The sequence below is a fragment of the Halopelagius inordinatus genome, assembly GCF_900113245.1.
In the GTDB taxonomy this organism is placed as follows: Archaea; Halobacteriota; Halobacteria; order Halobacteriales; family Haloferacaceae; genus Halopelagius; species Halopelagius inordinatus.
In genome coordinates, this window is sequence record NZ_FOOQ01000009.1 from 1 (window position 1) to 55,673 (window position 55,673).

Sequence of the window (55,673 nt, forward strand, 5' to 3'; positions counted from 1 at the left end):
GGCGCGCCGTTCTCGCCCGCCATCAGTTTCGCCGGCGGCGCCGCCGCCGCCGCGTACGCCGCGAAACGCGGCTACATGCAGTCTGGCTTCGACTACCACAACGCAAAGGACATCGCCTTCGCACTCGGGACGAAACCCGACGTGCTCGCGGTGGGTGGAGTGTTCGGCATCCTCGGCTACTGGCTGACGGTGATTTCGGCCACGTTCGCCATGCCGTACGACCACATCGCGATGGGCGTCGTGCTCTCTGCGCTGTTCCACCGTCTCATTCTCGGGTACGACGTCATCGGGAAGGTCCGCGGCAAGGGGATTCTCGACATGACGCCGTTCGAACGCGAAGAGATGCGAACCGCGGACGGGTCCGCCCCCGGAGGCGGCGCAGTCGCCGACGGCGGCACGGTGAACCGTCTGGCGGTCGAACCGTGGCTTCCCCACCAGTACGAGTGGGGGAACGTCGCGGCGATGGGCGCAGTCGCCGGCATCTTCGGCGGCTACATCGCGATGGCGACGGGCAGCGCGTTCCTCGCGTTCGGTATCAGCGCGGCGTCGCTGCTGTTCTTGAACCTCGGCGTCGAGCGGATTCCGGTCACCCACCACATGACGCTACCCGCGGGTACGGCGGCGCTCGCGTTCACCGCGGGCGGGAGCCAGGGGTCCGCGGCCGTGGCACTCCTCGTGGCCGGCGTGTTCGGCCTCGCGTGCGGTCTGTTCGGTGAACTGTTCCAGCGTATCTTCTACGCGCACGGGGACACTCACTGGGACCCGCCCGCGGCGGCTATCGTCTTCGGGACGTTCCTCGTGTTCGTCCTGTACGCCGTCGGTGTCTTCCCCGACAGTTCGTGGGTCGCGACGCTCGGAATCTAACCGCTCTCGCAAATTTATTACCGGCCGTACCCAATCGGCAACTGAAGGACGGCCGGTCGGAACCCGGTTCGACTGAATGAACATCGAAGAACGAATCCTCCAGCGGAAACGTCGGGGGGAACGGAGACGGTTGCTCGTCGAAGAAACCGTGTTGAGCCCCGTCTGGCACCCGGAGAGTCCGGTCGGACGCGGCGCGACCATCGAGCGACTGCTGGACCGACTCGACCCCGTGTTCGACGGCGAGACGCCCGACGACGTCTACGTCCACGGCCCGTCGGGGTCCGGAAAGTCCGCCGTCGTGACCGCGCTGTTCCGGCATCTCTCTCGGCATCTCTCCTCGCCGACGAACACGATACAGACGACGACTCGGAGCGGAAGCGAGTCGGGGACCATCTTCGCGTACGTCGACGTGCGGACGGCGACGAGCGAGTTCGAGTTCTCCCACCGACTGCTCGACGAGTCCACCGAGGAGTCCGTTCCCCGGCGAGGACTCTCGACGGACGAACTGCGCCGGCGGATTCGACAGACCCTCCGGACGCAGTCGCTCGTCGTCGCACTCGACCACGTCGACGACGTAGACCCGACGCTCTTGGAGTGGCTCTCGACCGAACGCGAGGAGTGGAGTCGCGACGTGGCGGTGGTCGCTGTCGGGCGCGCGCGCCCCGCGACGGCCCCGGCGGCGGTGTCCGACGCTTCGGTGGTCGAACTGACGCCGTACCACCGCGCCGAGGTGACGGACATCCTCACCAGCCGAACCACCGCGGGACTGGCGCGCGACGCCGTCACCCACGACCAGATTCGCACGCTCGCGACGTGGTCGGAGGGAGACGCCCACGACGCACTCGCGGCGCTTCTCGGAAGCGTCGACGCCGCACTCGACGACGGAGCGACGGTGATAGAGGAGCGTCACCTCCGGGCCGGTATCGACTCGGTGCCGCGTCCCTGCGCGTCGCTCGGCCGCGTCCTCGCACTCGCGGACAACAGACAGGAGGTGTTGCGCTACCTGCTGGAACTCGACGACGCCGACCGCTCGTCGGTACAGAAGACGGCGGACGCCCTCGCGTCCCGGTCGTCGCTCTCGGCGAGCACGATACGGCGCTACCTCTACGAACTGGCCGAACAGGACATCATCGCGCGGGTCCAAGCCGACGAGTCCGACGGCGCGGGCCGTCCGCCGAGCAGAGTCGAGCCTCGATTCCCGACGCGGGCGTTCGAGCGCCTGACCGCCGTCGATAACTGAGAGGCGGGGCGACCGCGACCGACCGAGCGGAGAGCGCGCGGACGCAAGTTGTTATATCGACGGCGGCCGATACGTCCCGTACAGAACGGGGCGAACGCGCTTCCGGGCAGGCCCCGCACGCCTCGAACGCGACGCCGACGAGACGCCGCGTCTCGGTCCGTGCTGGACGCTCCGTTCCAGAACACGTATGCCACCCACCTCACCACTCGGAGACGGTCCGTCCGACAGAGAGCCGTACTACTCGGGCGGAGACCCCCTCGGTCTCCAGGTCGTCGAAGCCGTCGCGGCGTTTCGCGGAGTCGACCCCCTCGAACTCGACCCGCTGGCAGAGAGTATCGACGCCGACGCGTTGAACGGTCTGTTCTCGCCGGTCGGCGACCGAAACACCGCGAACATCTCGTTCACCTACGAAGGCGTGCGCGTCACGGTCACCAGTCGCGGGGATATCGACCTCCGAGAGGCCGACCGCTAACGTCGCCGTCTTCGCGGCGGCGACTCGCGCGAACGCCTCGCGGGCAACCGCACCGGCGAAGCGACGAAGCCAAACGGCCCGCCCGACTACCGACTCGCAATGGACATCCGGTTTCTGGGCGGCGCGCGCGAGGTCGGTCGAAGCGCCATCCTCGTCAACGACAGCCTCCTTTTGGATTACGGGATTTCGACCGGGAACCCCCCGCAGTTTCCGGTGGACGCGCTCGACCCGGACGCCGTCGTCGTCAGTCACGGCCACCTCGACCACGTCGGGTCGGTCCCCTCCCTCCTCTCGGGGGACCGACGCCCGCCGATTCACTGGACGCCGCCGACTCGCGAACTGGCGCTCACGCTCGCTCGCGACACGCTCAAACTCCACGGCGGGTCCTACAACTGCCCGTTCACCGAGGCGGAGATAAAGCGCGTCACGCAGGTGTCTGAGACCCACGGCTACCGAGAGACGTTCGAGGCGGCGGGCCACGAGGTGACGTTCTACAACGCGGGTCACATCCCCGGAAGCGCCCACGTCCTCGTGGACGACGGCGAGACGCGACTGTTCTACACCGCCGACTTCCACACCGAAGACCAGCGGTTGGTGTCGGCCTCTACCGCCCGCCCCGACGCCGACGCGGTCGTCTGTGAGAGCACCTACTCGGACGTCGAACACGAACCGCGCCGACGCATCGAAGACCGGTTCGTCGAGAGCGTCGAGACGACCGTCTGGGACGGCGGCACCGTCGTCGTCCCCGCGTTCGCCATCGGCCGGACGCAGGAGATGCTTCTCGTCTGCGAAGCGAACGACATCGACTGCTACGTCGACGGGATGGGCAAGGAAGTGACTCGGATGCTTCGCCAGCACCCGACGTTCGTCCGGGACCCCGAAGCACTCAAGCGCGCGACGTCGAACGCTCGCTTCGTCACCGGCCGCGACGGGCAGAGAAAGCGAATCGCCGCGCAGAACACGGTCATCGTGACGACGAGCGGAATGCTCTCGGGCGGACCTGCGATGACGTACGTCCCCGAGATACGGGCGAGTCCGACGAACAAAGTCGCGCTCACCGGCTATCAGGTCGAGGGGACGCCGGGACGGGAACTGCTCGACTCCGGGCGCGCGGAGATAGACGGTCGGGTGATGCCGATAAGCGCGCGCGTCGAGTGGTACGATTTCTCCGCGCACGCCGACCGCGAGGGGGTACTGAGCCTGCTCGACTCCTATCGGGACAGTCGAGTGCTCGTGAACCACGGCGACCGGTGCGAGGCGTTCGCCGAGGAACTCGACGGCGAGGGGTTCGACGCGTCGGCGCCGGAACTGGGCGAGAAGGTGACGGTGTAGCAGACTCCGCGAACGGCCACGTGTGACTGTCTCACGGACGACGAGTGGTTTAACTTTCCGAAGAGTCTCTTAGATACAATGAGTACCAATCCGGATGCTACCCCAGAGGCATTGTGGGGAGATGCCGACGGCGACGTAGCACTCCGTCGGTATCAGACGCTCACCGATACGCTCGACGACGGAATCTACCATCTCGACGCCGAGGGACGGGTCCTCGCGGTGAACGACGAACTTCTGGAGACGACGGGCCACGCCCGCGAGGAACTCCTCGGCGAACACGCCTCTGTTCTCTTGGCCGACGACGGCGCCGAACGGGCGGCCCGCGAGATATCGCGCAGACTGCAGTCGCAGAGCCGAGACGTCACCCCCATCGAAGTCGGCCTCCGAACGGCCGGAGGCGAAGCGGTTCGCCGCGAACTCCGAGTGAGTCCGCTCGTCGAAGACGGCAAGTTCCGCGGGAGTCTCGGCGTCGTCCGCGACTGCGGGCGGACGGCCGATGCCCGCAGAGAGACGGAAGAACAGTTCCGCTCTCTCGCCGACGCCGTCGAGGAGTACGCCATCTTCCGACTCGACGCGGAGGGCCGCGTCGCCAGTTGGAACGAGGGCGCAGAGAGAATCAAAGGCTACGACGAAGCGGAGATAGTCGGCGAGCACATCTCGGCGTTCTACACCGACGACGACAGGGAGGCGGGCGCCCCCGAGCGAAACCTCGAACGGGCGCGAACGGAGGGGTCTATCGAAGACGAAGGGTGGCGCGTCAGGCGAGACGGCAGCCGGTTTTGGGCGAACGTGACTCTCACTGCGATTCGAGACGACGACGGGACCCACCGAGGCTATCTGAAGGTCACCCGCGACATGACCGACCAGCACCGGCGGGAACTGGAACTGGAGAGCGAACTCCAGCGTCTCTTCAGCAGAATCTCCGACGCGTTCTACGCGGTGGACGACGAGTACCGCTTCACGCACGTCAACGAACGGGCCGAGGAACTCCTCCAGCAGTCCGAAGAAGAACTGCTGGGCAAGCGTCTCTGGGACGTGTTCCCCTCCGCCGGGGAGATAGACGACGTCTGGGACGCCTTCGAGACGGCAAAGGAGTCACAGGAGGCGACCAGTTACGAACTGTACTACGACATGCTCGGCTTCTGGGTGGAGGCGAACCTCTACCCCTCCGAGACGGGAATCTCGGTGTACTTCCGCGACGTGAGCGACCGGAAAAAGCGCGAACAGGAGCTAGAGCGGTACGAGACCATCGTGGAAACCGTCGACGACGGCATCTACGCCGTCGATTCCGACTCGCGGTTCGTCATGGTCAACGGTGCGTTCTGCGAGATGGTCGGTTACGAACGCGAAGACCTACTCGGCGAACCCGCATCGACAGTCCACAACGAGGGAATCACCGCTCAGGCCAAGACGATGACAGAAGAGGTCCTCTCGGGCGAGCGAACGCTCGCGAAAATCGAACTCGACCTCTGGACGAGTTCGGGCGAGACGATTCCCGTCGAGAGCCATTTCGCCCCGTTCCCCGACGGCGACGGGTACGGGCGGTGCGGGGTGGTTCGGGACATCTCCGAACGCATCGAACGCGAGCGAGAACTGGCGAAGTACGAGACGATAGTCGAAGCCGTCGAAGACGGCATCTACGCGGTGGACGCCGAGGGCTACTTCACGATGGTCAACGACTCGTACACGGAGTTGACCGGCTACTCCCGAGAGGAACTGCTCGGTTCGCACGTCTCGACGGTGGTCGGCGACGACACCATCGGGCGCGCGAGAGAGATAGAGGCGGAGTTGAAACGGGGGGGCCTCGGCGAACCGCTCGAAGCGGAGTTGCAGACGGCGGACGGTGGTCGCGTCGCCGCGGAGGCGACGTTCGCGTTGCTGCCGGGCGACAGTCGCGAACGTATCGGCGTCGCGCGCGACATCACCGAACGGAAGGCGCGAGAACGGGCCCTCGAAGAGAGCGAACGCCGGTACCGAATGCTCGTCGAACACTTCCCGAACGGCGCAGTGGGGCTGTACGACGAGGGGTTGACCTACACCGTCGCCGGCGGCACGATGCTGCACGAACGCGGGATTTCGCCCGGAGAGGTGGTCGGAACTTCCATCTACGAGCGCTACTCCGAGGAGTTGGTCGAGGAGATAAAGCCCCACTTCGAGGCCGTCTTCGACGGCGAATCGCGGACGTTCGAGGTGGAGCACCTGAACAGACATCTGTTGGCGCACACGCTCCCCGTCCGGAACGCCGACGACGACATCTACGCGGGGATGGTGATGTTACAGGACGTCACGGAGCGAAAAAAGTACCGCGAGAAACTGGAGGCGTCGAACGAGCGGTTAGAGCAGTTCGCGTACGTCGCCTCTCACGACCTACAGGAGCCGCTTCGGATGGTGACGAGCTATCTCGGGCTGATAGAGAACCGGTACGCCGACGCACTCGACGAGGACGGACGGGAGTTCATCGACTTCGCCGTCGACGGGGCAGAGCGGATGCGCGAGATGATAGACGCGCTTCTCAGATACTCGCGCGTCGAGACGCAGGGCGACTCGTTTCGGCCGGTGGACCTCGACGCGGTTCTCGAAGACGTCAGAGACGACCTCCGGATGCGAATCGAGGAGACCGACGCCGAAATCGAGAGCGACTCGCTTCCCCGCGTCGAGGGCGACGCCAGCCAACTCCGCCAACTGTTTCAGAACCTCCTGAGCAACGCGCTCCGGTACAGCGGCGACGAACCGCCGCGGGTCGATATCACCGCCGAACGCGAGGGCGACGACTGGGTCGTCTCGGTGCGCGACGAGGGCATCGGCATCGACCCCGAGGATTCCGACCGGGTCTTCGAGGTGTTCCAGCGACTCCACACGCGCGACGAACACGCCGGAACGGGCATCGGACTCGCGCTCTGTCGGCGCATCGTCGAACGCCACGGCGGGGAGATATGGGTCGACTCCGAACCGGGCGAGGGAGCGACGTTCTCGTGTCGACTGCCGGACGGCGGCGACCGGACCGACGGCTGAGTTTCGGACGCCGACGCGCGGGGCCGAGCGCAGTCGGTGCGGCCCGAGAGCGCGGCGTGAGACGCGCGCAGGACTCATCACTCTCCGCGACGCAAGAGACGAGTATGACAGGAGACAGGACTCGCGCCCCGATTCGCGAACTCGTGGCCGACCTGTCGGACCGCCTCGAATCGACGGCCGAACTGCCGGTCGCCCGCCCGGAGAGCGCGTACCTCGGCGAGGCAGAAGCCGTCGCCTCGGACGCCTCCTCGCTTTGGCTCGCGGGACATCCGTCCCGGGCGGGCGACGCCGACGTGTCTCTGACCGTCGTGCGGGCGCGAATCGAACACGTCGCGGAGTTGCTGTCGAACGTCGAGGACGTCGAGAACGACGCCGCGAGAGACCACGTCGAGGCGGCGCGGGAGTTGACAGCGGAGATTCTCTACCGACTCGACGACGACGACCCGAATTAAAAGCGCGTCACCTGAAACTCCCGGTAGCCGCCGTAGGCCGCTTCGAGAGACCCGAGCCACCAGTTCCAGCGGTCGGAGACGCTCGACCCCTCCGGTGCGTCGCCCATCTGGCGGACCACCTCCGCGACGGTGAGCGGTTCGCCCCGGTCTTCCTCCGGTTTCCCCGAGTCCGCGAGGTCACGCGCCTGCCGAGCGACGACGGTTCGTTCCCGTTCTCGGCCGTCGAACGCGCGTTCGAGTTCGGCCGTTAACTCGTCCGCGTCGAGAGATGGCGGTGAGTCGGACATGGCCGCCCGTTCGAGAGCGAGACCCAAGAATGGTCGCCGTCCCCGCCGGTCACGCCGCCCACGCGGCGACGAAAAAGAGGACGCCGAACGACGCGACGATGGCCGCCGGGCCCGTCATCAGTATCGCTTCCTCACCGCCGGTGGCGAACCCGACGACGCCCGCGAGAGCCAAAAAGAGGGCGCCAAAGGCGGCGAGGGCCGCTCTCGCCGCGCGCGAGGTTTCGCTCGGGTCGAGGCCGTAGTCGCGCGCGGCTATCTCCGAGAGGGCGGCTTCGACGGCCGGGTAGTCTCGTTCGGGGACGAAGAGCAAAAACGGGGGAGAAAGAGAGAGCGACCCCGCGTACCGCAGGTGGACGACGCGCGTCCGCCCGACGGAGAGAGACCGGTAGTCGCGGAGTTTCCGAACGTCGTGCGAGCGCGGTTTTACCCCCGAGAGGATGCGGACCGACCCGTCTTCGACGGACAGTTCGCCCGCGGACTGACGCGCGGCGACGACCAACTGCGCGACGATGGCCCCGAAGACGAGAACTGCGACGCCGTACGGGAGACTCGCCGCGCCGACGAAGATGGCAGCCGAAAACGGCATCGCGAGGAGGACGTATCTCGCACGTAGACCCGGCGACGGAAACAGGTCGCGAAGGCCGCCCTCCGCGTTCGCCGCGAGGAGATAGAGAAGCGAGAACGGGCCGCCGACGAAGAGCAACGTAACGAGGACGACGAGAAACTCCACGGAGTCGTCGCCGGTGACTACCTCGACTGCGAGGACGGCGACGAGAGCGGCGACGGCGACGACGGCCGCCGCGAAAAAGCCCGCGACGAGGTGTTTGAGAACAACGCGGAGACGACCGGAGGAGGACCGCTCCCACGAGACGACCCGCGGGGGAGAGTCGGGGGAGGTGGCCATATCGACCGGGTTTCCGGCGCGAGAAGTTAACAGTTAGTCGGTCGAACGGTCCGGCGAGACGGCCGCGGCGTCACCGCCACCACTCGCTTCGGCGTTCCTCGTAGGTGGCGTCGCGGAACGGCGGCGGTTTCTCCGCGTCGTCTTCCATGCCGAGAGCGTACGCCAACCAGTAGCCGACGTGCCATCCGACGGCGTCGGTGTCCGTGTCCGCCGCGAGTGCGATTTCGACGCCAGCGTACGTCTCGACTGCCCCGTCGCCGTCGGGGTCCCACCCGGTCGTGCCGGCGCAGGACGCCGCCTCCGCCGAACACGGGGTGTCCTCTGCGACTCTGACTGTCACTTCGGCGTTCGAGGGGTCGCCGACGAACCGAAAGGAGACGTTGTCGGGGACGCCCGGCGGCGCGCCCTCGTAGTAGTCGAGGGCGCGTTCGACCTGATTTCGGACCGCCTCGGGGTTCTCCGCGCCGGACGCATCGAGGTAGACGGTGAACTCCCCGTCGTCCCACGGGAACTCGCGTTCGGTCGCGTCGAGTTGCGATTCGGTGTACAGCACGGACGCACTCCGCATCACGTCCTCGGGGGCGTCCTCGTGGGTCAGGCCGAGCGTGTGCCCGAACTCGTGTTTCAAAACGAGAGCCGTCGACTGGTCCGAGAAGCCGGTCCGAATCGACACCTGCACCGGGCGCTGAATCTGGCCGCTATGTTGGATGAGTGGCGCGCATCCTGCCGCCTCCGCGGCGTTCTCGCAGTCGTCGACGCTCTCGACGAACCGGACGGCGACGTCGGGGTCCGCGGCGTCGGGTCGAACGACGTACTCGACGGGGTAGCCCGCGTATCGTTCGGCGTTCTCCTCCCAGTAGGCCGCCGCCTCGCGGACCAACGGAGCCCAGTTTCGGTCCGTGCCCGTCGGGTCGCGAACGGCGACGACTATCGGTTCTTGGCCCCACGGACTCGTCCGGTCCGAACGCGCAGTCGGCGTCTGCGACGAGGCCACTGCCGTCGGGTCGCCCGAGGAGTCAGTTCGGGTCTGTGAGACCGCGGTCCCGTCGCCCGCGTCGTCGTCCGCGCCGAACGGCCCGTCGGACGGAACCTCCACGGGGACGGCGCACCCGGCGAGGACGACGAGTATCGCCACGGAGACTGCCCGGACAGAGACGACAGACATCGTTGAAATGGTGAAAGTCGGGGGGAGACAAGAACGTTCGCCTCGCGTCCGGCCTCACCCGTGGTCGCCCGATTCCGACTCGGGGTCGATGCCCGCGAGACGGAGCGCGTTCGTCGTCACCCCGAGACTCATGCCCATGTCGCCGACGACGATGGCGAACGCGACGCTGACGAGTCCGAGGGGCGCGCCGACGGCGAGGACGGCCTTCACCGCGAGCGACGACCAGACGTTCTGCTCTATGATGCCCGTCGTCTTCCGCGAGAGGGTGACGAGGTAGGGCAGACGCGTCAGGTCGTCCGAGAGGAGAGCCACGTCGGCCGTCTCCAACGCGGTGTCGGTTCCGGCCGCACCCATCGCGATGCCGACGGTGGCGGCGGCGAGGGCGGGGGCGTCGTTGACGCCGTCGCCGACCATCGCGACGCCGCCGTCGGCTTCGAGTTCGCGCACCGCATCGACTTTCTCCTCGGGGAGGAGGTCGGCGCGCACCTCGTCGACGCCGAGGCGTTCGCCGATGACCGCGGCGGTTCGCTCGTTGTCGCCGGTGAGCATCACGACGCGTTCGATGCCGAGTTCGCGGAGGCGCGAGACGGTCCACGCCGCCTCCGGGCGGACGGTGTCCGCGACGGCGACGACGCCCTCTAACTCGGTGTCCGTGCCGACGAGGACCACCGACTTCCCCTCCGACTGCAGGCGCGGGACGACTTCGTTCGCCAAGTCCACGTACGACCCGTGTTCGCAGTCGCGGGCGGCCGCCTCGGGCGCGAGGCCGCCGTCGGTCCGGACGTGGGTGTGTTCGAGGTCGAATCCGAGTTCGGCGAACAGCGACGGCTTACCGGCGTAGTGGGTCTCTCCGTCCAACTCCGCGCGGACGCCCTTCCCGGTGAGCGCCTCGAATCCCTCCACCTCGCGGTTCGGGACCGCTCCGTCTTCGGCGCGGGCGACGATGGCTTTCGCGATGGGGTGTTCGCTCCGCGCTTCGAGGGCGGCGGCGCACCCGAGGAGTTCGGCCTCCGAGGTGCCGTTGACGGGAACCACGTCGGTGACGCCGAGTTCGCCCGTCGTGAGCGTCCCCGTCTTGTCGACGGCGACGGTGTCTACGTCGGTCATCGCTTCGAGGTACGTCCCGCCTTTCACGAGGACGCCGTTGCGCGCCGCCGAGGTGATGCCCGAGACGACGGAGACGGGCGTCGAGATGACGAACGCGCAGGGACACGCCACGACGAGGAGCGTCAGAGCGCGGACGAACCACACCCGCCAATCGCCGACGAAGGTGGCGGAGTACCCCGCCGCACCGACCGAGACGGGGTCTGAGACGAGAAGTGGCGGCACCGTCGCGGTCAGTATCGCGCCGACGACGATGACGGGCGTGTAGTAGCGAGCGAAGCGGTCGATGAACTGCTCGGACTCCGTCTTCTCGCGGTTGGCCTCCTCGACCATATCGACGACTTGCGAGAGCGTCGAGTCGCCCGCAGAGGCCGTCGTCTCTATTTCGAGGTAGCCCTCCTCGACGATGCTGCCCGCGTACGCCTCGTCGCCGGGCGAGAGGTCCACGGGGACGGACTCGCCGGTGATGGGCGATTCGTCCACGGCGGATTCGCCCTCGGTGACGACGCCGTCCAACGGGACGCGTTCGCCCGGGCGGACGAGAACCGTCTCGCCGACGGCCACGTCCTCGGCGGCGACGACGACTTCCTCTCCCCCGCGTCGGACCGTCGCCGTGTCGGGCGACAGTTCCATCAGTTCGCGCAGGGAGTTGCGCGCGCGGTCCATCGAGAAGCGTTCGAGCAACTCCGCGACGCTGAACAGGACCGCAAGCGTCGCCGCCTCGAACGGCATGTTGACCGCTATCGCGCCGACGATGCCAGCCGACATCAGCAGGTCGATGTCGAGGTTGAGATTCCGAACCGAGTAGTAGCCGTTCCGCAGAACCGGCACGCCCGCGGCGGCGACGGCGACGGCGTAGGCCACCCACGCGACGGATATCTCGTAGCCGAGAGGTGCCGCGAGGACGGCGTCGAAGCCCGTGAAGACGAACTCCAGCGCCAGTCCCACGACGAGGAACGCCGCGCCCGTCCACGTCTTCAACGCGCGCGGACTCGTCCAGACGTCGCGCGACTCGCCGGCGTCCGCGTCGTCGTCGACGACGTCGTAGCCCGCGCCCTCGATGGCGGCGACGAGGCGTCCGCGCGAGGTCACGTCGGGGTCGAAGGAGGCGGCGACTTCCCCGAGGGTCGGTTGGGTGTCCACGTCACCGACGCCCTCGACGGACCGAAGCGCCGACTCGACTTTCCCGGCGCAGGAGGCGCAGTCCATATCGGGCACGTCGAACGTCGCCGTCTCCTCGCCGAGAACCGAGTACCCGGCCGCTTCGACGCGTTCTCTGACGCCGTCTGTCGTCGTCTCTCCGGGGTCGTAATCGACGTACAGCGTCCCCGTCGTCGGTTGGGGGTCCACGTCTCTGACGCCCGCGTCCGCGCGGACGCTCGTTTCGACTTTCTCCGCGCAGGAGGCGCAGTCCATCTCCGGCACCGAGAGGCGAAGCGTCTCGACGCCGCCCCCGTCCGCGGGCGTCTCCGTCACCTCGTCCGTCTCGGCGGCCGACGCGCCCGCCTCTCGTTCGGCGGTCGGTCCGTCGGCGTCGCACCCGCAGTCGTCCCCGGACCCGCACTCGCCCTCCGGCGAGTCGTGGTCGTGACCGCGGTGCTCGTCGTCTCTGCTCATAGTTGTCGCTAGGAGGTCACGGGTTATTAATTCGGCTACCAAATACGGCCGCTCGGGTGGGAATGCTTGCTATGGACGTTCGGCCGATATAATAACAGAACGCTTATTCGTCTCTCCGCGTCGGGTGCGGCTGAGAGGAGTAAGCCCCCTTCTGTTCGTCCCGGCATTCGGCTAAGCGTCCGCGTCCTCCCCGGACGACTCCGGGGGCACCTCGGGCCGTCCCGAGGGTGCTGTCCGGACTACCTTGGCGGCGCGGACTTGCACCGGTGAGGATTCACCGTTCCATCCGTTCTCGACCGTCCGCGCGCGGCCACGAAGTGACCGCGCATCCCTCTGCGGGTTAACTCCCTTCCCTTACGGGTCGGTTCGCACGCATCATCGGTCGGGTCGAGGGGTCTCGTTTCTGTTTCAGAGCCAGCCGTCTCCGACTCCGGGCTTGCGCCCGGTCACCTGTCCGGACGGTGGGGGGACTTTCCTCATGCCTCGCGGATGCGGGGCACGGGAACCGGGCTCTCTCTGCCAGTCGAGACTACTCGGTTTTATCGCATAAGCCGTTCGATTCGAGGGACCCCCTCACGTTTCTCGGTGGCTTGGGCGGGAATCAAGCCCCGAAACTGGTGGTGACAAGGGAAGCGTTCAAGTTAAACCAATGCATAAGAATAGATATGTCCGAGGCGCAGACCGTACACCTCACCTACGAGGATGGGGCGAGGGCGGTCGAATTAGCGCGGGAATCGGTCGAATCGTATGTTCTTCACGGGCAACGTGAACAGCCAGGTAGTATGCGCGATGCATTCTACGCTCGAACGGGGGCATTCGTACGAATACAATCCACGCGGGGACGGGGGCGGCTACGGGGGTGTGCCGGCGCCTACCGCGGAAAAGACCAACTGGGCCACGCCATCGTGGACGCCGCCATCCAGGCCGCGTCCGGCGATTCCTGTGGCTCCGAGATAGAACAGCCGGAGCTTCCGAACCTGAATATCTCCGTCTGTATCGTCTGTAATCACGTCCTAACGAACGACCCGGTGGCCGATATCGAACTCGGCACACACGGCGTCGCCGTCGACATGGACGGGCAACACGGCTGGCTCTACCCGACGATACCGGTCGAAAACGGTTGGAGCGAAGAGCAGTTCCTCACCCACGCCTGCCGGAAGGCGGGGCTGCCGCCACTCGCGTGGCAAGACGAGGACGCCATGGTGACGCTGTTCGAGGGACAGGTGTTCCGCGAACGCGCCGACGGCGGCAGCGTCGAAGAACTGTAACGGAACCGAAAACGGGAGCGGGGAAGGGGGGTCGGCGGGCCCGAACGGCCGCCGACGGCTTCTGCGCCTCTCGTGTCACTTTTCGCGGTCGGTCGTCGCGCCGGAAGCGACGGCGTTCTCGGCGTCTCCCCGTCAGGAGTCGTCTGCCCCGTACGCCGTCAGGTCGGCGTCGCGCGCGGCCCGTTCGGCCGCCGCGTCGACGTCGAAGGAGACGCCGTCGACGAGTTCGCCGTCGCGGAGGAGGGGTTCGAGCAGTCGTTCGCCGTCCGCGGACTCCTCGCGCCCGCGGAACTCGATTCGGTGGCCGCCCTCGGGCGTCCGGTACACCTCCTTCGCGCCGGTGAGTTTGCCGCGCTTTGCCGCCTCGCGGCCCTCTATCTCGACGATGTCGAGTGCGAAATCCACCGGGTCGGCGTTCGAGACGTAGCCGCCGACGCCGAACCCGTCGGCCACGTCGCGGAGGTGTCTCAGTTCCGTCGGGCCGAGGCCGCCGGAGACGAACACCTCCACGTCCGCGTCGTGCGCGTCGAGCATCCACTGCACCTCGCGGACGATGTGCCGGAAGTCGCCGCGGCGCGAGGAGGTGGTGTCGAGGCGGACGCTATCGAGGCGGTCACCGAGTGCGTCCACCGCCCGGAGCACCTCGTCCACCTCGTCGCTGTAGGTGTCACAGAGGGCCACACGCGGAACGGAGTCGTCCACCGCCTCGTCGAACGTTACCCACGCGTCTTCCTGATTTCCGCGGCCGAAACAGATCAACAGAGCGTGCGGCATCGTCCCGGACGCCTCGTGGCCGAGAATCTCGCCCGCCGCGACGTGCGAGATGCCGTCTACTCCCGCGACGAGTGCGCTTCGCTCTACCATCGCGGCGATAGAGGGGTGGACGTGCCGCGCGCCGAAAGAGAGGACGCGACTGTCCGGCGCGGCCCGGCGCACGTCGAGTGCCGCCGTCGCGACGCCGGAGGCGTGCGAGAGAAAGCCCAAAAGCGAGGTTTCGAACCGGGCGAACTCCAGGTACGGCCCCTCGATTCGCATCACCGGGCCGCCGTCGAACAGGCGGCCCTCGGGGATAGCGTCGACGTCTACGTCGCGTCCTTCGAGGAGTGCGGCGGCGTCTTTCACCCCGGCGAGCAGTTCGTACTCGCCGGTCGAGAACTGATCCGCCGTCACTTCGGCGACGACGTGCGGGTTCTTCCCCGCGTGTCGAAGCGTCGTCTCCGTTCGCTCGAAGTACGCGTCGGTGGCGCTCCCGTCGCGGATAGCGTCCTCACCGACGATGTCGAACGTAGTCATAGGGGTGGCTATTCGCGGAGCAACGAAAAGGTCACGTGTTCGGCACGCGCGACCGACGGAGAGTCACCGCCGACGCGACGGCTGTCAGCAGACGGCGACGTCCGCCCGGTAGACGTTGCCGTCGTGTTCGACGTACGGACGGTCGACCCAGAACCGGTATCCCTCTCCGCTCTCTTCGAGTTCCGCGCTCCCCTCGACGAGTGCCATGTCGAACTCGGCTTTTCGCTCCGCGGAGAGGTTACCGTAGGCCAGAGCCGTCTCGTTCGTCGGGTGCTCGACGGCTTCGAGATAGAGAACTGCAGAGCAGTCCTGCGTCGACGACGCCCGACCGCTCGCGTTCGGCGCCGCGTTCGTCACAGACCCGGACGCCTCGGTCAGTTCGGCCTCCGGTTCGGTCGTCGTCGATTCCGTCTCCGTCCGCGCGTCCGAGTCGGGAGAACCCGGCGCGCCCGAACAACCCGCGAGAACGACGAGGGCCGCGACGAGAAGTGTGCGGAGGTCCATAGACACCCAGTGGGGAGTATCCGGTAAGTGCTTTCTCTACCGGGGCCGCTCGTGGACGGCGTCTAACTGCCCCCTCGTCGGCGCGTTGACGACCGTGACGCGAGTTCCCCGGCGCGTCACGCGGAACGCGTCGGCGTACGGCCCGTCCTCGACGACGAACGTGTTCGGCCCCGCCCGCGTCGCGTTCAGTCCCGTCCGAAGCGCCGTCTCGTAGGCGGCCGAAAACTCCGCCGCGTCTCGCTTTGTCTCCCACTCGGTGGCCCAGACGTAACCGAACTCACCGCCGTCGCTTCGGTACGGAACGACGGCGTCGCCCGCCCACCCGGCACTCGCGTTCGCCTCGTAGTTGTACCGCGAGTACGCGCCGGTGTCGCGTTCGAGCGTCGCCGAAGGTATCGCACCCCGCCTGAGGAGCATCACGAAGATGGGCGCTTCGCCGACGGTGCTTCCGACCGGTTCGCGGTCGAACCGCGACCACGGGTCGGCCGCCCTGTCGGGCACCGCGACTTCGACCGGTCTGTCGTCGGGGTACGCCTCGGGGTGGAGTATCTGCTCTGTGGACGCCGGGTGGTTCGCGTACGCCGCGTCGACGGCGTCCCACCCGCCGCGGTCCCGAAGCGACCGGACGAACGTCGGGCCTTCGCTGTACGGCGCGTAGATGGTCAAGTACACCCCGCGGTCGAAGTCGTCTCTGGGTATCTCTCGGTCGGGTCGTGAAACGCAGTCCCACTCGCCGTCGCAGCGTTCCTCGTACAGTCGCTCGACGTACCGCGCGTCGCCTTCGACGAGGCCGTCCTCGGCGAGGCGGCCGTCGAGCGTCCGGGGCGCGCCGCGGACGTCGAACTGCTGGTACTGGAGCGCGTGCATCAGTTCGTGCGCCAGCGTCGCTCTGTCTATCACCGGGTTCTCGGCGTCGCTGACGACGACGATTCGCTCCTCGGAGGGCGAGTAGTAGCCGAGGACGGCGTCGCCGTACAGGTCGTCGAACACCGATTCGACGGTCCTGTCCTCGCCGACCAACAGGAGCGCCTCCCACAGTTGGTCGTTCCAGCCCGGACCGGCGGCCTCCCCGTCGCCGCCCGACTGCTCGCGGTACTCCGCGCGCGTCAGCACGTCCACGTCCACCGACTCCTCGAATTCGAGCCCGCGGACGCGTTCGACGCGGGCCATCGTCCGGGCGACGAAGGCGTCGCGTTCGGTGGCGTTCAGGCCGTCGGACTGGTCTACGTCTATGGACTCGTTGTACCAGTAGCCGCTCTCCCAGCCGATTCGGTCGGTCCGTGGGTCGTCCGGCCACGCCCCGTAGTTCGACTCTGCGACGGGCGCGGCACACCCCGAGACCAGAAGCGTCGCGGCCACGAGAAGCGTGACGACGTGGTCGTGCGTGACGATCACATACTATCGGTCGGTCCGGTCGGACAAAAGAATTCGCGAGGAGTCAGTCAGGCGTCTCGCGGGCGGATGTCGTTCAGGTCGCCGGGGTCGGGTCCGTTGACGATGACGACGCGGGTTCCATCGCGCGTCACGCGGAACGCGTCTTCGAACTCGCCGTCGGGGACGACGTACGTGTTCTCGCCGCGTTCCGTCGCGTCGTGCGCGGACAGCATGTTCCGATACGCGTTCTGGAACTGCCGCGCGTCGGCTTCGGAGTCCCACTCGGTCACCCAGACGTAGCCGAACTCGCGCGCGTCACCAGACTGCGTCTGGTTGCCCGCCGAGTTTTGCTCGGCGGCGTCGCCGGAGCCCTTCTTGTACGGGAACAGGCGGTCGTTGCCCCACCCGTTCGACGGTTTCGCGTCGTAGTTGTACGTGTCGTATCGGCTGTCGGGCTGAAAGAGGCCCCGCGGGTTGACTGTGTCTGCGCCGGTAGTTCGGGCCTGATACCAGAACATGGAGAAGATAGACGCCTCCCCGACGGTGTCTGACCCGTCTTGGCCCTGACTCTCGAACGTCGACCAGCCGTTTCGGCCTCGGTCTCTGAACGCTATCGGCACCGGTTCGTCGTCCGTCCCGTGGATGACCTGTTCGGTGGACTCCGGCGGGTTCTCTAACTGGTCGTCCACCGCCTCCCACCCGCCGCTTTGGTAGTGTTCGGAGATGAACACCGGACCGTCGGAGTAGGGTTGGAAGATGGTGAGGAAGATACCGTAGTTCCGTCCGTCCGAGGAGGACGACTCGGACGATTGGCCCCGTTGCGGCGCGGGGACGCAACTCCACTCGCCCTCGCACATCTCGTCGTAGCGGAGTTCGACGTACTTCGCGTCACCTTCGACGGCACCGTCTACGGCCAAGTCGCCGTCTTGGGTCTCCCCGGAGTACTTCCGTTTCGTCAGGTCGTAATGCTGGTCCTGAAGCGCGTGCACGAGTTCGTGAACGAGCGTCGCGTTGTTTATCGTCGGCGAGTCCGGAGAGTTCGTGATTATCTTTATCTGGTCGTCGCGGGGCGAGTAAAAGCCCGCGACGGCGGAGTCGCGCGTACCGCTGATGGTCGATTGACTGTCCTCCGTCTCACCGGTGATAAAGAGCGCCTCCCACACCTGGTTGTTCCACTGGTCGAACTCGCTCGGACCGGACGACGACGACGGCGTGCCGGTAGAGCGGTTTCGGTACGCCGCCCGCGAGAGCGATTCGACCGACACGCGTTCTCGGAACTCCTTGTGTCGGATGTACTCGACGCGGGCCATCGCCCGGCCGACGAACGCCCGGAGTTCGGTGTCGGAGAGTCCGTCGGATTGGTCGACGTCTATCGGTTCGTCGTACCAGTAGCCGTCCTCCCACCCGAGAACGTCCGTCTCTGGGTCCGAGAAGTTCTCGCCCGGCGTCGCGGGCGTCGGTGCGTCGGAGCCTGAGTCGTCGGCGTCGGCGTTCGGGTTCGTCGCGGGCGCGGCACAGCCAGCGGAGACGAGCAGCAAAGCGAGGGCCGCGGCGACGAGCCCGTGGCGCGGTGGCATTGTACGATTTGACGGCCCGCGGTCTGAAGTAGCTTTCCGCATCGACTACAGAGGCGGCAGCCCCCGGAGTCGGTGATAGGCGGCGAATCGACCGGTGACCGGTGACCGGTCGCCGTACAGTTTTGTCGAGCGACGGACAACGTGGTGGTATGAGCGAGTACACGTTCGACTCGGAGCGAACCGCCCTGGTAGTCGTCGACGTGCAGAACGGGTTTTGTCACCCCGACGGAAGCCTGTACGCCCCGGGGAGCGAGGCGGTCGTAGACGACGTGGCCGCCCTCGTCGACGACGCGCGCGAGGCGGACGCGACGGTGGTGTACACGCGCGACGTCCATCCGCCGGAACAGTTCGAAGACAGCCACTACTACGACGAGTTCGAACGCTGGGGCGAACACGTCGTCGAGGGGACGTGGGAGACGGAACTCGTCTCCGAACTCGACGTGCGCGAGGAGGACCACGTCGTCGTCAAGCACACGTACGACGCGTTCCACCGGACCGAACTCGAAGGGTGGCTGAACGCCCACGGCATCGACGAGTTGGTCATCTGCGGCACACTGGCGAACGTCTGTGTCCTTCACACCGCCGGAAGCGCGGGATTGCGCGACTTCCGCCCCGTGTTGGTCGAAGACGCCATCGGCGCGATAGAGGACGAACACAGAGAGTACGCGCTGGACCACGCGGGGTGGTTGTTCGGCGAGGTGACGACGAGCGACGACGTCGAGTTCGAGTGAGTCAGTCCCGAAACAGCCTGTAGGCGGCCTGACCGGTGGCGACGGCTTCCGAGTCGGTGGTGCCCTCCCACCGCTCTGCGGAGTCGTCGTCCACGTCGTCGGGGATTTGGCTCGCGACGGTGACTGTGCTCACGCCTATCGTACCGCCAGCGCGGACGACTTCCGCCGTCGCCCGGAGCGTTCCGGACGCCCGGCGGAGATAGTTGACGTTCAGGTTCACCGTCGCCACGCCGCCTGTCATCGGGTCTTCGAGCATCGTCCGTTGGGCGATGCCGCCCGCGGTGTCTATGAGCGTCGCGGCGATGCCGCCGTGGACCGTCGGCGGGTTCGTCGTGTTCGTGAGTTTCTCGTCGTACGGGACGGTCATCACGACGCGGCCGCGTTCTATCTCCTCGACGCGGGTGTTCAGCCACGAGAGGTAGCCGTGTTCCTGTTCGATGTACTGCTGGACGAGCGTCGCCGCTTCGCTCGGAAACCCACCGTCGGAGCCGTTCTCGTCGCCGTCGGTCATTGGTCTCACCGCGCACGCGAGGGGTATGAAATCCGCGGTTCCCCCGCGGCGACGGCTCAGTCCAACCGAACCGGGTCGTCGGTCTCTCGAATCTCGACTTCGACCGACTCGCCCGCCGCAAACGAGCGGTCCGGACAAACGAGTTTCGCGCCGAACTCGGGGGTCGACCCGGCGAAAAGCGAGATGCCGGTGATTCTGTCGCCGTTCGCGACGACGTCGAAGGAATCCCACGCGACGGACCGTCCCGCGACGGTTCCGACGGGGTGGCCGAGAAACGACACCGTCCGCCCGTCCGCGCCCGGAGAGAGGACGCCGCCCCGAGAGTAGTGCGCGAGGCCGCCGTCGAGAGCGACGGGCGAGAGTCCGCAGTCGCCCGCGACGGCGGCCCACCGGTCGCCGGGTGCGGGGTGGGTCGGTTCGTCCAACACGGCGTACGTCTCGCCCGTCTCGACGACGGTTCCGGTCCCGTCCCACGGGACTGGTTCGACCGAGACGTCGGCGACGACCGGAAGCGACCCCCCGGCGCGGTGCGGGTTCTGGTCGCGGCGGCGGAAGCCGAGGTGGACGTGGTTGCCGACCCACGGCGCGAAAAACCCCGAGCGAATCATCGGCCCGAGGCGGTCGCCGACTTCGACGGAGTCGCCCACCTCGACTTCGGGGCGGACGTGGAGGATTCGCGCGACGTAGTCGCCGGTGTCTATCAACACGAGATACTCCTCCTCGTGTGCGTACGGTTTCGGCGGCGCTCGGACCGTCCGCGTCTCCACGACGTCGCCGGAGACGGGCGAGAGGCCGTCGTTCGACGCCGGGTAGAGGTCGATGGCGCAGGCGTCGTCGTGAGCGGGATACGGCGAGTTGTACAGAGAGAACCGACGGTAGCGGTCGAGCACGTCCGCAGAAATCCTCGCGCAGTCGTCGCCGTCCATGCAGAACCGGGGGGACCGGGAGGGCTTAGACGCGTCGGCTCGTCTCCCCGCTATGGACGCCGAAACGAGCGACCGAGTCCGAGTCGTTCGCGGGCGCAGGGAGACGCGAGAAGCGGACCGGTCGGTAACGGCGGCGATGCTCGACCGAACGGGGCGAGACGGCGTGCCCGCCTTCCGCGCGTGGACGCCGCACAGACAGGTCGCGTTCGGTCGCCGCGACAGTCACGCCGAGAGGTACGACGAGGCGCGCCGCGCGGCCGAAGACCGGGGGTTTCCGCCGGTCGAACGGAGCGTCGGCGGCCGGGCCGTCGCCTACACCGGGACGACGACGCTGGCGTTCGCACACACCGTGCCGACAGCGGACGTCCGCACCGGCCTCGACGCCCGGTACGAGGCGGCGACGGAGTCCGTGGTCGAAGCGCTCCGGTCCGTCGGCGTCGCGGCGACGCCGGGCGAACCGCCGAACTCGTTCTGCCCCGGCGCGCACTCGGTGCGGGCCGAGGGGAAACTGTGCGGCATCGCACAACGCGTTCGGAGCGACGCGGCACTCGTCTCCGGCGTCGTCGTCGCGGACGACAGCGCGGAGATAGCCGCGGTGTTGGAACCGGTGTACGCGGCGCTCGACGTCCCGTTCGACCACGAGACGGTCGGAAGCGTCGCGGAGAGCGGCGGTCCCTCGGACCCTGAGCGGACGGTTCGAGCGCTGGAGTCGTCGTTCGTCGGCGACGCGGAGTGGGAGGTGACCGACGCCGCCGCGTTCGTCTCCGACGACGAGTAGCGCCGCGAATCGCGGGGCTTAGGTCGCCACCCGCAGAGACACGGGTATGTCTACGCTCATCGTCGGTGCGACGCTCGCAGACGGGCGCGTCCGGGACGTTCGGGTCGAAGGCGGAGAGATAACCGCGGTCGAACCGTCCCTCGACCCGAAGCCGGACGAACGGGTGAGAGAGGCCGACGGCCGACGCCTCCTGCCGGGCGCGATAGACGCGCACGTCCACGTCCGCGAACCGGGCTACTCCCACAAGGAGACGTGGGAGACCGGGTCGAAAAGCGCCGCCGCGGGCGGCGTGACGACCATCGTCGACCAACCGAACACGACGCCGCCGACGACGACGGGCGCGGCGTTCGACGAGAAGGCGGGCCTCGCCGAGAAGTCGCTCGTGGAGTACGGCATCAACGGCGGCGTGACCGCAGAGTGGGACCCCGAGTCGCTTTTCGACCGGCCGCTTTTCGCACTCGGCGAGGTGTTCCTCGCGGACTCGACGGGCGACATGGGCATCGAGTCGGACCTGTTTTCGAACGCCGTCGCGGCGGCCGCAGACGAGGACGAGGTCGTCACCGTCCACGCCGAGGACGCCGACCTGTTCGACGAGTCGGCGCGGGAACGCGACGCGGGCGGGACCGGACGGGACGCGGACGCCGACCCGTGGAGCCAGTACCGCGCCGCCGAGGCGGAGGCCGCCGCCGTCGAACGCGCGGTGGAGGTGGGCGCGGACTCCGACGCCGATATCCACATCGCACACACGAGTACGCCGGAGGGCGTCGATGCCGCAAAATCGGGCGGGGCGACGTGCGAGGTGACGCCGCACCACCTGTTTCTCTCCCGCGAGGACGCGACGGAACTCGGCACGTTCGGGCGGATGAACCCGCCACTCCGCAGCGAGGACCGCCGCGCGGGGATGTGGGACCGACTCGTCGAGGGCGGCATCGACATCGTCGCCACCGACCACGCGCCGCACACCGTCGAAGAGAAGGACGCGAGTCTCTGGGACGCGCCGAGCGGCGTTCCGGGCGTCGAGACGATGCTTCCGCTTCTGTTGGCGGAGGCCCGAGAGGGCAACGTCTCCTACGAACGGGTCAGAGACGTGACCGCCGCGAACGTCGCCGAGATATTCGGCCTGCCGCGCAAGGGCCGAATCGAGGTCGGACGCGACGCCGACCTGGTGCTTTTCGACCCCGAGGCGACGCGGGAGATTCGCGGCGAGGACCTACACTCGAAGTGCGGGTGGACGCCGTTCGAGGGACGCACGGGCGTCTTCCCCGACCTGACGATGGTTCGCGGGAGCGTCGTCTACGAAGGGGGGACGTTCGGCGACACCGTCGGCGAGAACGTCCGCGAAGCGGCCGAATAAGGGCGAACTGCCGGCGAGAGCGTCGTCCCGGGTCGAACGCCGGGCTACCGCGAACCGACCCGGGGGCGGCGGTCAGAGCACGGAGGCGTTGCCCTCGTCATCCGGTTTAAACTCCGGCAGCGATGGAGACGCCTTTTCGGTCGTGCCGGTCGAACACAGAGTATGGACGACCCGACGGAGAGACCCTCTGGCCCGGACGGGACGAGAGCGGAGTCCGGCGTGACGGAGTTTTGGGACCGCGTCGTCGGCAGAGCCGAGGACGCCGCGACGGCGTACCGAGACGCCGGATGGGACGCGGTCGAACTCCACCCCGGAAACGCGACGCCGGTGCCCGCGATGGGCGGCGAGGGGGCGGGCGACTACGGACTGAGCGTCCTCGTTCCACCCGACGAGTTCGAGACGGTCGAACGACTCGCGGGCGAGACGACGTTCGACGACGCCGACGTGCGCCGCGTCGAACGGGGCGAAACGGTGTTCGTCGTCGCCGCATTCCTCGCGCCGGAGTCCGGAGACGCCGTCGTCGTGCCGACGCACTACAGGCGGCGCGAAGCGGCGTCGATGCTCGACCGCGCGCTATCGGCGGGTGAGATGCGCGTCCTCGTCAGGTCGCCGGACGACGACCCGGTGGTCTTCCGCGACGACGACGTAGCGTCGTGGACGCCGGACCGAGAGTCGGAGTGAGAGACCCGCCCTTCAGTCGTCGCTGGCCGCGTCGTCGTCCGCCAGTTCCTCCTCGCGCATCTCGGCGCTTGCCTCTCTGACCTCCCGCATGACGCTCGAGATGCGCTCTTCGGCCTCCAGTTCCTCCTCCACGGAGAGGTCGACGCCCTCGACTTCGAGGAGGAACTTCGCTATCTCGGAGACTTCGTACATCAGTTCGTCGAGTTCCTCGGCCGTGAAGAAGCCGGACATCGCGCCGTAGAGAAACGTCGCGCCCGACTTTCGGACCTTGTCCTCGAAGGAAGAGCGGGCTTGATTGACCGCCTGCGGGGTGTACGTATCCGTCATGAACGGGACGAGTTCGGGGAGGTTGTCGCCTATCTTCGTCATCTCGACGCCCGTCTCCGTCCGGAAGTCGGCGCAGAGACGCGCGATGGCCCACTCGCGGGCGGTGACGTACGTCCGGTCGCGGAGGAACTCGTTGACCCGGTCGTACTCCGCGCCGTCCATCTTCTTGAAGCGCGCGTACTTCTGCACGTCGTCCGGCGGCGCGTCGGCGGCGTCACCGTCGGCACTGGCGTCGTTACCGTCCGCGTCGGTCGCTTCGCTCTCGGATTCCGTCACCGCCGAACCGGAATCGCCCGCGTCGGCGGCGTCCGCCGCCCCGTCTTCCTTCTCGACTCCTCGGTCTCCGGGCTTTCGTTCGTCTGCCGCCGACCGCCCGTCCTCGGACGACTGCGTCCGTCGGGGCGAGGAGGTCCGTTCCTCGCCGTCGTCGGGCGTCGGGTTCTCGTCGCTCATACGCGGGGTTTTCCGGCGCGTCGGAAAAGGGTTCCGTCGAGGGAATCGGCCGCTTTCGACCCCCAACACGGGCAACTGTTTTCTACCGGCCACACAACATAGTCGCTCATGAAGGTTCTCTTGGGAATCGGGGGAAGCGAAGACTCGGTTCGGGCGCTAGAGGAGACGGTTTCGAGAACGACGGTCACGGGCGACGAACTCACCGTCGCACTCGTGGACAACCCCTCGTCGGACAGGTCGAAAGACGAACTCGAAGAGTCGGTTCAGGACCTCCTCGACTCGGAGGGGGTCGACGCGGAGATTCGACGACTCGAGGGCGACCCCGGTAGTCGCCTCGTCCGCGTCGCGGAGGAGGAGGGATTCGACAAGATAGTCCTCGGCGGCGGGCAGACAAGTCCGATGGGCAAGATAAACATCGGCGGCATCGCCGAGTTCGTCCTCTTGAACTCGCACGTCACGGTCACCTTAGTCCGATGACACCGCCAGACCGACGCTACCCGGACGCGCCCGCGGGACCGTTCGAGAGTCCGCCGTACTCGTTCGAAGACCGCGAGGGAAGAGAGATAGAACTGCGCGCGTACGACGGCACGGACGCGGAGTTCGAGGCTCTCGTGTCGATGTATCTGGAGTTCGACCCCTCCGACAGAGCGCAGGGAATCCCGCCGGGCCAAGAGAGTCGCGTCCGCGAGTGGTTGGAGAACATCCTCGGAGAGGACTGTCTGAACGTCGTCGCGTGGAACGGCGACGAGGCGGCGGGACACGCGACGCTCGTCCCGGACGGCGAGGCGTACGAACTCGCCATCTTCGTGCTGCAGGCGTACCAGCAGTCCGGAATCGGCACGAGACTGATGAAGGTGCTCCTCGGCTACGGGTACGACTCGGGCGTCGAGAAAGTGTGGCTCACGGTCGAACGCTGGAACCGCGCGGCGGTGAGTCTGTACAAGAAGATAGGCTTCGAGACGACGAACTCCGAGAGTTTCGAGTTGGAGATGGCGCTCCGACTCAGCGAGAGCGAGTCCGAGTCCGAGTCCGAGTCCGAGAAGCGCTAAGCGGCGCTTCTCACACCGAGAGTACGGGCTGTGTCGCGTACAGAAGCACGTACTCGGCGGCTTTCTCGAGGACTTCGCCGGGGTCACCCGAGACGGGTTCCCGCGGGACGACGATGAAGTCCGCGCCGAGTTCCTCGGCGGTGTCGAGGATGACGCTCCCCGGATGGCGCAGTTTCATCTTCGTCGAGAAGCCGTAGGCGACGGACGTAGAGAGGCCGACGCCGCAGTCCTCGGCGATGCCTCTCGTCGTCTCCGTGATGGCCTCGCCGTCTGCGGCCACCTCCTCGTCGTTTACGACGCCCGTCTCGATAGCGCGGACGACGTCCTCGCCGAGGACGTGGACGGCGTGAACTGCCGCGTCGTACTCGGCGGCGATGGCGCAGGCGTATTCGACGGCGGCGGCGGATTCGTCGCTTCGGTCGACGGGAACGAGGACGAGTTCCACGTCCAGCGGACGGCGGTCGGTCATATCCGGTCATGCGACGGCCGACGGGAAAAAGCCTCACCTCGCGGCCCGTCGGTCGGCGACGACGGTTGGATTTATCCCGGTTCCCGATGAAATCGCGCCCATGTTCGACACCATCGTCATCGCGACGGACGGGTCCGAGAGCGTCCGGCGGGCCATCGACGTCTCTTTGGACCTCGCGGACCGGTTCGACGCCGCCGTCCACGTCCTCTACGTCGTCGACGCCAGCGAGGTGGAGTCCTCGCCGGACCGTCTCCGCGACGAGATGCGCGACGCCCTTTCGGACCGCGGCGAACAGGCGCTTTCGGAGGTTCGAGAGGCCGCCGACCGCGACGTGACGACGGCCGTAGTCGAGGGACGCCCCGCGGGCGTTATCGGCGACTACGCTCGCGACCACGACGCCGACATGGTCGCGATGGGCACCCGCGGCCGCCACGGCGAGAACCGGTTTCTCATCGGGTCGGTCGCGGAACGCGTCGTCCGCACCTGTCCGGTCCCCGTGTTGACCGTCCGCCAACTCGCAGACGACGAGGAGGAAGGCGGGCCGACCGGAACCCCGGAGACGGCCTGAGCGCCGACGTTCGCCGCCGATTCCCGGCCTGATGCGCCGACCGGCCGGAGCGGACCACCGCCGTTTTCATCCCCGGCCCCCTCTCTCGCGTATGGAAGACGAACTCATCGACAGTTCTCGGCTCTCGCTCTCGCGGAAGTCCCAGCTTCCGGGCGCGGGCTTTTTCTATCCCGACTCGCTCGACGAGGACCGCTCGGAGGAACGCGTCGAAGAGGCCGTAGAGGACGCCGAAGTCGTCGTCGTCGCCGACACGGACGCCGACGGCCTCGGCTGCGTCGCGTTGCTCCGCGAGGCGTACGACGCCGCACTCGACGCCGACTCCTTCGAGGAGGATATCGCAGAGCGAATCGAACAGCTAGAGAACCCGGTCGAATCCGACGAGGAAGACGCGGAGGCGGACGCGGACGCACTCGAAGACGAGGACGTGGGACCGAACTCCTCGGTCGCTCTCGTGGGGTCCGGGCCGTACTCGCTCGAAGACGAACTCGACAACGTCGCCGAGTACGCGCCCGAGGGCGTCGAAGTGTTCGTCTGCGACCTCTGTCCCGACAAGTACGAGTACGTAGACGAGGAACTCGACCGCCTCGTCGAAACCGCCTCCTCGGTTCGGTGGTTCGACCACCACCAGTGGAACGACGACGTGGCCGCCGCCGTCCGCGAGGCGGGCGTCGAACTCGTCGTCGGCGAGTCCGACGAGGAGTGCAGCACGGACGTGACGCTTCGGTCACTCGACTACGAGTTCGACGACCGGTTCCGCGAACTTGCCGAGGTCACCCGCGACCACGACCTGTGGATACGCGAGGACCCCCGAAGCGACGACTTGGCCGACTACGCGTACTGGACGGGCGCAGAGGAGTACGTCACGATAGTCGGCACCTACGGCGCCGACCTCCCGGACGTGGCGACCGAGTTCGTCGAACTCCGCCGCGTCGAAAAGGAGAACCTCATCGACCGCGCCGTCTCGCGCGCGGAACTGAAGTCCGTCGGGCCGTGGACCGTCGGCGTCACCTACGGCCGGTGCTCGCAGAACGAGGTGGCGGAAGCGCTCCGCGAACGGGGTGCGGACGCCGCAGTCGTGGTCAAGCCCGCCGGAAGCGCCAGCATCCGCGGAACCGACGACTTCGAACTCTGCCACGAAGTGGCCGGCCAGGTCAACGGCGGCGGCCACCCGAAGGCGGCGGGCTGTAAGCCCGACATCTACGACGACATGCTCGACTACGCGAACCACTGGACGACGCAGGGAAGCGCGGCGAAGCGAGTCATCCTCGCGGCGTTCGAACGCGTGGCCGAACGGTTCGAGGCGGGCGCGTACGACGACGACGAGGGCGTCGAGACGGAACGCTGAACGACGAACGACGGGGCGGGCCGCACGAAGCCGTCAGTCTTTGTTTATCATCACTTCGCTCGCCTTGATGACGGCGCTCACGTCGTCGCCCTCGGCGAGTTCGAGTCTGTCGGCGGACGCCCGCGTGATGGTCGACGTCACCCGTTGCCCGTCTCCGAGTTCGACGACTACCTCCGCCATCACCTCGTCTTTCCGCACCGAGACTACCGTTCCCGACAGGTCGTTGCGAGCACTCAGTCCCATACCCGATACTGTCGGGGATATGATACAAAGAGCTACCGGCGCCGACGCCGGTTCGACCTACAGCGACTTTTTCATGCAGACGGCCGTCGCGGGACAGATATCCTCGAACTCGGTGGTCGCTCGGACCGAGTCGGGAGCGTCACTCCGCGCGATTTCGGCGAAGCCTCGGTCCGCGAAAAAGTCCGCAGCGGTCGTCGTGAGCAAGAACAGCGTTTCGACGCCCGCGGCGCGGGCCTCCCCCTCCAACGCGTCGCACAGCGCCGTCCCGAACCCCTCTCCTCGCTTCGACTCGGCGACGACCACCGACCGAAGGAGTCCGGCGGTCCCGTACGCCTCGATGCCGCCGACGGCGACTGCGTCGCCGTCAACGTATCCGGCGTAGAAACAGTCCGGCTTCGACCGCACGTCCCGCGACGGCAACCCGGTCTCCTCCAGCATCGACTCGACGCACGAGAGAGACTCGTCGTCGTCCGCCTCTCGGAGCGTCAGGGTCGCTCCGCTCATGTCTGCGGTAGCTCTCGGATGGATAATACGTCTTTCGACGGCTTCAGTCCCTCTCGTCACGCGCTCCGACACTCGGCGTCGAACCCCGGTTCGCCGTCTTCGACGAACGCCTCGACGAGGAAATCTCCGCACTCGGTCGGGTCCCACGTCCGCCCGCGTTGCCCGCCCGAGGTACTGATCGTGAACTCGTGTTGCTCGTCCGTCGCTCGGACCGTCGCTCTCATTTCGACGACCTGCTCCGAGTCGGCGGGCAACACCCCCGAGAAGGAATCTCTCACGCTCTCGCCTTGGCTGACGACGACTTCGTACTCGCGTCGTTCGTCGTCTCGGTTCCGGAGTCTGACGGTCACCGCGGCCTCTTCGGGTCGCGGCGTCGGGGTGTTCGCGTCCGACGAACAGCCCGCGAGTCCGGTCCCGACTGCGACGCCGACCGCCGCGAGGAGTCGCCGCCGGTTCGGGGAGTCGAGACGAGAGGAGAGCGCGGGTCGTTCTGTCACACCGGAGTCGTTCGGCCCGACGGTGAATAAGTCTCCGTCCGCGGGCGTCGAACCGGACGGCCGGGCCTCAGTTCGCCTCGGCCGGTTCGTCCTCGCCGGGTTGGACGCCCGTCTCGTCTTCGGCGCCGACGACCCACCGGTCGGAGTAGTCCGTCCCGCAGGTGCAGTGAGCGTAGGCGTGGACGACGTCGCCGCGTTCGTACAGGCCGCCGACGCCGTCGTTTTGCTCCTCCGCGAACGCGAAGATGAACCGCGTCTGGTGGTTCTCGTCGGGCGCGCTGTCGGGGCACTCGCCGCCGCCCAAGTCGCGTTCGACGTGGCTCTTGTTTCCGGTCGCCTGTTGGGCGAACTCCATCGCGTCCATCCCGGTTCCGGCGGCGAACGCGCGGCGGCCGTCGTCGCCGTCTACGACGAGGACGTACCCGTTCTCGACTTCCTCGCCGAGGTTCGGAAGTTTCCCCTGACTGTCGAGATACTCGTGGGTGAGAAACAGCGCCACGTCGTCCAGTCTGTCGCCCGCGAGAAACGCCTCGAGTTTGCTCATGGTGTCTCTGACGCGCGGAAGCGTAAAAAGCGCCTGAACTCGAACACGAACCGCCCGCGCTACTCGTCGCGGCCGAACTTCTCTGCGATGTCGGAGAGCGAAGCGTTCGGCCGTTTCGGCACGGAGTAGACGGTCCGTTTGCCGGGTTCGCGTAGGCCGTAACAGAACCCGGGTTCGAGTTCGTCGAGTTCGACCGCCGACCCGGGGTCGCGACCCGTCTCCGAACACCACTCCGCGAGGCGGTTCTCCCCCTCGCCTGCGTTCCGGGCGAGTCGCTTGTTGTCGTACGCGCCGCGGACGAGACGCCCGGACGCGTCCGAATCGACCCGCGCGTGGTAGTGGCCGCCGCCCGCGAGGAGCCGAATCAGGTCGCCCTCGGCGACGGCCGCCTCGTCGGGGAGGCGGAGACAGGGCCGTCTGGTCCCGCCGCTACGCGCGATACTCGCGCGGAACGTCGTGACCGATGCGTGGTCGCTCGGAACGCGTTCGGACACGGCTGTCTCGCGTCGTTACTCGTCGTCGGATTCGGCTTCGTCGTCGCCGTCACCGAGGGCGGCGGCGACGTCGCCGTCGCCTTCGACGACTTTCGCGTTGACCTGTGCGGTGTCCTCGGAGACCTGACGGCCGCGGACGGTGACTCGCTTGCGTTCGCCGTCGCGGTTCGGCTTGTAGCCGACGCCGCCCTCCAAGAGGAGTTCTTTGAGGTTCGCACCGGCGACGTTCTCTCGCATCGGGCGTCCGGCCTTGTCGGACCCGCCGGTGAGTTCGAGCGTGAATCCGTCGAGTCCGACGGGCGCGCCGTCTACCTCGTCGCCGATGTCTCGACCGAGGAATCGGTTCGCGTCCTGTCCGTCGACCTCGAACTGGTACGTGTTCCCGGTGTCGGGGTCGGAGACGACAACCTTGAAGTCTGCCATGGGAGGGAAGAAACGACCGCCGATAAAAAGTACGTCGAAAGCGACTCCCGCCCGCGGAGCCCCGACAGGCCGATATTCGTGACACTCCGCGACAGCCACGATAACGATTAACACACCCAGAGCCGTACCCCTCGCCATGTCGGAGTCGTTCGACAGGTCGATGTGGTACGAATGCGCGCGGTGCGACTTCCGGTCGGAACCGGGGGACCCGACGACGGTCTGTCCGCGGTGCGGGTCCGCGATGCGGAATCTCGGACGGACGCGGGGGTAGAATCTCACTCTTTTCGAGGGTTCCTCGTCCGCCCTCGCGCAGACGAACCCCGCGAAGAGTACGGACCGAAAAGCCGCCGTTTACTCCTCGAAGCCGTCTTCCCACCGGAAAGCGCCGTTTCTCTGGACCACCTCGCCGTCCACTTCGAGTCGGGACGCCTCGCTCACGTCGGTTATCATGTCCACGTGGACGGCGGAGTCGTTGCCCGCCTCGCCCTCGGGGAGACAGGCGTCGTACGCGCGCCCGACGGCCAGGTGGACGGTGTCGCCCATCTTCTCGTCGAACAGGACGTTGTCGGTGAAGCGGTCGATGCCGCGGTTCATCCCGATGCCGAGTTCGCCGAGTCGGCGCGCGCCCTCGTCCGTGTCGAGGATGTCGCCGAGGGCGTCTTCTCCCGTCTCGGCGGCGTAATCGACCACCTCGCCGTCTTCGAACGAGAGGTGGACGTTCCGCACGCGCGTCCCCGAGAGGGTCATCGGCACGTCGAAGAACACCTCTCCCTCGGGGTCGTACGGCGCGGTGAACACCTCGCCGGAGGGGAGGTTGTGGGAGTCGTAGGCGACGGAGGCGGCGGAGTTGACGGCGGTTCTACCCTCGATGGACATGGTGAGGTCCGTGGCCGACGACGCCGATTCGCCGCCTTTCACGAGTCGGACTTCGCTCCCCTCGTCGAGTATCGCCTTCATCTTCGCCATCTCTTCTGCGAGGGCCTCCCAGTCGCGGAGGACGGCGTCGTAGACGAACTCGCGGTACTGTTCGACGGCCATCCCCGCCTGTTGCGCCAACGACCGCGTCGGGTGGACGGTAGAGACCCAGTCGGCGTCCATGCGGGCCTCGCGCACCTCCTGATTCGCGCGCGAAGCGGCCTGTCGCGTCTCGCCGGGGACGTCCGCGGTGGCGAAGGTGTTTCGGCCGCCGCCGAGAAAGAGAACCGAGTCGGCGTTCTCGTAGAGGGCCAGTTCGTGCGCCGCGGTGTCGAACTCGCCGTCGTGCGCGCGGAGGTAGGCGCGGGACACCTCCTCGGAGGCGTACGTCGTCACGACGTTCGCGCCGCGTTCGCCCAGTTTCTCGGCGACGGCGACGGCGAGTTCGTGCGCCCCTTCGGCGACGCTGACGACCACGTCGTCGCCGGGTTCGACGCGCGCACTCCAGTCTACGAGAACCTCGGCGTGTTCTCGGATGCGTAAGTCCATACGAAAGGCGTCGCCCGCGGCGGAGAAAAATCCCTCACTCGACGTCCGACCGGGACCTCACCCCGTCAGTTCCAACAGGGCGTCGAACTCGCGGGCGTACGTCGCCAACAGGTCCTCGAACGTGACGACGCCGACGTACGCGTCTCTTTCGTCCACGAGGACGGCCGCCCGAACGTCCCGCCGAGAAAACAGACGGAGGAGGGCCTCGCGGTCGGCCGTCTCTCTGATCGTGACCGGGTCGTCGTCGAGTAACGTCCCGACGGGCACCGCGCGGACGTCTTCGTCGGCGACGACGGCGCGGCCGATGGTCGCCGGCGAGACGAGTCCGAGCGGTCGTTGCTCGTCGACGACAGCGACGATGTCGGCGTCTCGCGTCCGCATCGCCGCGGCCGCGTCCGCGACGGTCGTATCCGGCGACGCGGTCAACGCGTCCGTGCGTGTGATGTCTCCGAGCATGAGAGAGGCTACGGCGCGAACGTCAATAGGCGCGTCGGGCGGTCGGGGAGGGGAACCTCCCGAATCGGAACCACTACCTCCCCCGACGGTGGACGAGAATCCATGCAACTGGGCGTCATCGGACTCGGCCGCATGGGTCAAATCGTCGTGAATAGAGTGGTTGACGCGGGTCACGAAGTCGTCGCGTTCGACCTCGACGCGGAGGCCGTGGCGACGGCCGCCGACGCCGGGGCGACACCCGCAGAGAGCGTCGCCGACCTCGCGGACCGTCTCGGCGACGACAAGCGCATCTGGCTCATGGTCCCCGCAGGTGCCGCGGTGGACGCGACGTTGGACGAACTCGCTTCACACGTCGACGAGGACGACGTGGTCGTGGACGGCGGCAACTCCCACTTCGAGAAGTCGGTCGGCCGCGCGGAGACGACGGATGCGGCGTACCTCGACTGCGGCACCTCCGGCGGCCCCGCGGGCGCGGAACTCGGTTTCTCGCTCATGGTCGGCGGCCCGCAGTGGGCGTACGACGAGATGACGCCCGTCTTCGACGCCGTCGCCACCGGCCCCGCGGGACACGACCGGATGGGCCCCGTCGGGTCGGGACACTACGTGAAGATGGTCCACAACGGCGTCGAGTACGCACTCATGCAGGCGTACGGCGAGGGCTTCGAACTCCTCGCGAACGGCCGGTACGACCTCGACTTAGAGGCCGTCGCGAAGACGTGGAACAACGGCGCGGTCATCCGGTCGTGGCTCTTGGAACTCTGCGAGGAGGCGTTCCGAGAGGAGGGCTCGGACCTCGGCGACGTTGCCGACCACGTCTCGGGGGGGTCCACCGGGACGTGGACCGTCCGAGAGGCACTCGAACAGGAGGTTCCGGTTCCGCTCATCTACCAGGCCCTCGCAGAACGGTTCGGCAGTCGCGACGACGCGCGGTTCTCCCGGCGACTCGCCAACCGTCTCCGGTACGGATTCGGGCGGCACGAAGTGGTCCGCGACGAGGAGTAGCGCCGACCGTCGAGAGCGACGTTCGCCTCCCATTTTCGAGGTCGTACGCGCGTGTACGGGTATTTCTCGGGCGTCTCGGTGTCGCTCTACGAAAAGCCTATATCGAACGGCGGTTCGGTGGATAGCATCCGAGGAGAACCGCATCGCTTGGACAACCTCCAGAACGACCGCCGGACGCCCGTCGATTCGCGGGAGTCGGCGAGGCCGTAGCGTACAGTGGCAAAGATGGGCACGACAGTTAGAAACGGAGAAAGCGCGGCCGAGACGGCGTTTCGGGTGATAGCTGACGAACTCAGTCGGTACACTATCGTCCGTCTCTCGGCGACTCCGGACGGCGTCGCATCTCGACGCGAACTGGCCGACTACGTCGGCACTCGCTCTACCGCGGTCGAGACGCGAAAACGGGTGACCGCTCGACTTCACCACGTCGTCTTACCCCGGTTAGAGGCTGCCGGACTGATCGAGTACGACCCCCGAAGCGCGACCGTCCGGTACTACCCGGAACCGGTCGTCGAGTCGCTACTCGACCACGTCGAGGTGGAGTCAAAAGAGAGCGAGTGACGACCGCCACGGGCGACGGGAGGTGCCCGCGTTACCGTTACTCCTCCGGCGGACGCTCGTCTCCGAGCGCTTCGATGGAAACGACTCCGTGGTCTGAAACCGTAACTCGGTAGCCGTCGTACCCGAACTCGACCTCCATCTCCGACCGACCGGCGGCCGACGGACGCTCGAAGAGTCGGTCCAAGGCCTCGGGGTCGATACAGCCGTACAGCGGCGGGAGTTCGAGGGGCGAGACGCCCTCCGTCTCGGCGACAGCCTCGACGACCAAGTGGCTGACTCCGGGGTCCACGGCCTGTCGAGTTGGTGTGTTCATCGTTCTCTCTTCGGCTCCGCGTCATATGGGTGTGTCGGCAGTCAGACATATTTCTCGAATGTCGCAGAGCCGTGAGACTCTCCGTCGCTCACCGTCACCGGCGTACTCCCGTTCGGCGAGTCCGTCCGCGCGAGGCGTCACCACGTCCGACTTCGGTATCCGACGGACACGGCGCGGCGCGCCCGTCGAATCGGGGTTCGCCTCCGCCGCGACAATCAAAATTTCCTTAACCCCCGACTCCGTAGCGCCCCTCATGGTCGAAATCAACCTCGTGGGTCTGGGTCTCGGCGCGACCCTGACGCTCGTCGCAGTCGCCCTGCACTTCTCGCGGGGTACCGAGTGGCAGCCCAGCGCGGACATCTCCCAAGAGGTCCTCGAACGCCGGGCGAGTACCGTCCCCGAGACGGAGTTCCCCGAACCGATGAACCGGTCCATCGGCGGCGGCGGTGTCGCCGCGGGGGCCGTCGGCGCGGGCGAAGAGGGAGCCGAACTCGAAGAGACCGACGAGGACTCCGGGAGTCCCGCCGACATCCCCGAGGACGAAGTCGAGTACTTCGAGGTGGAGTTCGCAAAACAGGGCGAAACCGTCGAAGTCGCCAACAACAAGACCGTCCTCGAATCCGGCGAGGACGAGGGGTGGGACCTCCCCTACGCCTGCAGACAGGGCCAGTGTGTCTCCTGTGCGGGTCAGATCACCTCGGGCGGTAACTCCGAGGACTACGTCGTCCACGACGACCAACAGATGCTCGCCGACGAAGAACTCGATGAGGGGTACACGCTGACCTGCGTCGCCTACCCCCGCGACGACTTCACCATCGAAACGGGCGAAGCGCCCTGACGTCGGCGACCGTTCCGAAAACGACCCCGAGGTTCTCGTCTCCGTTTTTCCCGACTCCGACCGCAGAGCGACGCCACCGGTAGCGAAAAAGCGAGTCACCTGTTTCGAATCGAAACATGCGGCAACCCGTTCGACTATCGACGGGTTGAAAATAACAACCGTCGTTCGAAGCGTTCAGTGCCCTCCACTCCCGCCACGGCCGGGGGTTCGCTCACCGAAGGCGACCTGAAACGGCCGATGTTCGACCTCGCGTGGCCCATCATCGTCACCGAACTGCTTCAGGTCGCGTACAACTTGGCAGACACCGTCTGGCTCGGCCGTCTATCGACCGACGCCGTCGCCGCCATCAGCCTCGCGTTCCCTCTCATCTTCCTTCTCATCTCCGTCGGCGGCGGGTTCACCGTCGCCGGGAGTACGCTCGTCGCGCAGTACACGGGGGCCGAAAGCGAGGCGTCTGCGGGAACAGTCGCCGGACAGACGCTGAGTTTCATCACCGCTATCGCCGTCGTCGTCGGCGTCGTCGGCTTCTTCGCGACGGACGCCATGCTCTCTGTCCTTCCGAGTTCTCCGGCGACGGCGAACCAAGTCGTGCCGATGGCCGCAGACTACATGCGCATCTTCTTTCTCGGACTGCCCGCGCTGTTCGGGTTCTTCGTCTTCTCGGCGCTGATGCGCGGCTACGGCAACACGCGCGCGCCGATGGTCGTCATGTTCGTGAGCGTCCTCGTCAACGTCGTCATAGACCCCGTCTTCATCTTCGGCTTCGAATCGAACCCGCTTTTCGGGATGCTCGGCGCTCCGGGCGTCGAGGCGACGCTCTTCGCCGCCACCGGATTCGAGGGCTGGGGCATCGAAGGGGCGGCGTTCGCGACGGTTCTCTCCCGCCTCGTCGCCACGGTCATCGGCGTCTACATCATCTTCTATACGAGCGCCGGGCCGAACGTCTCGCTCCCCGACTTCCGGCCCCAACGAGAGTTCGTCGCGAAAATCGTCCGCATCGGCGTTCCGAGCGCCGTCGAACAGTCCGCCACCGCACTCGGATTCATCACGCTGACCGCGATGGTCGTCACGTTCGTCCCCGAGGTGCTGGCGGCCTACGGTCTCGGCAACCGCCTCGTCTCTCTGGTCTTTCTCCCGGCGTTGGGTCTCGGCCGCGCGACAAACACCATCGTCGGGCAGAACCTCGGCGCTGCAAAACCCGAACGCGCCGAACGCGCCGTCTGGATGGCGGCGAAAGCCGGGTCGAGCGTGATGGTCGTCATCGGCGTCGTCGCGTACGTCTTCGCGGAACCCATCGTCGGCGTGTTCATCGACACGGGGACGGAGTCGGCGGCCCGGACCGTCGCGTTCGGCGTCGAATACGTCCGAATCCGCGCGTTCGAGTTCGGCTTCATCGGCGTCCTTCAGGTCGTCTTGGGCGCGTACCGCGGTGCCGGAAACACGAAGACTGCGCTCGCGTTCTCGCTTTTCGCGCTGTGGCTCGGCCGGATTCCCATCGTCTACTACCTCTCTTTCGTCCGCGACTTCGGCGAAACGGGTATCTGGATCGGGATGGCCGTCGGCCAGATTCTCGGTGCCGTCGCCGCCGCAGTCTGGTTCACCCGCGGGACGTGGAAGGCGGCCGTCGTCGAGCAATCGGAGTCGCCCGGCGAGTAGTCGGAGGCTTCGAAGCGGTCGGGCGGCGAGGAGGCTGAAACCGCGATGGCCGCGGCATCACCCCGACGCAGTCAGGCGGTTCACACCCGATTATAGCCCGCGCTGGTCTATGGATACCCGAGGGGCCGTAGCTCAGCGGACAGAGTGCTTGGTTCCGGACCAAGATGTCGCGTTCCCACGAGCGGCAGCGAGCGGGGGCATATCGGGCCGTCAGGCCCGATAGCGGGTTCAAATCCCGTCGGGTCCGTTCGGCCTTCAGCCTCACTCCCCCGACGACTTCCCGTTCGATTCGCTCACGGGAATCCCATCGGGTCCGTTTTGTGGAGTCTGCACGTGAACAGAGTTTGTCTCGTCTCGTACATCCCGACCGGAGTCCGTTTTTCCACGCCCACACTCCGAAACAGGAGACGGTGCACCCGTCCGTTTAAATACGCGGTTGGCTATTCTCCGTGATCAGACTGCGCGTGCGGGGCAATAAAGATATCAGGGTAAGTCAGCTAAGAAACCCGATTAGTTCTTGCTTCACTAACCGCGTCGGACCCACCGTATCGCTGGGAATCGACCCCGAAGTAGGCCGTTGACGGCTATTACGGGATTCTACAGCAAAGAGACAGGGTGCGAAAAGAGAACACTGAGCTAAGACCGTCTCACCGAAACTGAGACTCAGGAAGCCCATCGCTGTTCGACGTCGGCGGCTCGAACAAAAATTTATACTCAGAGTGTACGTTCATTGACAACATATGCCACCGTCCAGACCGTTCGTGGACTCCGAGGGGTCGATAGACATCACGCAGGTCCTCGACGAAGCCCGAACGCTGGCGTCACTCGTTGGACTCGTTGTCGCAGCGTCCCTCGTCCCGTTGGTACTCGTGCTCGTAGGAGGAGTGATTCCGGGACTTGGAGTGCTGTTCGTGGCCCTCGCGTACATCGTCTTAGTAATCGGAGGTGGGATCGTCCTGATGTACGTCATCGCTCGGGGGATGCAACTCTCGGTCAAGTGATCCCGTGCGTGATGGATCGGCGGAGAGGTCCGCCAGAGAAGTACCGATTCTCAGATACTCAGACCGTGTCCGAGTACTCTCTCCGCGTTCCCGATTCCTCAGGAGTGTGTCCGGTCGGTGAACGACTCTACTTGGACAGAAATGAGGCCCGGTCGGTCACTCGAGAGGATACCGCCTCGACTGGCGTCGTCGCGGTACTCACAGAGCGCGGTTATCAGTGATGAGTATTTGGAGGATACATCTTTTACGCGCAAACATATCTGCAACGATATGAGTGTAGAGAGATCAGAGAAACCGGTCTCGAAGGGGCGCGAATGGGCGCGGGCGGTGCGGGAGTTCGTGAGATACATCCCGCGGGGGAGTTCGATACCGGAGGAGACGTGGAAGGGGCGTCACCGAAACATCGTCTTAGTGCTCGCAGCACACGCTCCCTTCCTGTTTTTGATCGGGAGTTACACCGGTACCGAACCGTACGTCACGGGGGCCACACTCACAGCCGCGCCCCTCGAATTCGTCGTTCTCGGCGTCGGCGTCATCGTCGGCCTGTCGCTGCTTGCGAGTTGGCCGCGACTGTCTCGGCGGATTCGGACCGGGATAGCGGCCATCGGTTTGATGACCTCGTCTGCCCTTCTGGTCTACTTCTCCGGCGGCTACATAGAGGCGCACTTTCACTTTTTCGTCGTCGTGGGCGTGATCGCAGTCTACGAAGACTGGCTCCCGTTCGCCGTCGGAATCGGGTACGTGGCGATCCAACACAGCATATTCGGGATGGCGCATCCGGAGGCGGTGTACAACCACCCCGACGCCGTCGCGAATCCGATGGGGTGGGGACTCGTCCACGCCGTCTTCATCCTGAGTCTCGCCGCGGCGTTGATGTCCAACTGGGTGTCCATCGAACGCTCCCGCGAGGAGACGCGAAAGCAGGTCCAGAACGTAGAGGACAGCGAGGAAGCGAGAGCCGAAGTAGAGCGACTGAACGAGCGACTGCTGGTCCGCGCGGACGAACTCGCCGGCGCGATGGAGGCGGTTTCGGTCGGTGACCTGACCGCCGAACCCCCGAGAGAGACCGATATCGAGGCTATCGGATCGATCAGCGACGCCTTCGACGAGATGACGGACGAACTCTCGTCGACCATCGTGGACCTGCGAGCGTTCGCATCGAACGTAGAGCAGACGACGCAGTCGGTCCACGACGACGCGGAGACGCTCGAACGAACCCAAACGGAGCAAGCAAACGACATCCGAGAGTTCGCGACCGGTCTCCGCGAACAGGCGAGCAGTCTCGAATCGACCACCGGAGAGTTGACGAGTCTCTCTGCGACCATCCAAGAGATCGCCGCCAACGCGGACCAGGTGGCCGGGGAGACGAGTAACGCGGCGACCGCCGCCGAAGCGGGGAGCGAAACCGCCGCAGAGGCGATCGAAGCGATTGAACAGATCGAACGGAGCGTCGGGGAACTCGCGGACCTCGTCTCTTCGCTCGACGACCGGATGGACGGCGTCGCAGAGAGCACAGACCTCATAGAGGACATCGCAGAGCAGACGAACATGCTCGCACTCAACGCGAACATCGAGGCCGCGAGGGCCGCCCACGGCGGGAGCGGGTTCGCCGTCGTGGCCGAGGAGGTCAAATCCCTCGCCGACGAGACGCGAAGCCACTCGGCGGCGATAGAGCAGACGGTCACCCAGACGGTGGAGGACGTCGAACGCGTGCAAGCGGAGATGGCTCAGACCAAAGCGCAGATAGAGACCGGCAAGACGACCATAACCGACGCCGACGACGCGTTCTCGGGTCTGACCGAGACGGTCGAAGGCGTCGACGCGTCGGTCAGCACGGTCGCCGCGGCGACCGACGACGGCGCGCGGACGACCGAAGACGTGGTCGGCGCGATCGAGACGGTGGCCGACCGCTCTCGGACCATCGCAGAGCGGAGCGAATCGCTCGCGGACCGCGCCGAACGCGGGGCATCGACCATCTCCGACGTTCGCTCTCGACTCGACGGACTCACAGAACAGACCGCGACGCTGAAGAACCAACTCGACACGTTCGAGTGCGACGCGGCCGCCGAGACCGACCCCGTTCGCCGGCACCGGTAACCGCGCCGAGTCGTCTCGACTCGACTCTCAGAGAACGCGGAATACGCGAACCGTGTCGCGCGCGCCGGGTTCAGAGAGGAGTTGAGCGAGACCGAGGTCCGAGAAGATACGCTTCCAGTTGCGGTGATAGAGGGGAAAGTCGTCGTTGACGTAGCTGACCTCGCCGCCTTCGCGACCGCGGTTGGGGCTGTTACCCTCGTTTTCTGCTGTCACGAGCAGGTCGGACGTGATTCGGACTAACTCCTCGAACACCGAGACGTCCTCGGGGTGGACGTGTTGGAGCGTCTCGACGGAGTAGACGACGTCGAACGCGTCGTCTTCGAAGTCGGGGACGACGTCCTCGATAGCGCCCGTGTAGAACGTCCCCGTCTCGGCGAGTCGCGGGTAGTGTTCGGCCATCACGTCGAACGACTCCTCGTTGATGTCGATGCCGGAGAGGTTCTCGTACCCGTGCGTTCGGAGGTGCGCCAGATGGCGACCGGAACTGCAGCCGAGTTCGAGAACCGCGGCGTCCTCCGGAACGTAGTGTTCGAACACGTCCACGAGCGTCTCGGTGATTTCGTTCGGCCCGGCGTGGGCATAGAACTCCGGCGAGAACTCTCCGGACCGTTCGGCCCACCCGCGGCGGTTGTCTTCCGGTTCCACGGGCGGCAGTACGAGAGCGAGGATTAAAGCCTCCGCGAAGTTCGCGTCTCGTCCGGGAAGGTGCCACGCGGCGGACGCTACCGGCGCGGGTACCCTCGCCGACGTTCACCGAACGTCCACCGCGGCCGCCGAAACCGGACCCCGCGTTCGAGGAGGGCCGAAGCGGTTGAGTTCGAGAGAAGACCCAATTTTCCGCGACTACGCCAGCCCGTCTATCTCCGAGCGGTGTCGTTCGAGTTCCGTTCGAACCTCGTCCCACGGAACCGGAGGCTCGAACTCGGTGAAGGCGGCGTCGAAATCGAGCAGTCGCTCGAAGCGGTCCGCTCGCGCCGGGCGGGCCGGGCCGTCGAGACGGTCGCCGACCGCCTCGCGTCGCCCGCCGAGTTCGTCGAGTCGAGCCTCTAGCTCGTCCGCGCGTTCGCCGAACGTCCGGTCTGGGACGTCGAGTTCTCCGAGTCCGTCCCGGTTCGCCCACCGCCGAAGGTCCGAAAGTTCCGCTCGGGCGTCCGCGAGGAGGAGTCCGACGACTCGGTGTCGGAGCATCGCGTCCGCCCACGCGGCGTCGATATCGACGGCGTCGTCCGTTCCGAACGACGCCGCTTCCTCGCCGTTTCGGTCCGCGCTCTCTAGTTCCTCTGCCGTCTCCGCCAACTCGTCGAGCGACCGTTCGAGGGCGTCGGCGTCAGCGTCGAGTTCCTCGGCACGCACGTCGGCGTTCGTCGCCCACCGTTCGAACGCGTCGAGGTCGGTCTGAGCGGAGTCCGCGGCCCGCTGGATGGCGTTCGCGTCCGAGGTGATGCGCCGCAGTTCGGTCACGAAGTCGTAGAGGTCGTCCGGCCCGCCGCGTCGTTCGACGGCCGTCTGCAGGTCCGAGCCGACGTCCGAGATGCGCGTTTCGAGGCGGGTCACTCGCGCTTCGAACCGGTCGAGTCGGGCATCGACCGTTTCGAGGTCCGAGACGGGGTCGGCCGTCTCTCTCGCGTCCGAGAGCGCCATCGACGCCAGTTCGGTTCGCGTCTCGGCGGTACTGAGCGCCATCGACGTGTCCGTCAACGCGTCGTCGACGGCCTCCTCGGTCACGACGTCGTCGTCGGCGACGTGACCGAGGACCGTCCGAACCGTCTCGGGGTCCCGCGACGGACGACCCGAGACGAGTTCGTCGACGGCCTCGGACAGTGACGCTCCGACCGCGTTCTCGCCGGTACGTTCGCCGTCCTCTGAACTCATGTGCGACGGTTTCGACGGGGAGGCGTTATACCTTCCGTAACGGAATCATATATTGTCTGATACGAACCGGATACCATGCCAACGTTTGTCAAAATATCTCTCCGTGTCACTAGCCACAGAATCGGAGCGATACCCAATATAATCACACGAGTATACAGATAGGGAGCGTACGGGACCAATATTATAAACCGCTTTTAGGTAATCTGGCTTCGGCTCATGTGATGACGCAAGAGGCAGACCGTCTGACAGAAGGCGTATCACGGCGACAGTTCCTGGTGACGTCCGGTGTCGTCGGGGCAGCGGGACTCGCCGGTTGCTCGGGGGACGCCGGGGAGTCGAACGAAAGCGGCGGCGGCGACACCTCGGAGCCGAGCGGTCAGGCCACGGCGGGCGGGTCCGAGTCCGAGACCGACTCGGAGTCCACCGAGAGCGGTATGGACACCTCGATGCTCACCGCCGAGGGGTCCTCTACGGTGTACCCCATCGCGAACAAGGGTAGCTCCTACTGGAACTCCAACGCGCCCGCCGACGACGGCGAGTACTGGGGCTCCAACGACGAGGGCAGCGTTCCCGGCTGGGGCGAAATCGAGACCGATCAGCGCCTCGCGGACTACTTCGCGAGCCTCTACGGTTTCGAGCCGACGGGTCAACAGGCGACGCCGCCGTTCGCGACCAGCATCGCGCTGAGTCACTCCGGAACGGGCTGTAAGTCCGTCGCCGACGGTCTGGTGGACATCGGTAACTCCTCGGGCCCCATCACGGCCGAACTCGGCTGGAGCGAGGAGAAGGCGAGCGAGGAGGTCGTAGACCACGTCCTGGGCCGCGACGGCCAACCGGTCGTCGTCAGTAAGGACATCTACGACGCGGGCGTCACGCAACTGACGGGCGAGCAGATCCGCCAGATCTACCAGGGCGAGGTCAGCAACTGGAGCGAAGTCGGCGGCCCCGACCAGGAGATTTACGCCATCGGCCGCGCCGAGGGCTCCGGGACCGACACCTCGTTCCGCCTCAACATGCTCGGCGGCGCCGACGCGTCGATGTCGGGTACCGACACCCGCTTCGGTCAGAACCAGCAGGTCGCACAGGCGGTCCAGCAGAACGAAGGCGCCATCGCGTACATGGCGCTGGCGTTCACGAGCGACCAGGTCCAACCCATCGCCATCGACTTCGAGGGCACGGTGTTCAAGCCCGACCGGAGCGCGGAGAACACCATCTTCGACAGCGCCTACCCGCTCAACCGCGACCTCCACCAGTACACCAAGATCACGGAGGACACGCCGGAAGGGACGGACCTCCGGGAGGCGGCGTTCATCAACATGTTCCTGACCACCTTCGGACAGAAAGTGTTCGTCGAGGACAACAACTACATCCCGCTTCCGGACAAGGACATCCAGTCCGAGGCCGAGAAACTGCCGGACCAAGCCTGAACCAGACCGTCCCCGGGAGAGCGTGACCGAGCGTCGAACGGTCCGACGCCCGCCTCTCGGCAGCGCTCGACGGGGCGGATATTCTTCACAACACCGACACAAAACAATGGATTCCTGTACAACCGACAGATCGACGAGGCGTTCACGACGATGAGTTCGGTCAGCGAGTCAGAGCGCGGCCGACGAAACGCCGTCCAGCGGACGCGCCGTCGAGCCCGGAACTTCGTCGAGGACGCCAGCACGTCCGAACTCGCGACCGTCCTCGTCAGTTCGGCGGCCCTCTTTGCCGCGTTCGCCGGGTTCCTCGCCGCGTCGGCGTGGACCATCGTCCCGGTGGTCGTCTTCCTCCTGGCGGTCGGGTACGGGTGGATTCGCCACCAAGAGACGACGGCGAAGGGACTCACCATGACGATGACCGCGTCCACCATCCTGATACTGCTCCTCATCACGGTGTTCATCTTCGTCGAGTCGGTTCCGGTCGTCCTCTACGAGAGCGAGACGGTGTTGGGGGTGAGCGTCCCCGGCCTGCGGATGTTCACGGAGACGCGATGGGACGCGGTTTCGTCGCCGATTCGCTACTCGATGGTTCCGATGATTCACGGGACGGTGATGGTGACGCTCATCGCGACGGCCGTCGCCGGACCCCTCGGCGTCGCCGCCGCGTTGTTCTTGAGCGAAATCGCTCCGCGGACCGTTCGCGAGGTGGTCAAGCCGGGCGTCGAAATCCTCGCCGGAATCCCCTCCATCGTCTACGGGTTCATCGGGTTCACCGTGTTGAGTCCGTGGGCGTCCGACCAGTTCCGAATCACCGGCCAGGGGACCTATCTCTTCGTCGGAATCGTCGTCGGCCTGATGGCGCTTCCGACCGTCGTCTCCGTCGCGGAGGACGCCCTGAGCAGCGTCCCGGAGGCGATGAAGAGCGGGTCGCTGGCGATGGGGACGACGGACTGGCAGACGATGACGAGCATCACGCTCCCAGCGGCGTTCTCGGGCGTCTCGGCCGCCGTCCTCCTCGGCGTCGGGCGCGCTATCGGCGAGACGATGGCCGCGACGGTGATGCTTCGGGGCGTCCCCGGACTCACCGACCCGCTGTACAACGTCTTCTACGGAAACGCGACGCTCACCTCACTCATCGCGTCGAACTACGGCGAGGCGGACGGACTGCAGGAGGACGCGCTGTTCGTCGCGGGCATCATCCTGTTCGTCACCGTCTTGGTCCTCTCTCTCGGGTCGCAGTACATCGAAGCTCGAATGCGTAACAAACTGGGGGGTGAGCTCTGATGGCGGGAGCGACCCGTTCGAGGCTCGTCACGGAGGACACGTCCGCGACCGACGCGGTGGCGGCGGGGGCCGTCGGACTCGCGTCGGTGCTTTTCGCCCTCGCCCTCGCGGCGCTGTTCGAGCAGGTGAGCCTGACTGACTCTGTCGGTGGGGTCCCCCTCGCCACGCTCATCGGCGGACTCCTCGCCCTGTTGGGCGGCGCAGTCATCGCCTTCGGCGTCGGCTCACGGTTCGGCTACGTCGCGACCCAACCGAGGCCGACCGCTGGGATAGTCGCCGCTTCGAGTTCCACGCTCGTCTGGTTCGCGGTCGGCGGCGTCGTCGCGTCGCAGTCGTTCGGACTCGGAACTCTCGGGTGGCTCTTCGTCGCCGGTCTGACCGGCGGCGCGGCCTTCGCGGTGTCGGCGGTCCTGCGGGAAGACCTCGGCTCTACGCTCCCGGCGGGCGCTTTGACCCTGTTTGCGGGGCTCGTCTTCCTCACCGGGGCCATCGGCCCGTCGTGGGTGTGGGAACTCGGCTGGGCACAGCGGGCGTCGTTCACCGCCGAGTTCGTCGTCCCCGGCGTCACGCTGTTTTGTTCTCTCTTCTCCGGGTGGGCGGCCGCGAAGGCGTACGGCGGGTTCGGCGCTCGCGGGCGGCACATGGGCGCGTACCTGCTCGTCTACCTGAACGCCGTCGCCATCGTCGGCGTCCTGTTCGTGCTGATGGGGTTCACCATCGTCAAGGGGACTCCCGGCCTCTTCCGCGGTCTGAGCGTCGGACTCGGAACCGGCCCGGAGTCCGTCGTCGTGCTCTTCGGACAGACCGTCTCGTTCACGTGGCCCCTCGACTGGCCGTTCGTCATGAACGGCGTCGGGCTGATAAACGACTTCAACGGCGTCCTACCGGCCATCGCCGGGACGTTCTGGCTCGTCGCCGGAGCGATGCTCGTCGCGGTTCCCCTCGGCATCGGCGCGGCCATCTTCCTCACCGAGTACGCCGAACGAGGGCCGTTCACGCAGGCCGTCGAAGTCGCCACGAACGGGCTCTGGAGCACTCCGAGCATCGTCTTCGGTCTGTTCGGGTACGCGTTTCTCGTCCCGCGGTTCGGCAACAGGAAGTCGCTGCTCGCCGGGATGCTGACGCTCTCGTTCATGCTTCTTCCTCTCGTGCTCATCACGAGTCGGGAGGCGATGCTCTCGGTCCCCGACGAGTACCGCGATGCCAGCGCGGCCCTCGGCGTGACCAAGTGGCAGACGATACGAAGCGTCGTCCTGCCCGCGGCGTTACCCGGTGTCGTCACCGGCGTCATCCTCGGTGTCGGCCGCATCGCGGGCGAGACGGCACCCATCCTGTTGACGATGGCAGGCGGCGTGTTCATCCCCGGAAGCCAGACGGTGGACGTCGTCGGCGGCTTCGAGTTCACGTCCTCGGCCCCGTTCGTCGCCAATCCCGAACTGATGCAGGCGACGTCCGCGCTCCCGTACCAGTTGTACGCGCTCATCACCGCGGGCGTCGGCGCGTCGAGCAACGTCGGCAACGCCGACGAGTTCCGCTGGGCGACGGCGCTCATCCTTCTCATCGTCGTTCTGTCGTTCTACGCGGTCGGCATCACCGCGCGGTACTACTTCCGCAGTAAACTCAGAGAGTAACAATGAGCGAAAGACAGCTATCCAAGACGGAGGAAAGCACCGACCAACCGCTCCAGACGACGAGCGGAGAGACGCGAGAGCAGACGGACCCGGAGTGGACCGAGTACGACTTCGAGAGCCGAGCGAAACTCGCCGTCGACGACCTGGACGTCTACTACGGCGAGGACCACGCGCTAAAGGGCGTCTCGATGGAGATTCCCGAAGAGAGCGTCACGGCCCTCATCGGCCCCTCCGGGTGCGGGAAATCGACGTTCCTGCGGTGTCTGAACCGGATGAACGACCGAATCGAATCGGCGCGAATCGACGGGTCGGTGCGACTCGACGGCGACGAGATATACCAAGACGGCGTCGACCTGGTCGAACTCCGCAAGCGGGTCGGCATGGTGTTCCAGTCGCCGAACCCGTTCCCGAAGTCGATTCGGGACAACATCTCCTACGGGCCACGGAAGCACGGCGACATCGAAAAGAGCTTTCTCGCCCGGTTGCTCGGCCGGAGCGACGAGGAGTACGAGGAGGAACTCGTCGAACGGTCGCTCACGCAGGCGGCCCTCTGGGACGAGGTGAAAGACCGCCTCGACGACAACGCTCTCGGACTCTCGGGCGGACAACAACAGCGTCTCTGCATCGCTCGTGCGCTGGCGACCGACCCCGGGGTCATCCTCATGGACGAACCCGCGAGCGCTCTCGACCCCATCGCGACGGCGAAGATAGAGGACCTCATCCACGACCTCTCCGAGGAGTACACCGTCGTCATCGTCACCCACAACATGCAACAGGCCGCGCGCATCTCCGATCAGACGGCCGTCTTCCTGACCGGCGGCGAACTCGTCGAGTACGGCGACACCGACCAGGTGTTCGAGAACCCGAAGAGCAGTCGCGTCGAAGACTACATCTCCGGAAAGTTCGGGTGAAACGCGTGAGAGCAACGTCGAACCGGCCGTCGGCCGCGTTCGCCCCGTGGACCCGGTCACGGTCCACTCGTCAGCCGTAGCCATGGAAACGCGCAAAATTCAGCGGGTCAGCAACGGGACGTTCACCGTCTCGCTCCCGCGAGAGTGGGCCGAGTCCCAAGGCGTTACCGCGGGTACGGTCGTGGACCTACACACGCACATCGACGGTCTACTCGTCGTTCAAGCGCCCGACCGCGAGTACGACTCGGCCGAGGAGACGACCGTCCAGGTCACGGACGGACCCCCGAACCGCGTAGAACAGACGCTTCGAGCGGCCTACGCCGGAGGTCACGAGGCGGTCGTTCTCGACGCCGCCGACGGACTCACGCCCGAACAGCGACGGGCGGTGAGGCGAGTGACGCGGAGTCTGGCCGGGATGACGGTCGACGAGGAGTCCGATGACCGCGTCGTCGTCCGAAACCTGCTCGACGCGGGCGACGTGTCGGTGCGGCAGTCGGTCCGTCACCTCCAGTTCGTCGCGTTGTCCATGCACCGAGAGGCGACGGCCGCCCTGACCGGCGACGGATGTGCCGAGGCCGTGACCGACCGCGACGGCGAAGCCGACCGCCTCTACGCGATGGTCGACCGACAGTTCGGACGCGGACTGGCGCGCCTCGACGAGATAGACGCACTCGGCGTGACGCGTCAGGAGTTGTTCCGGTTGCACGCGACGGCGCGGGAACTGAATCGTATCGCGGACCACGCAGAACGCATCGCGCGCGTCGCATCCGCGGTAGACGACCCGACGGAGATACCGGCGGCCGACGACGTCGCCGCCGTCGCCGCTACCGCGCGAGAGGCCGTCACCGACGCGGTGGACACCACCGTCGCAGACGCGGACGCAGAGACGGCGTTTGCGGCGTTGGCCGCGCGGGACCGAGTGCGCGAGGAGACAGAACGAATCGACCGCCGACTGTTCGAGGCGTCCGACTGCGAGTACCGACTCACCCGCGCCCTCGACAGCGTCCGCCAGACGGCCGAACACGCGGCCACCGTCGCGCATATCGGCCTCCGGACGGCGGTTCGTCGCGGCGAACTGGCCGAGACGCAGACCGGGGATACCGTCGATAGCGGTTCGGACGACGGCGACGACCGGTCGTCGGCCTCGTCCGACGACTGAGCGTCGAACCGCGTCTCGCGGCGGGTACGACCGGCCGCGCGAAACCGCGGCGGGCGATACCGACGCCACCCACGATTATGCGTCTGCGGGCGAACTGTGAGACGATGCGTGTCGCAGCATTCGGCGAACTCACGGGACCGGACGGAGTGACCGTCGTCGACCGACCGACGCCGGACCCCGACCCCGGCGAGGCCGTCGTCGGCGTCGAGGCGTGCGCTCTGAATCGACACGACCTCTGGATACTGGAGGGCGACTCCGCGATGGTCGACGCCGCGGACCTCCCGTTCGTCAGCGGTCTCGACGTCGCGGGCGTCGTCGAACGCGTCGGCGACGGGGTGACCGGCGTCGAACCCGGGGACCGCGTCGTCCTCTGTCCCAACGAGACCTGCGGGACCTGCCGGTTCTGCCGCGAGGGGCCGGAGAACCTCTGTGAGAACTTCTCTCTGTACCACGGCGGCCTCGCGGAGTCGGCGCGCGTCGACGCCGACCGACTCGTTTCGCTCCCGGAGTCCGTCTCGGCCGCGGAAGCGGCCGCCCTCCCGACGGCGTACGTGACCGCCTACCACATGCTCCGGCGCGCGGACGTCTCGCCCGCGGACTCGGTGTTCGTTCCGGGCGCGACGGGCGGCGTCGGCGTCGCGAGCGTCCAACTCGCGGACGTCCTCGGCGCTCGGACCGTCGGCACCTCCTCGTCGGCGTCGAAACTCGACAGACTCGACGAACTGGGGTTGGACCACGCCGTAGAGGGGACCGACCCCGACGAACTCCGCGAGGCCGTGGTCGAAATCGGCCGCCCCGACGCGGTGGTGAACCACCTCGGGGGCCCGTACACCGGACTCGGGTTGGACGTCCTCCGCCGCGCCGGGACGATGGTCGTCTGCGGCCGCACCGCGGGCGGCACGTCAGAAATCAACGTTCCCGACCTGTTTCTCCAACAGAAGCGTATCGTCGGCAGCACCATGGGCACTCAGACCGAGTTAGAGCGGTTGGTCGAACTCGTCGCCGACGGCGAACTCGCCCCGGAGATAGACGAGGCGTTCTCGCTCGATTCGACGGGCGACGCCTTCGCCGCGATGCAGAACCGCGAGAGCGTCGGGAAGATACTCGTCACACCCTGAACTCGACGGCCCGAAACCGACGACGAAGCGCGTCCGGTTCCGCCGAGTATAGTCTAACTTGTTTTATTCCTATCGGGAGCTGCCGCTTCTCGTCGAACTCGGATGAATTCCCCTCAAATCGGCTATTGTGCGCCACGCTAGCCGGTACAATCGATATCTGGACCCGGAACGTTTGCGACTGTTCTGAAGCAAGGTTTTAGTGAACTGTAGGTATCGGGCGTTTATGCCCCGATATTCCGCCGAATCACGAATCCGGTCGTCTCGTATCGTCCGTCGAACGGGTTATAGAAGAGATTGGACTTCCGGCCGCGCCGACAGAGGAGTCGGACCCGTCGCGTCTTGGGTCAGTCGAACTGCGGAATCACTTCGTCGGCGAACAGTTCCATCCCGTCGGTGTCGGGGAAGTCGACGAACCAGCCCTGGAACTTCGTCACACCCGCGTCGATGCGCCTCTCTATGGCCTCGGCGCACTGTTCGGGCGTGCCCATCACGAAGTAGTCGCGGGCGTCCGCCTCCGTCTCGATGTTCGCTTGGTCTTGGTACTCCTCTTCGAACTGGATGGGCAACATCAAGTCGAGGATGCGGTCTAACTTCTCCTCGTCGCGAGTGCAGATGACGTGGCCGTCCCACGAGTACTCGACGTCCGCCGGGTCCCTGCCGACCGTCTCGCAGTGGTCTTCGATGACTCCGATCTTGTGTTCTAAGGTGTCCACGTCGCCGTTGAACACGTCCGTGTTCCAGACGTCGGCGTGTTTCGCGACCAGTTTGAGCGTCACCTCCTCACCCTGCCCGCCGACGAGTATCGGCGGATGTGGCTCTTGTACCGGCGGCGGCGAGCAGTAGGCGTCCTCTATCCGGTAGTGGTCGCCGTCGAAACTCGCGCCGTCGCTCCCGGCGTCCCACATCCGCTTTATCAGGCGGATGGATTCGTCCAAGCGCATCAGTCGGTCGAACCCGTCGCGGTACTCCCAGCCGTACGCCTCGTACTCGGGTTCGTGCCACCCCGCGCCGAGTCCGAGTTCGAGTCGGCCGCCGCTTACCACGTCGAGGGTGGCGGCCATCTTCGCGACCAACGCGGGGTTTCGGTAGTCGTTACAGAGGACCAGCGAACCGAGGTTGATGTCGTCGGTGGACCCGGCGAGAGCGCTCAGGAGCGTCCAGCACTCGTACTCCGCGTTGTCGCGCCCGAGCATCAGGTGGTCCGGCGCCCACGCCGCGTCGAAGCCGAGTTTCTCCGCCGTCTCGACGCCCGTCTTCGTCGTCTCCCAGTCGAGCGTCTCGTAACACGGCGTGTCGCGGTGGACGGGGTCGGTCCCGGATTCGGGTGCGCCCGCGAACACCGGCACGTTGTACTCGAAGCTAATCTCGGACACGGTCACTCCACTGCGAAGTGGTCGAGGGCCTCGCGGTTGAGTTCGGCGCTCAGACCGACGCCCTCGGGGAGGGAAATGACGCCGTCCTCGGCGTTCGGCGGGTGCTGGTAGATGGCGTCGGCGTACGTCGACTCCTTGTCGCCCTGTTGCTCTTTGTACCACTCGGGGATGGGGAAGTACTCCGCCATGGGGGAGTTCGCAGAGGCGGCGATAAAGTGCAGGTGCGGGTTCGTCCCCGAGTGCGGGATTATCGGAACGTCGTGCGCACTGGCCATCGCGTCGACGCGCAGTAGTTCGGTCAACCCGCCCATGCGGTGGACGTCGGGTTGAAGGATGTCGACCGCTTCCTTTTCGAGCATCTCCTTGTACCCCCAGCGGGTGAACTCGTGTTCGCCGCCCGAGATGGGAACGTCCGAGGAGGCGCGAACCTCGGCGTAGCCGTCCAAGTCGTCGGGGATGACCGGTTCTTCGACCCACTCCACGTCGTACTTCTCCAACCGGCCGAGCATCTTCTTCGCGTAGCGGACGGTCCAGCCCATGTAGGCGTCTCCGGCGACGGCGATATCGTGGCCGACGGCGTCTCGTACCGTCTTCACCAACTCCTCGTTTTTCCGCATGCCCTCGCGGCCCGCCTCGGGGCCGTACTGGAACCGAAGCTTCATCGCGTCGAACCCCTGTTCGACGTAGTCGAGCGCCTCCCGTTCGAGCGTTTCGAGGTCGACGGGGTGGAGGTTGCTCGCGTAGGCGGGGATTTCGTCCCGTACGGGTCCGCCGAGCAGTTCGTAGACGGGCTTGTCGGCCTCCTTACCGGCGATGTCCCACAGGGCGAGGTCGACTGCGCTGATGGCTTCGATGGCCGCGCCCTTCCGACCGAACGGGATGGTCGCGCGGTACATCATGTCCCACAGACGCTCTCGCTGCGTCGGGTCCTCGCCGACGACGAGCTTCGAGAGCGTCTCGTCGACGATGGTGGCGATAGCTCCCGTCGCCCAGTTACCGTGTCCGACGCCGGTGATGCCGGCGTCCGTCTCGACTTCGACGACGACGTCGCCGACGGGACCCATCCACTTGCGGCGGGCCTGCGGGTTGTCGCCGTCGGCGTTGTTGTAGTCGTCGAACTTGCTCATGACGGTAACGAGCGGGAACTCGACGAACTCGCCCCACGACTCGGTGCTGACTTTTGTCGCTGAAATATCGGTGATTTCCATGGGTACTACCGGACCGCAGACGCTCTCGGCCCTTGCCTCGAACCACAGAGAACGGAACTATAAACCTTTGTGCGCCGCCTCGCCGACGCCCCCGGCCTAAATTATAAGGCGACGGGCCCGAATCCATCTTCGAACGCTTCGTCGCCGACGAGCGTTACGTGTACACAATGAAAGCTATCGTTCAGACCGGACCCGAATCCGTCGAGGTCCAACAGCGCGAACGGCCGGTACCGAACTCCGAAGAAGTCCTCGTCCGCGTCCACGCCGCGGGTCTCTGCGGAAGCGACGCCCACGCCTACCGCTACGAAGGCGGCTACGAGTGGATACCGATTCCGCGGGTGATGGGCCACGAGTACGCCGGCGTCGTAGAGAGCGTCGGCGACGACGTGGAGGGCTTCGAGGCCGGAGAGAAAGTCGTAGAGGAACCGATTCACGACTGCGGCTCCTGTTTCCAGTGCAAGAACGGCCAGCCGAACGTCTGTCAGAACTTCTCTATCACCGGAATGCACCGCGACGGCGCGTACACCGAGTACGTGACTGTCCGTCCCGAACACCTCCACTCCGTCCCCTCGGACGTTCCACTCGCCCACGCCGCCATCACCGAACCGACGAGCATCGCCGCCCGCGCCGTCTTCGACCAGTCCGTGACGACGCCCGGCGACAACGTCCTCGTGGAGGGACCGGGACCGATAGGCGTCCTCACCGCGTGCATCGCGGACTCTCTGGGCGCGAACGTCCTCGTGTCGGGACTCGGGCGCGACACCGACTACCGCCTCCCTCTGCTCGAAGAACAGGGCATAGAGACTGTCAATCTCGACGACGACGACTTGGAAGCCGAGACGGAGTCGTTCACCGACGGCATCGGATTCGACGTCGTCTTCGACACGACGGGACACAAATCGGGCGTCGAGATGGCCGCAGAACGCGTCCGCAAGGGCGGCCAGATAGTCGTCGTCGGACTCCCCGGCGAGGAGAGCGAGGTGTTCATGACACCCCTCGTTCGGAGCGAAGTCGACCTGAACACCTCCTACGGGTCGACGTGGACGAACTTCGAACAGGCGCTTCGACTGATGGACAACGGCGCTATCGAACCGGCGGCCATCGTCGACGACTCCTACTCCGTCGACGACCCGACGGGCGCGTTCGAGGCGTTCTTGAACTCCGAGACGTGTAAACCGGTGTTCACGTTCGCGGAGTAACCGCGAACGCCCGCGTTCAGTAGAGTTATTTTCCCGCCGGAGAGACGGTCGGTATGCGAGACGATAGACTCGCCGAGAGACACGTCGTCGTGACCGGCGCGGCGCAGGGAATCGGGCGCGGAATCGCGACCAGAGTCGCCCGCGCGGGGGCGGACGTGAGCATCTTCGACGTGAACGCCGAGGACGCCGAGACGACGGCGGAACTCGTCCGCGAGGAGGGCGGGCGGGCGGCGGTGTACGAGGTGGACGTGACCGACGCCGCGGCGATAGAGGGCGCACTCGACGCCGCAGTCGAAGCGTTCGGCCCCGTGGACGGACTCGTGAACAACGCGGGCGTCCAACAGTCGATTCCCGTACTGGAGACGACGGAAGAACAGTGGGACCGCCACATGGACGTCAACGCCAAGGGCGTCTTTCTCTGTTCGAAAGCCGTCGCCACCCGCATGCGCGAGGCGGGCATCGAAGGGAGCATCGTTAACGTCGCGTCCGTCGGCGCGGTTCGGCCGTTCCCCGGACAGGGCGTCTACGCCGCGACGAAAGCGGGCGTCACCGCGTTCGGCGTCGTCCTCGCGAAGGAACTCGCGGACGACGGCATCACGGTCAACAGCGTCAACCCCGGCACCATCGACACGCCGATGGTCGAGGCGTGGTTAGAGGAGAACGCGGAACAGGCCGGGACGACGCCCGAGGAGGTTCTGGCCGAGACGGTGGAGATGCACGTGTTGAACCGCATCGGCCGACCGGAAGAGGTCGGACACGCCGTCACCTTCCTCCTCTCGGAGGAGGCGGCGTGGATAACCGGCGAGTCCCTCAACGTGGACGGCGGGTTCACCGTCAACTGAGGACGCTCTCCGACCGTCGTTTCTCTCCGGGCTACTTCATCCGGTAGACTTCGTCCATCCAGACGTCGCCGCCACCGTCTTCGAGGATGGGGTCCATCACCTCGTTCCAGTCGGCCTGTGCCTCACTCGACTCCATCACGCGGCGAATCGTCTCCACGTCTTCGAGTTCCATGTAGCCGAAGACGTGTCCGTCCCGTTCGAAGACGCTGTACGTCTCGAGACCCGCGCCGGAGGTGAGATACGCCTCCTCTAGGGCCTCGGGGACGTCCTCGTGGGCCCGTCGGTACGCCTCTCTGTGTCCGTCCGCTATCCGCAGGTGAAACGCGATTCGTTCCATGAGACCACATCGCTCGACCCCTACAAAGCGGTTTTCCCCGAGGAATGATTTATCAGCGGGCGGGGTGTCCCCTCGAACGATGGTCGTAGACAGTCACACACACGCGTGGGGACGCCCGAGTCGCGAACATCCGTGGGTGAACGGCGACATCGTGGAGTTAGTCGAGACGTTCGACGTGGACGCCGTCTACACCGCAGAGAAGTTGCTCGCGGACATGGACGAGGCGGGCGTAGACGAGGCAGTCGTCGTCGGCTACCCCATCTGCGAGTGGACGGACAACTGGTACACGGTGAAAGCGGCGACGGAGTACGACAGACTCAGCGGTGTCGTGATGGTAGACCAGTTCGCGGAGGGCGCGGGCGAGAGGCTCAGAAATCTGATGGGCAACGACGGGATAGTCGGCTTCCGCCTCGGCGCTATCTGTCCGTACGACCGGATGTGGGAGACGTTCGACCCCTCGGCGGAGTGGCTTCGCGAAGCCAAAGACGAGACGGAGTTTTGGGACGCCGCCCGCGAGACGGACGCTGCGGTGCAGATACTCGCGCACGTCGACCAACTCGACCAGGTAGTCGAACTCGTCGAGACGTACCCCGAACTGACCTACCTGATCGACCACTTCTCGCACGCCGACCCGAACGAGTCTCCCGACGACTCTGCGTTCGCGCGGTACGCGGAACTCGCCGAGTACGACACCGTCTACGCGAAGGTGTCGGAGGTACAGCACCGGTCTGAGGAGTCGTACCCCTACGAAGACGTGCACGACCACGTCAGATGGCTCTTAGAGCGGTTCGGCAAAGAGAGAGTCGTCTGGGGTGCGGACTACCCGAACGTCAGCGACGAATCGACGTACGAGGAGTGCGTGACGTGGATAGAGCGGGTGGACGGACTCAGCACCGCCGACCGGAACTGGATGATGGGCCGGGCGTTCGAACGAGCGATCGGTCGCTGACGGTCAGGCGGTCGCTTTTTCGTCGTCTCCGGTGTCTCTCGTCTCCGCGTCGGCGACTGCTCGGAGGAGAACCGCGGAGACACGGAACCACTCACGGTCGGACGGGGACGAAGTCGTATCCGGTATGAGCCGATAGACGGCAGTCGAGCGGAACACACAGACGGACGGCCGTGCGGCCCGCTACGAGCTATCGACCCTCCGATTTGCCGTCCGGTATTACCAAACGTTTATTTGGCGTCTGTGAACAAGTATCAGCAATGACCGCACCAGACCGACTCCGAGTGAAGTCCGCGGGAACCACGTTCGAGATAGTGGACGCGTTACAGGAACTCGACGACCCGAGCGTCGCCGACGTCGCAGACTACCTCGGGGTGCCGAAGAGCACGGCGCACGACCATCTGAGCACGTTGGTGGAGCTGGAGTTCGTCGTGAAGGGAGCGGAGGGCTACCGAATCGGCGCGCGATTCCTCGAATACGGCGGGTACGCCCGCGAGAACATGAAGGTGTATCGCGTCGCGCGCCCCGTCGTCAACCGACTCGCGGACGAGACGGGCGAACACGCGAACCTGATGATAGAGGAACACGGACTCGGCGTCTTCCTCTACAAGGCGAAAGG

Annotated in this window: 58 protein-coding genes, 1 tRNA gene and 1 other RNA gene (1 of these 60 running past the window's edge); 33 read left to right on the top strand and 27 right to left on the bottom strand. The window is 66.3% G+C overall.

Features of this window, described 5'->3' with window-relative positions:
• From BM167_RS17135 to BM167_RS17160, 6 genes are all read left to right on the top strand, one after another.
• Positions 1-864: DUF7973 family transport facilitator (locus tag BM167_RS17135; protein WP_143095538.1), on the top strand; the 864-nt coding region annotated here is incomplete at its 5' end.
• 76 nt (positions 865-940) lie between these two features.
• Positions 941-2,104, top strand: a complete 1,164-nt coding sequence (locus BM167_RS17140; protein WP_092893956.1) for a Cdc6/Cdc18 family protein — start codon at positions 941-943, stop codon at positions 2,102-2,104.
• A 187-nt stretch (positions 2,105-2,291) separates the two neighbouring features.
• Positions 2,292-2,576, top strand: coding sequence for a HalOD1 output domain-containing protein (locus BM167_RS17145; protein ID WP_092893957.1), 285 nt, complete (start codon positions 2,292-2,294; stop codon positions 2,574-2,576).
• 99 nt (positions 2,577-2,675) lie between these two features.
• The gene (locus BM167_RS17150) at positions 2,676-3,908 is read left to right on the top strand and encodes an MBL fold metallo-hydrolase (RefSeq protein ID WP_092893958.1); all 1,233 of its coding nucleotides are present in this window, start codon (positions 2,676-2,678) and stop codon (positions 3,906-3,908) included.
• Positions 3,909-3,986: 78 nt separating this feature from the next.
• Positions 3,987-6,920 (top strand): PAS domain S-box protein, encoded by a 2,934-nt coding sequence (locus BM167_RS17155; RefSeq protein ID WP_092893959.1) that lies wholly within the window; start codon positions 3,987-3,989, stop codon positions 6,918-6,920.
• A gap of 104 nt (positions 6,921-7,024) precedes the next feature.
• Positions 7,025-7,372, top strand: a complete 348-nt coding sequence (locus tag BM167_RS17160; RefSeq protein ID WP_092894019.1) for a DUF8152 family protein — start codon at positions 7,025-7,027, stop codon at positions 7,370-7,372.
• Here BM167_RS17160 and BM167_RS17165 read toward each other — a convergent pair.
• From BM167_RS17165 to rnpB, 5 genes are all read right to left on the bottom strand, one after another.
• On the bottom strand, positions 7,369-7,659 hold the full coding sequence (locus tag BM167_RS17165) for a WNWW family protein (protein WP_092893960.1): 291 nt from the start codon (positions 7,657-7,659) through the stop codon (positions 7,369-7,371). The two genes, BM167_RS17160 and BM167_RS17165, sit on opposite strands and share 4 nt — an antisense overlap.
• Positions 7,660-7,708: 49 nt before the next feature.
• The gene (locus tag BM167_RS17170; RefSeq protein WP_092893961.1) at positions 7,709-8,563 is read right to left on the bottom strand and encodes a hypothetical protein; all 855 of its coding nucleotides are present in this window, start codon (positions 8,561-8,563) and stop codon (positions 7,709-7,711) included.
• A 70-nt stretch (positions 8,564-8,633) separates the two neighbouring features.
• Positions 8,634-9,728, bottom strand: coding sequence for a matrixin family metalloprotease (locus BM167_RS17175; protein ID WP_092893962.1), 1,095 nt, complete (start codon positions 9,726-9,728; stop codon positions 8,634-8,636).
• 54 nt (positions 9,729-9,782) lie between these two features.
• Positions 9,783-12,449 (bottom strand): heavy metal translocating P-type ATPase, encoded by a 2,667-nt coding sequence (locus tag BM167_RS17180; RefSeq protein WP_092893963.1) that lies wholly within the window; start codon positions 12,447-12,449, stop codon positions 9,783-9,785.
• Positions 12,450-12,577: 128 nt separating this feature from the next.
• Positions 12,578-12,970, bottom strand: an RNA gene (gene rnpB / locus BM167_RS17185) — RNase P RNA component.
• A 144-nt stretch (positions 12,971-13,114) separates the two neighbouring features.
• On the opposite strand from rnpB, the gene BM167_RS17190 reads away from it, so the two are divergent.
• Complete coding sequence (locus BM167_RS17190; RefSeq protein WP_092893964.1) at positions 13,115-13,717, top strand: TIGR00296 family protein; 603 nt, start codon at positions 13,115-13,117, stop codon at positions 13,715-13,717.
• Between the two features lie 132 nt (positions 13,718-13,849).
• Here the strand turns inward: BM167_RS17190 and BM167_RS17195 are convergent, their stop codons facing one another.
• The 4 genes from BM167_RS17195 to BM167_RS17210 form a co-directional block, all read right to left on the bottom strand.
• Positions 13,850-15,010: a nicotinate phosphoribosyltransferase gene (locus BM167_RS17195; protein ID WP_092893965.1), complete on the bottom strand. Its 1,161-nt coding sequence runs from the start codon at positions 15,008-15,010 to the stop codon at positions 13,850-13,852.
• An 84-nt stretch (positions 15,011-15,094) separates the two neighbouring features.
• On the bottom strand, positions 15,095-15,514 hold the full coding sequence (locus BM167_RS17200; protein WP_092893966.1) for a DUF7979 domain-containing protein: 420 nt from the start codon (positions 15,512-15,514) through the stop codon (positions 15,095-15,097).
• A 36-nt stretch (positions 15,515-15,550) separates the two neighbouring features.
• Complete coding sequence (locus BM167_RS17205; RefSeq protein ID WP_245781409.1) at positions 15,551-16,909, bottom strand: Hvo_1808 family surface protein; 1,359 nt, start codon at positions 16,907-16,909, stop codon at positions 15,551-15,553.
• Positions 16,910-16,956: 47 nt separating this feature from the next.
• Positions 16,957-18,465: an Hvo_1808 family surface protein gene (locus BM167_RS17210; protein WP_092893967.1), complete on the bottom strand. Its 1,509-nt coding sequence runs from the start codon at positions 18,463-18,465 to the stop codon at positions 16,957-16,959.
• Positions 18,466-18,614: 149 nt separating this feature from the next.
• Here BM167_RS17210 and BM167_RS17215 point away from each other — a divergent pair, with 149 nt between their 5' ends.
• Positions 18,615-19,196, top strand: coding sequence for a cysteine hydrolase family protein (locus tag BM167_RS17215; protein ID WP_092893968.1), 582 nt, complete (start codon positions 18,615-18,617; stop codon positions 19,194-19,196).
• 1 nt (position 19,197) lies between these two features.
• On the opposite strand, the gene BM167_RS17220 is transcribed toward BM167_RS17215, so the two are convergent.
• Positions 19,198-19,707: a PaaI family thioesterase gene (locus tag BM167_RS17220; protein ID WP_092893969.1), complete on the bottom strand. Its 510-nt coding sequence runs from the start codon at positions 19,705-19,707 to the stop codon at positions 19,198-19,200.
• A gap of 56 nt (positions 19,708-19,763) precedes the next feature.
• Entirely contained in the window at positions 19,764-20,633 is an 870-nt protein-coding gene (locus BM167_RS17225) for a DUF8155 domain-containing protein (protein WP_092893970.1), read from the bottom strand.
• A 52-nt stretch (positions 20,634-20,685) separates the two neighbouring features.
• On the opposite strand from BM167_RS17225, the gene BM167_RS17230 reads away from it, so the two are divergent.
• From BM167_RS17230 to BM167_RS17240, 3 genes are all read left to right on the top strand, one after another.
• The gene (locus BM167_RS17230) at positions 20,686-21,411 is read left to right on the top strand and encodes a lipoate--protein ligase family protein (RefSeq protein WP_092893971.1); all 726 of its coding nucleotides are present in this window, start codon (positions 20,686-20,688) and stop codon (positions 21,409-21,411) included.
• A 46-nt stretch (positions 21,412-21,457) separates the two neighbouring features.
• A complete protein-coding gene (locus BM167_RS17235; RefSeq protein WP_092893972.1) occupies positions 21,458-22,765 on the top strand; it encodes a dihydroorotase in 1,308 nt (435 codons plus the stop codon).
• Between the two features lie 162 nt (positions 22,766-22,927).
• A complete protein-coding gene (locus tag BM167_RS17240) occupies positions 22,928-23,446 on the top strand; it encodes a DUF7529 family protein (RefSeq protein ID WP_092893973.1) in 519 nt (172 codons plus the stop codon).
• Positions 23,447-23,458: 12 nt separating this feature from the next.
• Here the strand turns inward: BM167_RS17240 and BM167_RS17245 are convergent, their stop codons facing one another.
• A complete protein-coding gene (locus tag BM167_RS17245) occupies positions 23,459-24,226 on the bottom strand; it encodes a DUF5806 family protein (protein WP_092893974.1) in 768 nt (255 codons plus the stop codon).
• Between the two features lie 108 nt (positions 24,227-24,334).
• Between BM167_RS17245 and BM167_RS17250 the strand changes: the two genes are divergently transcribed.
• Together BM167_RS17250 and BM167_RS17255 are read left to right on the top strand one after the other, a co-directional pair.
• Positions 24,335-24,703, top strand: a complete 369-nt coding sequence (locus BM167_RS17250; RefSeq protein ID WP_092893975.1) for a universal stress protein — start codon at positions 24,335-24,337, stop codon at positions 24,701-24,703.
• Complete coding sequence (locus BM167_RS17255) at positions 24,700-25,275, top strand: GNAT family N-acetyltransferase (protein WP_092893976.1); 576 nt, start codon at positions 24,700-24,702, stop codon at positions 25,273-25,275. The genes BM167_RS17250 and BM167_RS17255 overlap by 4 nt, the downstream gene beginning before the upstream one ends.
• A 10-nt stretch (positions 25,276-25,285) precedes the next feature.
• On the opposite strand, the gene BM167_RS17260 is transcribed toward BM167_RS17255, so the two are convergent.
• Positions 25,286-25,744: a universal stress protein gene (locus BM167_RS17260; RefSeq protein WP_092893977.1), complete on the bottom strand. Its 459-nt coding sequence runs from the start codon at positions 25,742-25,744 to the stop codon at positions 25,286-25,288.
• A gap of 100 nt (positions 25,745-25,844) precedes the next feature.
• Between BM167_RS17260 and BM167_RS17265 the strand changes: the two genes are divergently transcribed.
• A complete protein-coding gene (locus tag BM167_RS17265) occupies positions 25,845-26,312 on the top strand; it encodes a universal stress protein (RefSeq protein WP_092893978.1) in 468 nt (155 codons plus the stop codon).
• Between the two features lie 91 nt (positions 26,313-26,403).
• Positions 26,404-27,657, top strand: coding sequence for a DHH family phosphoesterase (locus BM167_RS17270; RefSeq protein ID WP_092893979.1), 1,254 nt, complete (start codon positions 26,404-26,406; stop codon positions 27,655-27,657).
• 33 nt (positions 27,658-27,690) lie between these two features.
• On the opposite strand, the gene BM167_RS17275 is transcribed toward BM167_RS17270, so the two are convergent.
• From BM167_RS17275 to BM167_RS17300, 6 genes are all read right to left on the bottom strand, one after another.
• Positions 27,691-27,900 carry a TOBE domain-containing protein gene (locus tag BM167_RS17275; RefSeq protein ID WP_092893980.1) on the bottom strand — a complete coding sequence of 70 codons (210 nt, stop codon included), beginning with the start codon at positions 27,898-27,900 and terminating at the stop codon, positions 27,691-27,693.
• A gap of 57 nt (positions 27,901-27,957) precedes the next feature.
• The gene (gene arsN2 / locus BM167_RS17280) at positions 27,958-28,404 is read right to left on the bottom strand and encodes an arsenic resistance N-acetyltransferase ArsN2 (protein WP_092893981.1); all 447 of its coding nucleotides are present in this window, start codon (positions 28,402-28,404) and stop codon (positions 27,958-27,960) included.
• A gap of 56 nt (positions 28,405-28,460) precedes the next feature.
• Positions 28,461-28,901 (bottom strand): hypothetical protein, encoded by a 441-nt coding sequence (locus tag BM167_RS17285; RefSeq protein ID WP_092893982.1) that lies wholly within the window; start codon positions 28,899-28,901, stop codon positions 28,461-28,463.
• Positions 28,902-28,968: 67 nt separating this feature from the next.
• Positions 28,969-29,445: a DUF5807 family protein gene (locus BM167_RS17290; protein WP_092893983.1), complete on the bottom strand. Its 477-nt coding sequence runs from the start codon at positions 29,443-29,445 to the stop codon at positions 28,969-28,971.
• 59 nt (positions 29,446-29,504) lie between these two features.
• Positions 29,505-29,939 carry a DUF7112 family protein gene (locus tag BM167_RS17295; RefSeq protein ID WP_092893984.1) on the bottom strand — a complete coding sequence of 145 codons (435 nt, stop codon included), beginning with the start codon at positions 29,937-29,939 and terminating at the stop codon, positions 29,505-29,507.
• A gap of 15 nt (positions 29,940-29,954) precedes the next feature.
• Entirely contained in the window at positions 29,955-30,362 is a 408-nt protein-coding gene (locus BM167_RS17300) for a 30S ribosomal protein S6e (RefSeq protein ID WP_092893985.1), read from the bottom strand.
• Positions 30,363-30,498: 136 nt separating this feature from the next.
• On the opposite strand from BM167_RS17300, the gene BM167_RS18225 reads away from it, so the two are divergent.
• Positions 30,499-30,633, top strand: a complete 135-nt coding sequence (locus tag BM167_RS18225; RefSeq protein ID WP_143095539.1) for a rubrerythrin-like domain-containing protein — start codon at positions 30,499-30,501, stop codon at positions 30,631-30,633.
• 80 nt (positions 30,634-30,713) lie between these two features.
• Here the strand turns inward: BM167_RS18225 and BM167_RS17305 are convergent, their stop codons facing one another.
• Together BM167_RS17305 and BM167_RS17310 are read right to left on the bottom strand one after the other, a co-directional pair.
• On the bottom strand, positions 30,714-31,826 hold the full coding sequence (locus BM167_RS17305; protein WP_092893986.1) for an aminopeptidase: 1,113 nt from the start codon (positions 31,824-31,826) through the stop codon (positions 30,714-30,716).
• Positions 31,827-31,883: 57 nt separating this feature from the next.
• On the bottom strand, positions 31,884-32,282 hold the full coding sequence (locus tag BM167_RS17310) for a CBS domain-containing protein (RefSeq protein ID WP_092893987.1): 399 nt from the start codon (positions 32,280-32,282) through the stop codon (positions 31,884-31,886).
• A gap of 102 nt (positions 32,283-32,384) precedes the next feature.
• On the opposite strand from BM167_RS17310, the gene gnd reads away from it, so the two are divergent.
• A complete protein-coding gene (gene gnd, locus BM167_RS17315) occupies positions 32,385-33,284 on the top strand; it encodes a phosphogluconate dehydrogenase (NAD(+)-dependent, decarboxylating) (protein ID WP_092893988.1) in 900 nt (299 codons plus the stop codon).
• A gap of 225 nt (positions 33,285-33,509) precedes the next feature.
• Entirely contained in the window at positions 33,510-33,845 is a 336-nt protein-coding gene (locus tag BM167_RS17320) for a DUF7344 domain-containing protein (protein WP_092893989.1), read from the top strand.
• A gap of 37 nt (positions 33,846-33,882) precedes the next feature.
• Here the strand turns inward: BM167_RS17320 and BM167_RS17325 are convergent, their stop codons facing one another.
• On the bottom strand, positions 33,883-34,158 hold the full coding sequence (locus BM167_RS17325; protein WP_092893990.1) for a DdfA family disk-determining factor: 276 nt from the start codon (positions 34,156-34,158) through the stop codon (positions 33,883-33,885).
• A gap of 253 nt (positions 34,159-34,411) precedes the next feature.
• Here BM167_RS17325 and BM167_RS17330 point away from each other — a divergent pair, with 253 nt between their 5' ends.
• From BM167_RS17330 to BM167_RS17345, 5 genes are all read left to right on the top strand, one after another.
• Positions 34,412-34,996 (top strand): 2Fe-2S iron-sulfur cluster-binding protein, encoded by a 585-nt coding sequence (locus BM167_RS17330; protein WP_092893991.1) that lies wholly within the window; start codon positions 34,412-34,414, stop codon positions 34,994-34,996.
• 237 nt (positions 34,997-35,233) lie between these two features.
• A complete protein-coding gene (locus tag BM167_RS17335) occupies positions 35,234-36,652 on the top strand; it encodes an MATE family efflux transporter (protein WP_092894021.1) in 1,419 nt (472 codons plus the stop codon).
• A 122-nt stretch (positions 36,653-36,774) separates the two neighbouring features.
• Positions 36,775-36,899 (top strand) — tRNA-Arg (locus tag BM167_RS18650).
• 493 nt (positions 36,900-37,392) lie between these two features.
• Positions 37,393-37,653, top strand: coding sequence for a hypothetical protein (locus BM167_RS17340; RefSeq protein WP_092893992.1), 261 nt, complete (start codon positions 37,393-37,395; stop codon positions 37,651-37,653).
• 339 nt (positions 37,654-37,992) lie between these two features.
• Positions 37,993-39,750, top strand: a complete 1,758-nt coding sequence (locus tag BM167_RS17345; RefSeq protein WP_092894022.1) for a methyl-accepting chemotaxis protein — start codon at positions 37,993-37,995, stop codon at positions 39,748-39,750.
• 27 nt (positions 39,751-39,777) lie between these two features.
• Here the strand turns inward: BM167_RS17345 and BM167_RS17350 are convergent, their stop codons facing one another.
• Together BM167_RS17350 and BM167_RS17355 are read right to left on the bottom strand one after the other, a co-directional pair.
• Positions 39,778-40,395 (bottom strand): class I SAM-dependent methyltransferase, encoded by a 618-nt coding sequence (locus tag BM167_RS17350; RefSeq protein WP_092893993.1) that lies wholly within the window; start codon positions 40,393-40,395, stop codon positions 39,778-39,780.
• Positions 40,396-40,593: 198 nt separating this feature from the next.
• On the bottom strand, positions 40,594-41,622 hold the full coding sequence (locus BM167_RS17355) for a coiled-coil domain-containing protein (RefSeq protein WP_092893994.1): 1,029 nt from the start codon (positions 41,620-41,622) through the stop codon (positions 40,594-40,596).
• 221 nt (positions 41,623-41,843) lie between these two features.
• Between BM167_RS17355 and BM167_RS17360 the strand changes: the two genes are divergently transcribed.
• The 6 genes from BM167_RS17360 (at position 41,844) to BM167_RS17385 (ending at position 49,149) form a co-directional block, all read left to right on the top strand.
• The gene (locus BM167_RS17360) at positions 41,844-43,049 is read left to right on the top strand and encodes a substrate-binding domain-containing protein (RefSeq protein ID WP_092893995.1); all 1,206 of its coding nucleotides are present in this window, start codon (positions 41,844-41,846) and stop codon (positions 43,047-43,049) included.
• 150 nt (positions 43,050-43,199) lie between these two features.
• Positions 43,200-44,330: a phosphate ABC transporter permease subunit PstC gene (pstC, locus tag BM167_RS17365; protein WP_092893996.1), complete on the top strand. Its 1,131-nt coding sequence runs from the start codon at positions 43,200-43,202 to the stop codon at positions 44,328-44,330.
• Positions 44,330-45,961, top strand: coding sequence for a phosphate ABC transporter permease PstA (pstA, locus tag BM167_RS17370; protein ID WP_092893997.1), 1,632 nt, complete (start codon positions 44,330-44,332; stop codon positions 45,959-45,961). The genes pstC and pstA overlap by 1 nt, the downstream gene beginning before the upstream one ends.
• A gap of 2 nt (positions 45,962-45,963) precedes the next feature.
• Positions 45,964-46,872, top strand: coding sequence for a phosphate ABC transporter ATP-binding protein PstB (gene pstB, locus BM167_RS17375; RefSeq protein WP_092893998.1), 909 nt, complete (start codon positions 45,964-45,966; stop codon positions 46,870-46,872).
• A gap of 82 nt (positions 46,873-46,954) precedes the next feature.
• Positions 46,955-48,031, top strand: a complete 1,077-nt coding sequence (locus BM167_RS17380; RefSeq protein ID WP_092894023.1) for a phosphate signaling complex PhoU family protein — start codon at positions 46,955-46,957, stop codon at positions 48,029-48,031.
• A gap of 104 nt (positions 48,032-48,135) precedes the next feature.
• Positions 48,136-49,149, top strand: coding sequence for an alcohol dehydrogenase catalytic domain-containing protein (locus tag BM167_RS17385; protein WP_092893999.1), 1,014 nt, complete (start codon positions 48,136-48,138; stop codon positions 49,147-49,149).
• Between the two features lie 344 nt (positions 49,150-49,493).
• Here the strand turns inward: BM167_RS17385 and BM167_RS17390 are convergent, their stop codons facing one another.
• Positions 49,494-50,522 carry a TIGR03560 family F420-dependent LLM class oxidoreductase gene (locus BM167_RS17390; protein WP_092894024.1) on the bottom strand — a complete coding sequence of 343 codons (1,029 nt, stop codon included), beginning with the start codon at positions 50,520-50,522 and terminating at the stop codon, positions 49,494-49,496.
• A 2-nt stretch (positions 50,523-50,524) separates the two neighbouring features.
• Positions 50,525-51,730 carry an enolase C-terminal domain-like protein gene (locus BM167_RS17395; protein ID WP_092894000.1) on the bottom strand — a complete coding sequence of 402 codons (1,206 nt, stop codon included), beginning with the start codon at positions 51,728-51,730 and terminating at the stop codon, positions 50,525-50,527.
• A gap of 167 nt (positions 51,731-51,897) precedes the next feature.
• Here BM167_RS17395 and BM167_RS17400 point away from each other — a divergent pair, with 167 nt between their 5' ends.
• Positions 51,898-52,929, top strand: coding sequence for a zinc-dependent alcohol dehydrogenase (locus BM167_RS17400; RefSeq protein ID WP_092894001.1), 1,032 nt, complete (start codon positions 51,898-51,900; stop codon positions 52,927-52,929).
• A gap of 53 nt (positions 52,930-52,982) precedes the next feature.
• Positions 52,983-53,771, top strand: a complete 789-nt coding sequence (locus BM167_RS17405) for an SDR family NAD(P)-dependent oxidoreductase (protein ID WP_092894002.1) — start codon at positions 52,983-52,985, stop codon at positions 53,769-53,771.
• A 31-nt stretch (positions 53,772-53,802) separates the two neighbouring features.
• Here BM167_RS17405 and BM167_RS17410 read toward each other — a convergent pair whose 3' ends face one another.
• On the bottom strand, positions 53,803-54,108 hold the full coding sequence (locus BM167_RS17410; protein ID WP_092894003.1) for an L-rhamnose mutarotase: 306 nt from the start codon (positions 54,106-54,108) through the stop codon (positions 53,803-53,805).
• Between the two features lie 79 nt (positions 54,109-54,187).
• Here BM167_RS17410 and BM167_RS17415 point away from each other — a divergent pair, with 79 nt between their 5' ends.
• Positions 54,188-55,057 carry an amidohydrolase family protein gene (locus BM167_RS17415; RefSeq protein ID WP_092894004.1) on the top strand — a complete coding sequence of 290 codons (870 nt, stop codon included), beginning with the start codon at positions 54,188-54,190 and terminating at the stop codon, positions 55,055-55,057.
• A 257-nt stretch (positions 55,058-55,314) separates the two neighbouring features.
• Positions 55,315-55,673, top strand: partial view of an IclR family transcriptional regulator gene (locus BM167_RS17420; protein WP_092894005.1) — the beginning only. Its footprint extends 406 nt past the window's final position; the window shows 359 of its 765 coding nt (coding positions 1-359); the start codon lies at positions 55,315-55,317; its stop codon lies beyond the right edge, outside the window.

Bases quoted from the DNA above. Each gene is read 5' to 3' on its own strand.
- BM167_RS17195 (WP_092893965.1), bottom strand. From the start codon at position 15,010: ATGACTACGTTCGACATCGTCGGTGAGGACGCTATCCGCGACGGGAGC.
- arsN2 (WP_092893981.1), bottom strand. From the start codon at position 28,404: ATGAGCGGAGCGACCCTGACGCTCCGAGAGGCGGACGACGACGAGTCT.
- BM167_RS17395 (WP_092894000.1), bottom strand. From the start codon at position 51,730: ATGGAAATCACCGATATTTCAGCGACAAAAGTCAGCACCGAGTCGTGG.
- BM167_RS17305 (WP_092893986.1), bottom strand. From the start codon at position 31,826: ATGGACTTACGCATCCGAGAACACGCCGAGGTTCTCGTAGACTGGAGT.
- BM167_RS17380 (WP_092894023.1), top strand. From the start codon at position 46,955: ATGGAAACGCGCAAAATTCAGCGGGTCAGCAACGGGACGTTCACCGTC.
- BM167_RS17265 (WP_092893978.1), top strand. From the start codon at position 25,845: ATGTTCGACACCATCGTCATCGCGACGGACGGGTCCGAGAGCGTCCGG.
- BM167_RS17275 (WP_092893980.1), bottom strand. From the start codon at position 27,900: ATGGGACTGAGTGCTCGCAACGACCTGTCGGGAACGGTAGTCTCGGTG.
- BM167_RS17155 (WP_092893959.1), top strand. From the start codon at position 3,987: ATGAGTACCAATCCGGATGCTACCCCAGAGGCATTGTGGGGAGATGCC.
- BM167_RS17410 (WP_092894003.1), bottom strand. From the start codon at position 54,108: ATGGAACGAATCGCGTTTCACCTGCGGATAGCGGACGGACACAGAGAG.
- BM167_RS17180 (WP_092893963.1), bottom strand. From the start codon at position 12,449: ATGAGCAGAGACGACGAGCACCGCGGTCACGACCACGACTCGCCGGAG.
- BM167_RS17145 (WP_092893957.1), top strand. From the start codon at position 2,292: ATGCCACCCACCTCACCACTCGGAGACGGTCCGTCCGACAGAGAGCCG.
- pstA (WP_092893997.1), top strand. From the start codon at position 44,330: ATGGCGGGAGCGACCCGTTCGAGGCTCGTCACGGAGGACACGTCCGCG.
- BM167_RS17210 (WP_092893967.1), bottom strand. From the start codon at position 18,465: ATGCCACCGCGCCACGGGCTCGTCGCCGCGGCCCTCGCTTTGCTGCTC.
- pstC (WP_092893996.1), top strand. From the start codon at position 43,200: ATGAGTTCGGTCAGCGAGTCAGAGCGCGGCCGACGAAACGCCGTCCAG.
- BM167_RS17165 (WP_092893960.1), bottom strand. From the start codon at position 7,659: ATGTCCGACTCACCGCCATCTCTCGACGCGGACGAGTTAACGGCCGAA.
- BM167_RS17330 (WP_092893991.1), top strand. From the start codon at position 34,412: ATGGTCGAAATCAACCTCGTGGGTCTGGGTCTCGGCGCGACCCTGACG.
- BM167_RS17215 (WP_092893968.1), top strand. From the start codon at position 18,615: ATGAGCGAGTACACGTTCGACTCGGAGCGAACCGCCCTGGTAGTCGTC.
- BM167_RS17290 (WP_092893983.1), bottom strand. From the start codon at position 29,445: ATGAGCAAACTCGAGGCGTTTCTCGCGGGCGACAGACTGGACGACGTG.
- BM167_RS17150 (WP_092893958.1), top strand. From the start codon at position 2,676: ATGGACATCCGGTTTCTGGGCGGCGCGCGCGAGGTCGGTCGAAGCGCC.
- BM167_RS17310 (WP_092893987.1), bottom strand. From the start codon at position 32,282: ATGCTCGGAGACATCACACGCACGGACGCGTTGACCGCGTCGCCGGAT.
- BM167_RS17160 (WP_092894019.1), top strand. From the start codon at position 7,025: ATGACAGGAGACAGGACTCGCGCCCCGATTCGCGAACTCGTGGCCGAC.
- BM167_RS17140 (WP_092893956.1), top strand. From the start codon at position 941: ATGAACATCGAAGAACGAATCCTCCAGCGGAAACGTCGGGGGGAACGG.
- BM167_RS17385 (WP_092893999.1), top strand. From the start codon at position 48,136: ATGCGTGTCGCAGCATTCGGCGAACTCACGGGACCGGACGGAGTGACC.
- BM167_RS17260 (WP_092893977.1), bottom strand. From the start codon at position 25,744: ATGACCGACCGCCGTCCGCTGGACGTGGAACTCGTCCTCGTTCCCGTC.
- BM167_RS17170 (WP_092893961.1), bottom strand. From the start codon at position 8,563: ATGGCCACCTCCCCCGACTCTCCCCCGCGGGTCGTCTCGTGGGAGCGG.
- BM167_RS17255 (WP_092893976.1), top strand. From the start codon at position 24,700: ATGACACCGCCAGACCGACGCTACCCGGACGCGCCCGCGGGACCGTTC.
- BM167_RS17400 (WP_092894001.1), top strand. From the start codon at position 51,898: ATGAAAGCTATCGTTCAGACCGGACCCGAATCCGTCGAGGTCCAACAG.
- BM167_RS17325 (WP_092893990.1), bottom strand. From the start codon at position 34,158: ATGAACACACCAACTCGACAGGCCGTGGACCCCGGAGTCAGCCACTTG.
- BM167_RS17200 (WP_092893966.1), bottom strand. From the start codon at position 15,514: ATGGACCTCCGCACACTTCTCGTCGCGGCCCTCGTCGTTCTCGCGGGT.
- BM167_RS17240 (WP_092893973.1), top strand. From the start codon at position 22,928: ATGGACGACCCGACGGAGAGACCCTCTGGCCCGGACGGGACGAGAGCG.
- pstB (WP_092893998.1), top strand. From the start codon at position 45,964: ATGAGCGAAAGACAGCTATCCAAGACGGAGGAAAGCACCGACCAACCG.
- BM167_RS17415 (WP_092894004.1), top strand. From the start codon at position 54,188: ATGGTCGTAGACAGTCACACACACGCGTGGGGACGCCCGAGTCGCGAA.
- BM167_RS17245 (WP_092893974.1), bottom strand. From the start codon at position 24,226: ATGAGCGACGAGAACCCGACGCCCGACGACGGCGAGGAACGGACCTCC.
- BM167_RS17320 (WP_092893989.1), top strand. From the start codon at position 33,510: ATGGGCACGACAGTTAGAAACGGAGAAAGCGCGGCCGAGACGGCGTTT.
- BM167_RS17220 (WP_092893969.1), bottom strand. From the start codon at position 19,707: ATGACCGACGGCGACGAGAACGGCTCCGACGGTGGGTTTCCGAGCGAA.
- BM167_RS17335 (WP_092894021.1), top strand. From the start codon at position 35,234: ATGTTCGACCTCGCGTGGCCCATCATCGTCACCGAACTGCTTCAGGTC.
- gnd (WP_092893988.1), top strand. From the start codon at position 32,385: ATGCAACTGGGCGTCATCGGACTCGGCCGCATGGGTCAAATCGTCGTG.
- BM167_RS17270 (WP_092893979.1), top strand. From the start codon at position 26,404: ATGGAAGACGAACTCATCGACAGTTCTCGGCTCTCGCTCTCGCGGAAG.
- BM167_RS17250 (WP_092893975.1), top strand. From the start codon at position 24,335: ATGAAGGTTCTCTTGGGAATCGGGGGAAGCGAAGACTCGGTTCGGGCG.
- BM167_RS17235 (WP_092893972.1), top strand. From the start codon at position 21,458: ATGTCTACGCTCATCGTCGGTGCGACGCTCGCAGACGGGCGCGTCCGG.
- BM167_RS18225 (WP_143095539.1), top strand. From the start codon at position 30,499: ATGTCGGAGTCGTTCGACAGGTCGATGTGGTACGAATGCGCGCGGTGC.
- BM167_RS17360 (WP_092893995.1), top strand. From the start codon at position 41,844: ATGACGCAAGAGGCAGACCGTCTGACAGAAGGCGTATCACGGCGACAG.
- BM167_RS17340 (WP_092893992.1), top strand. From the start codon at position 37,393: ATGCCACCGTCCAGACCGTTCGTGGACTCCGAGGGGTCGATAGACATC.
- BM167_RS17300 (WP_092893985.1), bottom strand. From the start codon at position 30,362: ATGGCAGACTTCAAGGTTGTCGTCTCCGACCCCGACACCGGGAACACG.
- BM167_RS17355 (WP_092893994.1), bottom strand. From the start codon at position 41,622: ATGAGTTCAGAGGACGGCGAACGTACCGGCGAGAACGCGGTCGGAGCG.
- BM167_RS17405 (WP_092894002.1), top strand. From the start codon at position 52,983: ATGCGAGACGATAGACTCGCCGAGAGACACGTCGTCGTGACCGGCGCG.
- BM167_RS17175 (WP_092893962.1), bottom strand. From the start codon at position 9,728: ATGTCTGTCGTCTCTGTCCGGGCAGTCTCCGTGGCGATACTCGTCGTC.
- BM167_RS17225 (WP_092893970.1), bottom strand. From the start codon at position 20,633: ATGGACGGCGACGACTGCGCGAGGATTTCTGCGGACGTGCTCGACCGC.
- BM167_RS17230 (WP_092893971.1), top strand. From the start codon at position 20,686: ATGGACGCCGAAACGAGCGACCGAGTCCGAGTCGTTCGCGGGCGCAGG.
- BM167_RS17190 (WP_092893964.1), top strand. From the start codon at position 13,115: ATGTCCGAGGCGCAGACCGTACACCTCACCTACGAGGATGGGGCGAGG.